This is a genomic window from Mesorhizobium sp. WSM4809, from assembly GCF_055811655.1.
On the sequence record NZ_JBVVQW010000022.1, the window covers coordinates 1 to 52615 of the forward strand.

Here is a 52615-nt window from a genome sequence, read left to right on the forward strand (position 1 = left end):
GATACAAACGACACCCGGCAAGATGGAAAATGTAACAAAAACAGCTAGTGACGGGCTGAGTGATCCCAGCCAACGGTGCCATCGGTTTTCCAGTAAGTAATTGAATTTATTGTGAAAGTTTACCCTTGGCGACAAAATTTGTATCACAGTAGGTCTCACAATATTTATCATAAATAGTAATTGGGCGCGCTCGGACACGCGATGATCATTGTCGGAAACCGCCAGTCTTGGCGAAGAAAATCGCACCGGAAAGGCTTCGATGGGCCGCTTCCCGTCTACCGTGGGAGCCGATGGATGGCATCAGGCGCACCCGTCGCTGGATTGGGACTTGGCGGGTGCGTCCCATCCAGACAGCCATGCCGGTGCCGTTTGACACTCATTGCGGATGGCTCGGCTCTGAGGTAATTTAGATCCTGATCGGATGGGAAAGTGCCTGCTGTCGCGACGGTTTTTTGTTTTCTGTTCCTGTCTCGGCTGATTGTGAGCTCTTTAACAGCCTTGATACCGCAACCTTGGGGGCTTGTGGTCATCAGGTAGCGACGGTGGAAACAGGCCATGCTCCGACTTTGCGGATTCATCGCGGTCTTCTTCGTAGCGGCCCTTACGACCTTCGATGCGTCGGCCGATCGACGGGTCGCCCTGGTGATCGGCAATTCCGACTACCGGCAATTCCCGGCGCTGAAGAACCCGGTCAAGGATGCCGAGGACGTCTCCAAGACGTTTCGACTGGCAGGGTTCGAAGTTTTCGTTGCAAGCAATCTCACCAAGCTGCAGTTCGAAGAGCAGTTCCGCAATTATCTTGCCGCGATCGATGGCGCCGACCTCGCCGTCGTCTACTATTCCGGTCACGGTTTCCAGATCGGCGGCGAAAACTTCCTGATTCCCGTCGATGCCTCGTTGAAGCAGGCTGCGGACATCGAGGTCCAGGCCATCAAGCTCAACGATGTCCTGGAACAGATGCGTTCGAAATCGAAGATCCAGGTGATCGTCCTCGATGCCTGCCGCAACAATCCGTTCCCGCGCAAGAATTATTGGCTGAGAGACCAGCTTATCACCGGAGGCAACGCCGGGCTCGCGCAGGTCAGAAGCTCGCTTAACACGCTCATTGCCTTTGCCACCGAGCCTGGGGCGGCGGCCTATGACGGCAGCGGCGACCTCAGTCCGTTTTCGGCGGCGTTTTCCCGTCGCGCGCTGGCCCCGAACCAGGAGATCCGCACGGTCATGGCGGCGGTGCGCCGGGATGTGGTGGAGGCAACAAAAGGCCTGCAGGTTCCCTGGGAGAACTCGTCGCTGATCGACGAAGTGGTGCTGATGCGCCGCAGCAACCGCCCCTCGCTGCCGCCGGTGCTTGAAAAGGTCGTGTTGTCGGGGGTCGGCCCGGTCGATTTAGGCCTGCCGGAACCGGTCGATGTCGACGGCGGAACGATCACCGTGAGCATCGAGAGACCACCTGCTCTAGGCCGCCTCATGCTGGACGGGAATCCTGTCGAGGTTGGCGAACCGATCCAGGGCAAGGACCTGCCGCGTTTGCAGATGGATGTGCCCAAGGGGGTCGACGCGCAGGACGAGGTGGATATGCTGGCCTACGCCACGCATGACAATTGGGGCGGTCAAAGCCAGGGCATCCTGGTGTTCCGGGTTAAAAGCGGCGAAGGCGCCCATGGCGAACAGGTCATGGCCTCGCTCGCGGCCGAGCAAAAGCAACAGGTGGTGGAGCGCGGCATTCATATCACAGGTGCCGCCGAGGCGATCGAAAACCGCGACATTGATGTTCCCGTTGGCGTGGGCCCGGTTGCGCTTAACCTGGATTTCCCGACTGACGATCCCGCGGTCAGTCTCAAAGTTTCGGCATATCCCGCGACAGGAACCCTTTCGCTCCCCGACAGAACCCTGTCACCTCAGTCCAGCCTGATGGCCGCTGAAGTCGACCGGCTGCGCTACGAACCTCAGATCGGAGTTGTCGCGCCGGTCGAGGTCGGCTTCGAAATCCGTGCGGACAGCGCTTCGTCCAAGCCCGCCACGATGAAGCTGTCGCCAAGCGTCGATCCGTGCGACTCCGCCGCCGGCGAGCCTCTGGACCTGCAAGGCGTCGTTCCCGGCCTGCTGCCGAACGAAATCGGCGCCAGCGCCGTGGAGGTTTGCGAAGCCGCTGTGAAGGCTTACCCCGATGTCCCACGCTTCCGCTACGAACTGGGGCGCGCGCTGCTTGCAGCCGGCAAGGTCGAGGAAGCGAAGACAGCCATCGAGGAGGCCGCCAAGAAGGGACATGTGCGCGCCGTGTTCGAGCTCGGCTACATGTATGCGACGGGAACCGGTATGGCCATCGACCGCACGCAAGCCAACGCTCTTTACGCAGCAGCATCCGACAAGGGCGATCCCTACGGCATGACGTCCTGGGGCCGTATCTTGTTCAACGGCAGGGGCGTCAAGCCCGATACCGCCAAGGGCCTGGACCTGCTGCTCAAGGCGGCGGCGATGGGGCACACCTATGCCATGAACGATCTCGCCGCGATCTTCACCGAGGGCCGCAACGGCGTGCCCGCCGATGCGACCCGGGCCGTTGCTTTCCTCGAGGCCGGCGTGCAGCGGCAGGACATGTATTCGATGAACCTGCTCGGGCGCAATTATCTCAACGGTCAGGGCGTTGAGAAGGATCCGAAGACGGCGCTGGGGCTCTTCCAGAAGGCCATGGACCTCGGCCAGCCCTACGCTCCGGGCAGCCTTGCGCGCATGTACCGGGACGGCGTCGGGGTCGAGCAGAACGTCGCCGAAGCGCAAAGGCTGTTCGAACTGGCGACCGCGCGGGGCGACCAGTCGAGTGCCTATGACCGCGCGGCCCTCGAAATGCAAAAGGCCGACAAGGCCGACCAAGCCGTCGCCGTGCGTTTCCTTGCATTCGCGGTCGCGCTCGATTTTCGCAAGGAACTGCCGGACGCCCAGAAGATACTGGCACAATTCGGGGCGAAGCCGAAAACGGCGGCGTTGAAAGCGCTGCGCCAAGAACTCAAGTCGAAGCTTCCCGCGTCCGGTTCGCTGGACGCACAACTGGTCAGCGTAGCCAGGCGAGTCTGGGAAGAAGCCAATCCGCGTCGGGACTTGTTCTGATCAACTGGGAGGCAAAGATGGGCAGGATATCGAAGCAAGCAATCATCGGAACAATTCTGTCCGGCGTCCTGGCGGGGCTCATGGGCTGCACGTCCTTGGTGCCCCAGCTTGAACCGACGCCGCTTGTGGCGAAGCCCCAGCCGAAGGTCGTTCGCACGGCGCCGCCGCGAAAGGTCGTCAAGAAGAAGATCGTCAAGAAAGTGGTCCAACCGGTTGAGGAGGTCCAGCCGGTTGAAGGGGTCCCTGTAAAGCCGCCTGTCTTTCCCACTGCGGGTGGAGGCGGAAGCGGAGGGGGAAGCAGCGGCGGTGGCGGCGGCTGGGGAGGAGGTTAACCAGTACGTGTAAAGGGGGAGGCGTTTCCGCCGCAATCAGTAAATCCAGACGCCAAATCACACCGATCCGCCAACAAGCGCTGCTACCCCGGATGCAGCCTCCGCATCCCTGTACCCGCCTTAGCGCACCATCCCGCAACTTGAGCGCGAGCGACATTTTCACGCTTTCGCGACGACCGGCGCACCTGCTCGCCAAGCGGGTGCAAGTACTCTATGCTCCTGCCAGGTGTCGTGTCGATACGGTGGTCCTGGGCAGGGGCATTCCATGTTCGAAGTCGTCGCATTCTGGTGGAAGACGAGGCTGAAAGACCCCGCCACACGAGGTCTAGGCCTGATCGTCGCGCTTTCCGGCTTGCTGCTGCTCGGATCGCAAACCGCCAACGCCGCGCCGAACTGGACGCTTGATCCCACAGCATCAGTCATCACCTACCAGTCGGTTAAGAAAAACACGATCGTCGAGACCAACAAGATCAGGAACATCACCGGCACACTTAATTCGGCGGGTGATGCCAAGGTCACATTCGACCTCAATTCGGTCGATACCGGCGTCGACTTGCGCAACGTCCGCATGCGCTTCCTGTTCTTCGAGACATTCAAGTACCCGACGGCCGAGCTGACGGCCAAGGTGGATCCCGCCGCATTCGCCGATCTCGCGACAAAGCGCAGGGTGAAGTCGACGCTGCCTTTCCGTCTCAATCTGCACGGCGTCGACAAGGACCTCGAGGCCAGCATCGTCGTCACCATGATCAGTGACAACATGGTCTCCGTCGCTTCGGAGGCTCCGGTCGCGGTTCATGTGGAGGATTTCGGCCTGCTGCCGAATGTCGACAAGCTTCAGCAGGCGGCCAATGTGACCAACATCGTTCCGACCGCGTCGGTGTCCTTCGATTTCGTCTTCACCGCTGACGGCAGCAAGCCCGCCGCCGCCCAGACCGTCGCTGCAAGCACAGCCGAGGTCGGCCCCGTTGCCACCGATGCCGCGAAGGCGAATTTCAGCGATGAGGAATGCCTGAACAGGTTTACCGTGCTCTCGCGCACTGGTGCGATCTACTTCCGTCCCGCCAGCGCGCGGCTCGATGCGAAAAGCCGGCCGTTGCTGACGGAGGTCGAAGGTGTCGTCGGCAAATGCCCAAGCTTGAAGGTCGAGGTCTCCGGTTACACCGATTCCGACGGGTCGCCGGACGCGAACAAGCTGCTCTCGGAGCGGCGAGCCCAGGCGGTTGCCGACGCCCTGATTGCCGAGGGCATTCCGCGCAATCAGATCAGCGCCGCCGGCTATGGCGAAGATCGGCCGGTTGCCGCCAACGATACGCCGAAGAACAAGGCGCTCAATCGGCGGATCGAGTTTTCCGCCTCCAAGCTCGTGAACTGAGGTTCCGGTGAGGTCCGATCTGATCGCCTGTTGCGGTGGCCTCTTTCGTGCCGCCGGGCTTGCCGCGCTTGCCTTGCTTTTGACTGTAACAGCCGCCAGTGCCGAGCGCCGCATCGCGCTGGTGCTGGGCAATTCCCAGTACCAGCACGCGGCGCCGCTCGCCAATCCGGTGCGCGACGCCCAGGCCATGGCCGAACGCTTGAAGAAACTCGACTTCGAGGTCTTTTCCGGCTTCGACCTGCCCAAGCTGCAAACACAGGCAACGATCGCCCAGTTCGCAAAGCAGGGGCGCGGTGCCGACATCGCCCTGTTCTTTTACGCCGGCCACGGCTTGCAGGTTTCGGGCAAGAACTACCTACTTCCGGTCGACGCCACGCTTGAGGACGAAACCTCCCTCGACTTCGAGGCAGTGTCGGTTGACTTCATTTTGCACCAGATGTCGCGAGAGACCAGCATCAGGCTGGTATTTCTCGACGCTTGCCGCGACAATCCCCTCGCGGAGATGCTGGCCAAGACCGCTGGCGGCAAAGGCGCAAGCAGCGGCCTTGCCGAAATCCCGATAGAGAAGGGCGGCGCCGGCACCCTCGTCGCTTTCGCCGCCAGTCCCAATCAACTCGCCTACGACGGGTCGGGCGAACATTCGCCTTTCACCTCGGCGCTGCTCAAGCATATCGGCGCACCGAACGTCCCCATCACCGAGGCCATGAACGGGGTCACCAGCGACGTCTTGAAGGCAACCACCGGCAAGCAACATCCCTGGATCAGCGTCTCGCTGACCACGGAGGTCGTTCTGCACAAGGTCGATCTCAATGCGCCATTGATCGTGGGCGAGGCGAGCGCGCCTCAGGCCGAAGGCGGATCCGACGCGCGCAACACCGGCGCTGCAAGCGCATCAGGCCAAAGCGACGACCAGCTTGCGCTCGATGTGCTGCGTCAGAAGATCCCTAGGCTGGCGTCGGACGCCCCGATCTTTTTCGACCATCCGATCGATTTCGGCGATCCGGCAATCGACGGCAAGAGCATCGCCCAGCTAATCAAGGGCAAACCTCTGTTCAGCCCGGTGGAGGGATTGGACAAGTCGGTATGGGAGGACAAACGCTGCGACGGCTGCCATGAATGGGACGAGGCACGGCTATGCGAACAGGCGAAAAATTTCGCCACCAACGATGCTTCCGTTTTGCGCCTGCAACATCCACTTGGAACGCGCTTCAAGGTGGCGCTTGCCAAATGGGCTCAAGGTGGCTGCAAGTAAGCATCCGCCGATTGGCGCAGCGCCTCGATCTCGGCCATCTGGATGCCCATTTCGACAAACGCGGAAAGAACGGCAAAGCGGTCCACCAGTGCGACACGCGCCAGCCCGGCCAGAACACCGGCATTGACTGCATGGGCGGCAGGAAACGTTAAGGCCGATGGTGCTTCTGCGCCGACAACAGATCCGACAATAAAGGAACCATTGTCACGCCATCCCGCCGCCCGGGCAATCCAGGCTCCCGGGGTTGTTGGCGGCGTTGCCTCTGCCTGGCTCACTGCGGCGCGATGGTGGGGGCTGTCCGGTTCACCAACCCAGTCGCGAACATAGGCGAGCAACTCGTGATCAGTCCCATCGAGCAACTCGCTCAGATGGCTCAGGCATTCATGCGCCCACCAGACCGCAGCCCGATCGGGAAGCAGGTAGGCACAGAACGTGATCGCCTCTTCGGGAACGCGCCCGGCGAGCAGGTCGCGGCAAAATTCGATCGATTGCTGTTCGGTTGGAAGGGCTCTCATGTCCCGGGCAATAGCGGGACAAGCCATGAAGAGATCCTGTGCCGTTTTGAATCGGAGCTCATTGGCCATGACCGCCACGCCTTCATCGAGAAGCTCCAACCACTCAAGCCCCAGGCGCGGCGCGGGTCAAGTCTCAACCGGTGACGCTGCAACAACTGCCGGCACCGCCGCATCCCCTGGCGTTTATCGACAGACAATTGCCCCGGAATTTGGTATGATCACCACCATCGAAATCGGATGCTCAAGCAGGAGTAACCGCTATGCAGTGGGGCAGTTCAGCCTTGGTGTTGGCAGTCGTGTTTTTCTCGACTCACGCTTCCGCCGACCCTGTTCAGAAATCAGAAGACATCGTGAAGTTTTTTGCCGGCGCCGTCGACCTCGGTAAGTCGCGAGGAATTTGTGTAGGAACCGAGGAAGAGTGCAAGAGCAAGACCAAGGCAAAAGACGCGCCGGCCGAAAAATCCAGCCTCGATATGCTGATCAATTTCGGGTTGGATTCGGCCGAACTCGACGCGACAGCGCGCAGTGAACTCGACGAGTTCGCCAAGGCCTTGAAGGACAGGCGGCTGAGCACATTCAACTTCGTTGTCGAGGGTTACACCGATGCCACCGGCACGGTCCACTACAACGAAGGCCTGTCGCAACGGCGAGCGCAATCGGTGGCAGCCTTCCTGACGGCCAATGGTGTCGAGGCCGCCCGCATCAACCCGATCGGCATGGGCGAAAAGAATCCGCGCAGCCCCAACCCGTACGATCCGGCCAACCGACGCGTGGAAATGCGGATAAAGACGCAATAGCGCGCGCTGCCGTCACGGTTTGAGCACGCCGCCCACAGCCACACCGGTGCCGAAGATCAGCGCCTTGGTGAGGAAGTCGTTGTTATCCCGGGGCGGCGGAAGATCATCATCCTGCCGCACCACTGTGTCCCGGTTGCGCCGCTTCTGAACGACCTGCTGTTGTTTGCGGGGTTTCTGTGCCACCGGTCTCTGCGTGCGGACCTTCTTTACCACCTGTTTTTTCGGCTGCGTCGCACGGGCCTGATCGGCAGCATATCTGGCGCGCACGGTTTCCATCATCGGATCAGTCTGGATCACCAGGAATGCAAGTTGCTCGCGTGTCAGATAGCTGGTCTGCGGCAGGCCGTTCTCCACCTGCCAAATACCGATCGCCTGGCGGGTCTGTGGGCCTATGTTTCCGTCGACGCGGCCAAGCTCGTTGCCCAACGCTTCGATGCGCAATTGCAAGTCGATGCGACCCTGGCGGTCGAGGCCAATGGCATTTTCCGTCAACTCGGTGCCCGGTGTTTGCTTCACCTCGTCGGGGACGCCGACCGAGGTGCGCACTGCGGAGCCGGAACTGGCGTTCGCCTGGTCCGTATCGAGTGCCGCGACCTGCCGGTTCTGGGCTTCCGGGTCGTTCAATTCGTCGATGTTCAGCCGCGCCACCGTGGCGAAGCGGCCGTTTGGGAACTGCTCGAGATAGGCCTCGTAGAACGGCACCGAGTTGCGCTTGGAGGCTTCATCCCAGAGCCGCTGCTCGACTTCCCAGGAAGGCGGGTCACCAACCACCAGCGTGGGGGCGGTTGCCGCCCCGGCATTGGCAGGCTGTGCTTCAGGCGCCGCCACGACAACGGGTTTTCCAATGAAGACCTCGCGCCCCAGCGACGCGTTGTGCCAAGGCCTCTGGCGACCTTGCGTCGTCTCGGTCACTTCGCCGCGCACGCGCGTCAGCGCGCTCTGGATCTCAATGCCGGGTTCGGTCAGGTGCCTGGCGAGCGCCGTGGAGTAAGGGCTGTTGACGCCGTTGCCGTCGAAAGCGATGGCGCCCGGATCGGTTGCATAGGCGATCAGGATGCCGCCCGTGCCTACGCCGTCCGATCTTGCTTCGATCGGTGCCAGACCGGACCCCAACGAACGCGACTTCGGCAGCGAGGCGGCCAGCGTCCTGGCGAGCGGATTGTCGCGGCAGGCATCGAGTATGATCACGCCGACCGCCGGATCGGGCGGCAGCGCCGCCAAGAAGTCGTCGACCTGAATGGTGCGGGTCTTGAGATAGGCCGGCGACGTCAACTCGGCGTCGACCGGTATCACGAAATTCTTGCCGTCGACCTGCATGCCGTGCCCGGCATAAAAGATGACAGCGAGGTCGGCATCGTAAGACTGCTCTGTGAACCGGCTGATGAGGCTGTGCATGCCGGCATTGTCCTGATCCATCCCCTCGATCACCTCGAAGCCGGCATTGCGCAGCGTGGAGGCGATGAGGTGCGCGTCGTTGGCGGGGTTGGGCAAAGCGACAGCATGAATGTATTTGCTGTTGCCGATGACCAGCGCAACGCGCTTGGCGTCGGGCGTGGCTGCCTCGGCGCTGAACGCGGCAAGGACAAAAAGGAAAAATCCCCTCAGAAATACGGTCAACGCTTTCATGGACCAGCCCTCCGCCCACCAGGGCGCACTGTTGATGTCTGCGCATGCTAAATTTCGTCAGCGACAAGGTCGCTTATGCCAAAATGGCTCTTGGGCTTATGTGATCCTGACCACAGTCTTGGTTCACAAAGGACCCGAAAAAGTTTGCTATTGTAACACTTGGCAGCAGGAACACCAATGGTCTGGAGCGAAACGCGCGCCGCGCGGGGCGGGTCAAATCGAGCCTATTAGAGTCGTAATCGCCTGCTTGTATTTTTCGAACTCCGGCGATGTCTGGCGGACTTCCGTCGTGGTCGATACCGGTTGGCCTGCGCCGGTCCCCGCGGGGCTGAGCTTTCGGCCCATTTTCCTTTCGGCCCAGTCCACGACATAGCCGGCGGTCTTGCCGGTGAGGAACGGGTTGGCCTGAATGACGGCCGACCCGAGCACGGCGCTCAATTGCGCCGAACCCGACGCCGACAGCACCTGATGCGCGCCTTCCATGCCCAGGAAATGGCAGAGATAGAGCCGGCCGGCTGTGATCTGGTGGCCTCGCGCCCGAAGATAGGCTTCACCCTCGCGCGCAAGATTGCGCACCATCTCGCGCGAGATCGTGTAGTCGTAGCGCAGAGCAAGGAGATCCGCATTTGAAAGTGTGCGCGCCAGTTCGGGACGGTAGGTGTTCATCATCCTGATCCAGGTCTTCGATATGAATTGGCCGGCACCGGTTGCTGAAGAAAGCGGGTTCTTGGCGCGGGCGCTGCCACCACTTTCGACATGAACGATACGGTCGGTCAGTGTTTCGACAGCAGGATCGCTCGTTGCGACCGCGGCGGTCACCGTGCCCAGCGGGTCGATCGCCCCGCCATTCTGATAGAGTTCGAAATGCAGATGCGGCCCGGTCGACAGGCCGGTGGTGCCGATATAGCCAATGATGTCGCCGGCCTTCACCTTTGTGCCGACACCGCTTGCGATTGCGAATTTCTGCATATGCGCGTAGCGCGTCTCGCGTCCGTTGGCATGCGCAATCTTCACCAGGTTGCCATAACCGCCGCCGTCGCCCTGGAAGGCGATCTCGCCGTCGAAGGCGGCTGCGATCGGCGTACCTGCGGGCGCCGCCCAATCGACACCCTTGTGGATGCGAACCACGCCCAGAATTGGGTGCTTGCGTGGACCGAAGGTGGACGTCATGACCCCGTTGACCGGCGTGACCATGCCGTTGGTGACCGTCAGCGAGCGAACCTGATCATCGCCGGTAACGCATGCAAACTGACCGTCGCTCTGCTGGAAGACGAAGCATTCGAAGCTCTTTTCAGCACCCTGCACGCCGACATACAGCACGCGTCCGTCGGTCTCGCCCTTGCCGCGCGGCGTTTGTGAATAGATCAGGACAAGGCGCTGGTCCTCGCTGGCGAAGGCGTCCAGGTCTCGTCCTCTCGATAGGTACATGATCGCTTCGCCGATCACGCCGATCGGAACCTTGTTGCGCGCGGCCGTCGAATAGATCGCATCGAGCAGGCGATACTGCCGCTTGTGCGTGCCTGCCTCCGGCGCGCCCGAATAGTTGAACAGATCCTCGCGCACCCAAGGGTCGACGCCCGATACGAATGAGCCCGCGGCGCTGCGCGTCAGCGTGCCGACAAAGACGTTCTTGGCGTAGATCGAAACCTGCATGAGCGACATTGTTGTCGTCTCGCGCGTCGGCCTGAAACCACGCATGGCGACGACATAACCCGGCTCCAGGCTTTCCCGGTTGAAAAGCGCCTTCAGCGCTTCGCCTGCCCGCCTGGCGTCCTCGGCGGAGAAATGCGCATCGAGCGCAACGCTGTCCAGGCTGCGGTCGTTGAGGATCTTGACGAAGGTGTCTTCGGTCGCCTCGAACCGCTGATACTCATTCGTGACGGTTGCGACACTCGTGTTGTTTTCGATCTGTGTCTTCTGGAATGCGGGCAGAGCTGCCTCGCCTGCATCGATTGTTTCACCCCAGCCGGCTTCGGGATCGTCGGTGCCCATCTGCTGTCCCGAAGCAGCCGGAGCCTCATTGGCGGCAGGCGAGGGCTGAAGATCGTTCTGCAGATCCCCCGCCGGCGGCTGAAGATCGTCCTGCAGATCGTTGGACGGCGGCGGGGCGGTCTGCCGTTGCGCCTGGAAGAATGCGAAGTCCTCCTGCGTCGACGGTATCGTCGTCATGAATTTTTCGCTGGCGCTGAGCATCACATCCGACAGGATTTCGATCTGCGGAGAAATCCCGGCCTGATCGAGATCCGCCGGCTTCGCGATCGAACGGCCCCTCGACGTGGCGTCGGCGTCGGGGGCAGGGGTGATCCACATCGGGTCCCCGGCAAGGTCGATTATGGCAGGCACATAGACCGATGCATCGGCCGGCACGTCGTCCACCCCTTCGACCGCGTGAAGCTCTTCGTCTTCGTCGCCGAACGACCAATAATCGGCGGTGAGGTAGAAGCCCACGGCGATCGACAGCATGATGATCGCGGCAAGACCGGCAAGCAGCCGGCGCCAGAGCCTGCGTCTGCGAAGCGCAAGGCGCGCCTGCTTCTTCTGCCTGAAGCTCGTGTCGATAGTGTGCGTCACGGGCTGTTTCCGGTCAGGAAGAACGTCCACCGCGCCTGTTCGAGCGTATCGACTTCGAGAAATTGCGCCGCGATATGGCCGCGTTGCCAGCATTCGTCGATGCCGCGGGTCGAGAAACGCCTTCGCTCGATGCACATTTCGGTCGATCCCGTCAGGATCGCGTGGCCGAAGACGTCCGTTGCGTAGATGTAGATGTAGCGGTTGGTCAGTTCCTCGCGAATGACATTCACGCACTGATTGGCGCCGATGGTCCACCAGCCGTCTGTCTGATCGGCATTGTCGACCTTCTGGCCGACTGCGAGATTGACGACGTCGAGTGTCTGATTGCAGACCGTGAATTCGGCTCGCGCTTCGCCGGACGACAGCACAGCCAGCAGCGCGGCGCCCGCGATGACCGCAAGCTTCATGTGGCCCGCCAAGGCGAGCAGGGCGCGAACCGGTTCACACTGCTTTATGGGCAGGTCGGCAGACGAGTGGGGCAAACACGGGCAGCGTTCCATCGGGCGCCCATGACTATCCGCCGAGCCGGAAATACTTGGCAGTGGCTGAGAACTGAGATCCGTTGGTCTCGATTTCCTCCAGAATTTTGGGTAGCAGCGCCGAGGCTGGCGTCGGCGCCGAGAATGCGGCCGCCTCAATATCCTGGGGTCCCGTGATCACCATTATGATCTGCGGCACGGCCTTTCCAGCGGCCTTGTCGGCGGCGCCGAGGCCAATCGGGATGCTGAAGGTGGCTTTGTCCGACTGTGCGACGATGCGATCGTCGAGATTAAACACCATGCCCTTGTGATCGATCAGCAACACGCTGGAAATGAGCCCGCCACGCGTCACCAGCGTGCCGCTGATCGGCGTACCGTTCGGCACCGACGTCCGGTCGAGAACAAGCTGCGGCTTGTCGGCCGCGGTCTGTCCCAGAAAGCGCAGAAAATTGGTGACTTCGCACTGGCTCGGCTCAATGAGGCGGACGCTGATGTCGGGCTCCACATGGAATTTCGCCTGGAAATCGCCCAGCATGCGTTCGAATGGCTGGACCGCTGTTCCAAATCCTTCGATCGCGGCTGCGGTGTCGGTTGACGAATTCATGGTCGCATAGAAACAGTCGCCGCCGCCGAAGTCGCGAATCCAGGAGACTCGTTGCGCGATGTCGTCCACGGCCGGAGGAATCGCCGGTTTGGGCACGTTCAACGCGACGACAGGTTGGTCCGGCTGCTTGGCCGCCGGTGGCACTGTCTTTTGGCTCTCGGCGTTCGCGGCATCCGTCTGGCTTGCAGTGGGTTTGGGCGCCGGCCCGGCAACCTTGGGTTCTGCCGGCTGGCTGATCTGCGGCTCCGGTTTGGGCTTTGGGCTCTCCACAAACTCTGGCTGGGCCGGCGGTGTCTTTTCGGATGGCTGCTGCGCGTCCGTTGCCGGTGACTCCGGGGGGCCCTCGGTTTGCGCTGGGACAGTGGGCTTGGCCGGCTCCGGCGTTTGCACTGCCTTGGCATCTGCCTGGCTTCCAGCCGGCGGCACGCCCGCCTCTGTTTGCGGTTGCGCTTCCATTGCCGGCGGTTTCTCGGATTCCTCGGTCTGCGAAGGGAGTTCGGCGGGCTTGGCCGGCTGCGGCTTTTGAGCCGCCGAGGCATCTGGCTGGTTTTCAGCCGGCGGTACGCTGGCCTCCGGCTGCACGGACGGAACTGGCTTTGCCGGCTCAGGGGCGTTCGCGACTTTGTCGGCGAGGGTCGGCGCCGAAGTTTCCGGTGTAGGCTTTGACGGTTCGGGCGCGGAAAGCGATGTCTTGCCGGCAATCGGCGTTGCCGGCGTCATGAAGCCGCTCAGATACAGGCCCGCGCCTGAGGCGACAGCCAGTGTCGCCAGGGCAGCGATCGCGATAGTTCGGGTCTTTGTGGATTTCTTGGGCATATCCGCAGTGACCGCGCGCGGAGGGCCGGCGACCCGCGAAGGCAGCGGTTCGGACAAATGAGCGGGCCGGACATGCGGGACGAAGCGCTGCTCGCCCGGGCCCGTTGCCGTCGGCGCGTTGCGTCCCGCGACATTGGATGCCTGGGCGCCCTTGGGATCAGGAGCAAGGGTTTGCCCGGCTGGCCGGTTGCGGGGTGTGATGGACGTCGGCGGCGTTGTTCCTTCGTCTTCGCCACGCGTCATCCTGGCGATATCAGCCATGCTGACCGGCCGGTCTCGCGGATCCGGTTGCAGCATGGCTTCGACAATGTCACGAAAATCGTCGTCGATATCAGAGAGGTCAGGCACGGCCCGGCGCTTTTCGATGATCTCGAACTGCGATCCGCTCATGTCGATCGGTTTCCCGCGCAGAGCGGCAGCCAGCACCAGCCCAAGGCTGTAAATGTCGGACTGTTCACTGACGTCGCCGCTGTACAGCCCGAGCTGTTCGGGCGAAACGTAGTTGTACTTTCCCGCGAACTTCCCGCCGATCAGTGTCTCCCCGCCCACGGTCGCCGATCGCGCTATACCGAAATCGATGATCTTTGCGCGGTCGACCCGGCACCCCGGCAGGATGATATTGTCCGGCGAGAGGTCGCGATGGATTGCTCCCGCTTGATGCACGGCGCTCAGGCCGGATGCGAGGCGATGGCAGAGCTTGCGCACCTCATCCGTCGGCATCGGACCACGTCGCATGATGTCGTACAGCGACTCGCCGTCGACGAATTCCATGGCAAGGTAGGGACGGCCGATCCCGGGATCGATGGTGAAGACGTGGTATCGCACGACCGCATCATGCGACAGGTGGTTGAGGATCGAGGCCTCCTTGCGGAACAAGGACAAGATCGTCTGGTCACGGGCAAATTCGGGCAGCACGATCTTGATCGCGACATGGTCGCCGGTCTGGATGTTGTGGCCGCGATAGACCTCGCCCATGCCGCCGAATGCGATCCGTTCGTCAAGTTCGTAGATGCCGCTGAGCTGCGTACCGACAACGGTGTTGGCCACTTGCGGCGATATTCGCGTCTTGTCATCGGCGCTCATCAGCCTCGGCCCTCCGCTCTGGACAGATCAGGGTGGAGCGATTGTCCATTGCGCCCGTTCCCAATCTTAACCAGCACAATGGTGACATTGTCCGTTCCGCCTCGCGCCAGAACCGTTTCCAGCAGGTTTTCTCCGGCCGCCTGAGGTGTAGCCGACACGACAGCGGCCTCGATCTCGGGGTCGGTGACATGTGCCGTCAGCCCATCGGTGGCCAGCACGAAAATGTCTCCCGGCATCAGTTCGCCCTGCTGGAAATCGATGACGAAGTCGTCACTGACCCCGATCGCATGTGTGATGACATTGCGGCGTGGCCAGGTGAGCGCCTCGGCCGCGCTGATCATGCCTCGATCCAAGAGTTCCTGCACTTCGGTGTGGTCTTTCGAAATCTGCGAGATCGCGGCGTTGCGGATCAGATAAACCCGGCTGTCGCCCGCCCACAGGCAGGCAAATCGTCCGTCCATCGCCAACAGGGCGGCGACCGTGGAGCCGATGGTGATGCCGCGCGATTCCGATATGCTGCGGATTTCGGCATTGGCCCGGCTCAGCCTGTCCTCGAAGCGGGCCCGAAGATCGGGTGCCGAGCTCGCAATGCCGATTGTTGACAGATGATCGACGATACTGGCGGAAGCGACCTCTCCGGCGTCATGTCCACCCATTCCGTCGGCTACCACCCAGAGGCCAGTTTGTTGCTCGACTAGATAGCTGTCTTCATTGAGCTCACGGACACAGCCTTTGTGGCTCACGCCGAAGCTTTCGATGGAAAGGGCGACAGTATTCAAATTGCCACCAAGCGCTTTTCAAGCGTCCTTCTGCGGCGCACCTTTGGACGCTCGCTGGCGCCACTTTGCCACAGGCTCGAACATTAAAGTACCGAAAACTAAGGAAAACCGGGGTTTGAACTCTGGTCAGCGGATCGGCGCCAGGATCAGCAGATCAAACCCATCTCAAAACGCCTTGGGACAGCTGAATCCGGAAAGGGCCGGGAGGAAGAAGTGGTTGGAGCCTGAACCTGTCTGGAGCGTATAAGTAACGTCGCGTCCGCCAATCACGAAGCGTGCTTGCATGTTGCTGTCGTGGCCGGTGACGGCAGCCTTGTCCAGAAGTCGCTTCAGGGCCCACGGCCCTTCGAACTTGATGGCGGATTCGCGGCCTGGCATCTCCGGCGTCAGGCTCAGACTGGCGGATCCGGAAGCCGCGCCGCTCGGCCAGGTCACTATGCTCGGCATGTTGCCCGCTTGGTTGCTCTGGACGGTCTGGCCGTCGACATCGAGCACCGCCGCATCGGCATCGCCATGCAGTGAGAACGGCGTGAAGGTCACGCTGACCGAGGGCACCGAACCGCCCTGGGGAAAGAAGGCGCTACGGATTTCGGCCGCCAGCTGGAAGTTCTTCAGCGTCGACTTCGACAGGTCGCGGCCGAAGCGAGCATCCTGTTTCCAGCTCCAGTCCTGACCGGTCATATCGATCAGCGATGCGAGGTTCTGTGCGAAGAACCGGTCCATCAGCCCGCCCGGAGCGAACAGTTTGGCGAAATCCGCCATCGCGATGTCCTCGGTGCCATTGCGGGCGAAAGGATAACGGCCGTTGACCGCCGCCTCGCAGGGCTGTGTGACCGTCTGGTCGAGCATCTGGTTCAAATTTGCCACCGAGGTCTCGGTGACGTTGCCTTCAAACTCGTCTGCCGTCGCATTGACCATCCGGCCGAGTTGCTTGGGCAGTCGCGAGACATTGGCGCGAAGGGTGGCTATCTGGAGCTGCAGGTTTGCGTTGACGCGTTCCGTCTGGGAGGGGACGTCGGTTGCCAGTTGCAGGCTCTGGTAGATATCGCGGAAATTCTGGGTCAAGGCATCGATCGGGCGGTGTCCGGCAGCACCGCTCACCAGGGCCTGGAACGGCCTGAATTGCGCTTCGATGTTGGCCCCGGGATTCTGGTTTTGCGCGCTTAAGGATCCTGTGCCGGCACGGGTGTGCGATTTTCCGGTGGCGATTTGTATGCCGATGCGAGCCAGACCCTTGGCCGTGCTTGCTGCGTCCTGTAACTGGCCCGCGCCGCCTTCAACCGCGGTGGCTGAGTCCTTGCCGGAAGCAGCGTCCTGCGTCAGAGCGGTTTCGTCGGCGATCGCCGTAAACAGCAGTTCGATCGGCGAGGTTGGCGAGGCGACGGCGGAAAGCGCGATATAGCGCGGCTTGTCCTTCAGCATCGCTTTGAATTTCAACCCGTCGAGAACGCTGTTCCACGCCGTTGCGAACTCCTTGCCATAGCGGTCGAGAAGTTCGGGACCGAGCTTGGGCAACTCCTGATCGATGCCGCCTTGCTCGCCGCCGCCACCGAGGACCCACTGGTCGTCGGCGAGCGTCTGGGCAATGCGCGAGAGTTGCACCAGATAGAAGCTGTTGAAGCCGGCATAAGTATAGAGGCCGGGAACACGAAGGCCTGACAGATCGCCGCCATCGACCCGCTCGAACAGTAACGGGGCTTCCGGGCCGCTTTTCAGGGAAACAGAAAAATCATCCAGCGCTGCCGCGTATACTGCGGATTTGACCAAAGCCGAGGCACGGTCGGCAAGGCTCATGCGCCCGAGCGACCGTTGAGCGGCTTCGACGAGCGGCTGGTTGAGTTCGAAAACCGGATCGTAGGCGTCGTCCAAGGCAAGCATGGCACCCAGGTGCTTTTCGAGATGCTCGCGTCCTTCGCGGTTGTTTTCACCTGGATACCGGTTCTGCTCCCAATCCTGCTTCATCCAGGAAATGATCAACGCGTCGTCGACCTTCGGCGCCTTGCCGCCAAGCATCAGGTAGATTTTCAACGGCTCGTAGAGCGCGGCGGGATCGGCCATCCTGGCCTGGATCGTCCGCTCGGCCTGGATCAGCAGGCGCGATCGGAACATTCGTTCCAGCGCTTCCCGGTAAGCCGTCTTGGATGCCGAAAGAAGTCTCTCCCGCTGGCTGAGGCCGAACGTCTCCTCGATCGGTGTCGGCACGTCGCCGTTTTCGAACCCAGCCGGCAAATTGCGCAACTGGTCGAGCGGGCCAATGACGTTTTCGAGGTCGACATCGGTGACCTCGGTGCTTTTGAGCAACGCGTCCGCCGTCTGGCGATACTGACTGATGGCCTGGGTTGTGGAGGCGATCAGCGACCTGTTGGCTGTGAAGCTCAGGGCCAGGGTGCCAAGGGCGGCCGCCGCGATCAACGCGATGAAGCCAAGGCCGGCGAATCTGACGATGGATGCACGTCTTACGGCTGATTTGTCATACGAAACCCATCCGGATTCGGCAAAAATGACGCCCGTCAGCAGATCGTGCAAAAAGAAGCTTTTGCCGGTTCCGGAAAGATGGGCGCGGGGGCTGCTGCCGAAATTGCGGCCGATCGCGCCCAACACCTGATCGATTGGGGTTCCCTCCTGCGTGCCTGAAGAGAAGTAGAGTCCACGCAAGCTGACATTCACCTGGCTGCGGATCGGATCGAACAGGCTGGCGATGAAATTGGTAATTTGCTCCTTCAGAGCACCAAACTGCGCCGGAAAGCCAAAGATGGATATACGCGCGACCGGATCGGCCTCTTCCTGGAGGCGGTCAGGCATCTCCTCCACCAAGCGTCTTGCCAGTGCATCGAATTCGGCCGGAGCCTCGGCGGCCATATTCTTGTTGCGATCCGTGGTCTGGAATGTCGCGCCCCAGACCTTGCGCCGGCGCGGCTCGTCGAAGCCGCCGAAGTAATCCATGAACCCTGAAACCAGGTCGGCCTTGGTGAACAGCAGGTACACCGGAAACTGGATTTTCAGCGTCTCGTGGATTTCCCGCAGACGACTGCGTATCTCGACGACGTGAGCGTCAAGCTGCTGATCGTCGAGGCTGACGAGGTCGGCGAGGCTGATGGCCAGGATGACGCCGTTTATCGGTTGCCGTGCGCGGGCTCTCTTGAGCAGTGACAAGAAGGCAAGCCAGCTCTTCTTGTCGGTCTCGGCATTGGAATCCTGCGTCGTGTAGCGTCCTGCTGTGTCGATCAGGACGGCCTGGTCGGTAAACCACCAGTCGCAGGAGCGTGTTCCGCCAACGCCCGCAACTGGCTGGGCATCACCCGAACCGGCCAGCGGAAAATTCAGACCCGAATTGACCAGCGCCGTTGTCTTGCCGGCGCCGGGCGGGCCGATGACGATGTACCAGGGGATCTCATAAAGGAAATTGCGTTTGCCGCTCGACCGCTTGAGCGCCGCCACGGCCTCATTCATGCGGGCCTCGAGCACCCGCGAGTCGTCATCGCGGTCGTCATTGTGTGTGACCACGGTTTCGAGTGCTTTTTGCGCTTTTCTCGCTTGCCAGAAACGCAGGCCGTAGAAAAGCGTGAGCGCTGCCACGATCATCCCGATGATAGTCGCGCGCAGCCAGGCAGGCCCGAGAGGACGGGTATCGGCGAAGCGGATCAAGGATCCGGCAAACCACACTGTCGCCGCAAAGCCGGCCAGCGCGATCATGCTGAATATCCGCAGCAGCCAACGCGTCATGGCCGCACCCGACTGGCCGTGCTCACAATGTTTCCTCCTTGGCGATCATCACATCGACACGGCGGTTCTTGGTGCGGCCTTCCGGCGTCGCATTGTCGGCGATCGGTTCGTCCTCGCCCTTGCCGTCCACCGTTAGTCGCGAAGGATCACTGAACTTCGGTGCCATCATTGCTTCGACGGCCTTCGCTCTGGCGACGGAGAGATCGAAGTTGGACTTGAATGGGCTCGATTTCCGCGGCTTCACATTGTCCGTATGGCCGACAATCCTGATCGGTCCGTGCTCGGGTTCCAGGGCCGCGGCGATATCTGCGGCAACGGGCTGGAACTCCGGCTTCGCCTCGGCCCTGCCGGACTGGAACAGCAGGAGATTGTTGATTTCCACAACGATGAAGTCGCCCTTCGTGCCGATGGTCAGCCCGCCGCCTTCGACTTCCTTGGCCAGTGCCGAACGGATGCGATCGATCTGCGTGGTTGTGGCGACGGGTGGGACGATTTTCGCCGGCTCCGCCAACGGCGCCACGCTGGCCCGTTCGATGGTAATCGGCGTCGATGGGTTGAGCGCCAGCAATTCACCGGCGGCAGCGTCGCCTTCGTTGGTGATGAGGACCCGCAGTGCGAAGAATGCAGCAGTCAGCAGCGCTGACGCAGCTGCCGCGACGACCCAGAGGGGCAGGCGTGTCGACGGCTGCGTCATGGTCGACGCCAAGCCTTGCCAGCGGGGCGAGATGTCCGCGTCCGCGCGTGCCCTGAAATAGCGAAGCGTTTCGTAGACGTCGCGCCGAACGCGTTCGAGATTGCTGTCTTCGCGCGTCAGGCCCCGGTACTGGCCCTCGAACCCCAGCGACAGGCAGACATGCATCAGTTCGAGCAGCTCGTAGTGTGCCTCGGGATTGGCCAGGACCTTGTTCAGCGCTTCGAAGAAGCCTGTGCCGCTGGGCTCGACGTGAAAGAACTGCGACAGCATGCTGTGCTGCGCCCAAGTATCTTTCTGTGGCCAAGGCAGGTTGCCGACGAGATCGTCGGCGGTTTCGCAGAGGATGAATTTCGCAATCCGCGCATCCTCTTCGGCAACACCTGATTTCTCGATTGTCCTGTCGAACCTATCGATCGCCTCAGTGACATGTTCGGCCAACGGCTCGGCTTGTTTCTCGACGGGGATAAGCCTGAACTGGCCGAACAGCATCAGCAATGGTGCGGCCGCGGCAAGGATCGGGTTTGCCGCGGAATATCTGACACTGTCCCTGACATTGAGCAGGGTCTCCTGCCGCAGAGCTGCCTCGGAAGCGCCGCTTCCTGCCGAAGCGGAAGGGGCTCCTTGATAAATCACTGTCCCGGATGCCCAGCCCGGCGGTGTATGCTGGCCGATGCCGGGATCGAATACGGTCGAATTCTTAATCAGCGAGGTTTGCCCGTCATCCGCGACGGGCGCTTGAGGGACCGGCGCCGGTTTTCGCTCACGCCGTGGAGGGGCGCGAATGACGGTCTTGCCCGCCGGGCCGAAAGGATCGTCCTTCGAACTCATGGACGATCGTCCGTGCAGGCGGTGTGCCCGCGACTGGGTGAGACAGGCGCAAAACGGTTTCTCGTCAGGTGAAGGAAACGCAACCCCTGCCGACTCTGACAGTGTCCGGAGGAAGGTAGGCTATATCTTACTATCCCGCCGAAAGATGACATTTGCCGCAGACCCCCAGGTCGATCAGCCTTAGCCGCTTAGCGAATTGTCGTATGCGATCGTAATCTCACAAACTCTCGATTGGAACCGGATGCCGCGCACCAAAGAGGTTTTCTTCGTCGACTTCAGCCTCGCATCCCCCTTTGGGCCTGTCTATTTCTGCTTGTCGGCCTTGGCATAGGCCTCGCTGAAATAGGCCAGGAATATGTCCAGCATGCCGTTCTCGTGGGCTTCCTCCATGGTTCGCCAGGTCGCGACAAAAGCGTCCCAGGCCTGGCTTTTCTTCGACGAGAACGATGTCGGGGGGAGTTTCTTTCCGATCGCCTCGGGCGACAGATCGTCGAGCAGCCGCGACAGCGCAGCTTGCATGGCGGCATAGGTGGCGAATTCGTGCGTCTTGAGATCGCGGAATGCATCTTCGATGCTGCGCCTGGCATCCAGATAGCCGGCCCTGCGGCGGGCGAACATGATTTCGAGGATGTCGTCGGTTCCCGGGACGAACTTCAGGGGGTTGTTGTCGGCGGCGCTAATCATCGTCCGTTGTGTGCTCTTGGCCAGTATTTTCGCGGACGCGCGCGCTTTCAAAAGCATGGTCAGTTCCTCGACCACAGTCCGCAGGACCGTGCCGATTTCGGCGGCAACTTCATGCGGATCGCGCGATTGAAGCAATTCCGGCGAGATGCCGGCCGCGATCGCGATTTCCCGCAGCACTTCGTCTCTGGTCGAGGGGAGAGGCGGTTGCGACGAGAACGCCGGAGCCGGAACCCGCTGCCCGGACTGTTGCTCCGAAGGAGTGAAGAACGGCTCGGCGGCGAATTCGAGCGGCCGGCCTGTCGCGGCCGGCATTTCTCGTTGTGTCGAACTGATATGGCCTGTCGTGGCGCGCTCGTCGTCGATCGATACGAAGATGACATAGCGGCCGATCAGCACCCGGTCGCCATGGCTCAGCCGATGCGGGCCGGTCATGCGCTGGCTCGAACCGTTGATGTAGGTTCCGTTGCGCGAGACATCGTGCAGCCAGAAAGCGCCTGCCTCGTAGCGAACCTCGCAATGCCGGCCGGAGATGAACTTGTCGGGGTCCGGCAAGGTCCAATCACAAGCCTCGCGTCCGATTTCGAAGCCGCGATCACGCGCCGCGTAACTGGTCGAGATGCCCGCAGGCAAGGCGTCGACATTGTTGATTTGCAGACTGATATACATCGAGGATCGCCGTCGAACGCTGATCGATACTCCACATTCTAGCAGTTTGCACATCCAACAGGACAGCGGCGTTTCGAGCCAATGCATCGGCAGGGTAAGGTTTTTCCGCTGTGCATCTCTTTGGTCGGCCGGACAACATGTGGTAGGCTCAACATAGCCTGGTGCGGCGGGCCAAAAAGTTCCTGGATGCGGGAACTTCAAACCCACTGCCGGCGGCCGCGTCCAGGAGGGGCACGACCCATGCCGAACGAACGTGCCACGGTTGTGCAAACACCGGTTGGCGCCGAGCTGTTGACCTTCACGCATCTTGTCGGTCGCGATGAGATCAGCCGTTGTTTGGCCTATACGGTAGGGTTCGTTAGCCCCAGCCCCGATATCGATCCGCTGAAGATGCTGGGGGGGGTCGTTTCGGTGGAAGGCGAATCCGATCCGAAACGTTGGTTCAGCGGCCTTGTGTCCGAGTTTCGCCTGACCCGCATAGAAGACCGGCTGGCCTACTACGAAGCGGTCGTCAGGCCGTGGCTCTGGTTCCTCGGCAACACCACCGATTGCCGTATTTTCCAGAACAAGAGCGTCGTCGACATCGTCAAGGACGTCTTTAAGAAATACAGCACGGCGGAGTTCGATCTGCGTCTGCAGGGTTCCTACCCTCCGCGCGAATACTGCGTGCAATATGACGAGACCGATCTGGATTTCGTCCAGCGGCTGCTCGAGCATGAAGGCATCCTGTATTTTTTCGAGCATGACGAGGGCAAACACACGCTTGTCCTGACCGATGCGATGAGCAAGCTGAAGCCGGCGCCGGGCTACGAGAAAGTACCTTATCATTTTGAAGGGCAGGGCTCCCGGCGCGATGTCGAATACATCACCGAATGGATACCTGGCAGTTCGGTGCGTCCGGGCGCCTATGCCCACACCGACTATGATTTCAAGAAGCCGGGCGCCGACCTTATGGCCAAGTCGGCCCAGCCTTTCAGTCACAAGCTGGCCGCCGGCGAAAACTACCGCCAGCCCGGCGCGCATCTCGAAGTCGGTCGGGGCGACAACCTGGCCGCGATCCGACGCGAGGAAATCCAGGCCGTCCACCAGCGTATCGCCGCGGTCGGCACCGTGCGCGGCCTGTTTTCGGGCTGTACGTTTAAGCTCGATGGCTTTCCGCGCGAGGACCAGAACCAGGAGTATCTGGTGGTCAGCGCCGAATACAGGCTGTTCGATCCGGGATACAGAAGCCATGCCGACGTCGACAGCGAGAACTTCAAGGTGATCCTGGGCGTGGCGCCGACCGCCTTGCCCTATCGTCCGCCACGGATCACGCCCCGACCGATCATGCGTGGGCCGCAGACGGCGACCGTGGTCGGTCCGTCAGGCCAGGAAATATTCACCGACAAATACGCCAGGGTGAAGGTGCAATTCCACTGGGATCGCCTGGGCAAGAAGGACGAGAACAGCTCCTGTTTCGTGCGGGTCTCACAGACCTGGGCCGGCAGCGGCTGGGGCTTCATCCAGATACCGCGCATCGGCCAGGAGGTGATCGTCGACTTTATCGAAGGCGACCCTGACCTGCCGATCATCACCGGCCGGGTCTATAATGCCTCGCAGATGCCGCCCTATGGCCTGCCGGCGAGTGCCACGCAATCCGGCTGGAAGTCGGACTCCTCGCTCGGCGGCGGCGGCTACAACGAGCTGATGTTCGAGGACAAGGCCGGCTCCGAGCTGGTCAATTTCCAGGCGCAGAAGGATCACCACCTTCTGATCAAGCATGACCGAACCAAGCTGGTGCAGCACGATCAGTCGGACCGCATCGACCACGACGCCAAGCATTCCGTCGGCCACAACCTCGACGAGGACGTCGGCAACAACAAGACGGTCAAGGTCGGCGTCGACCAGACCACCGATATCGGCAACAACGACACCGAGACGGTGGGCGTCAATCGCTCGCTTACGGTGGGGTCGAACGAGACGATCAATATCGGGTCGAACTCGACGGAGACGATCGGGTCCAATCACACGCAGACCGTCGCGATCGTCCAGACCATTACGGTCGGCGCCGCCCGTGTCGACAGCGTCGGAGCATCCGAGACCAGGACCGTGGGTGGCCCGCAGGCCAATACAATCGGCGCGACACGGTCGGTTACGGTGGGTGCGGCGCAGAGCCATAGCATTGGTGCCGACGACAACTGGTCGGTGGGCGCGAACCAGAGCGTGCAGGTGGCGGCGGATCAAAGTTTCAAGGTCGGCGGAGCCCATTCCTCGCAGATCGGCAATGGGCGAAACGCCAAAATCGCCGAGGACGACGCGACCAATGTCGGCGGCGCGCGCTCCCTGAAGATAGCCAAGGGAAGCCTTGTCGAGATTGGCGAGGACGGTGCCATCAAGATCGGCAAAGATTTGTTGATCGAGGCTGGCGACTCCATCGTGATCAAGTGTGGCTCGGCCGCGATTTCGATGAAGAAGGACGGCACCATCAATATTGAAGGCAAGGACATTTCCGTCAAAGGCTCGGGCAAGATCAACGTGAAGGCTTCAAGCGACATCACGATGAAAGGTTCGGAGATCAAGCAGAATTGAGGGCGGCTGGATGACCAAGACTCGGAAGCGGATCGAAGGGGTGATAATCGGAGTTTTTCTCGGCTTCGATGACGAAGCACCGCTCGTCGTATTCCCGGGCAATACAAGGGAGACCGCGGTAAGAGCCCGAAGCCTGGCCGAAATGAGTTCGGATATGATCGGCTCCGAGGTCGCGCTCCTGTTTGAAGACGGAGATGTTGGTCGACCACTGATTGTGGGGCGCATTGTAGAGCCAAGCCGCAAGCCGCGGGCGCAAGTCAAACGCGACGGCGAACAGGTAAGGATAGTGGGTGAAGAACGAATAGAATTACGCTGTGGCAAGGCCACGATCATCATGGAAAAAGACGGCCATATCATCATCCGCGGCACATACGTTACGAGCCACGCAAGCGCCACCAACCGTATCCGTGGCGGCTCGGTGAACCTGAACTGATGGCAGCGCCGATCTTGCGCGAGATCGTCCGCCAGCATGCCGAAATGGCGGCGTTTCTATGGACGATCTATGACCATCACCTGCTCCACCCCGAGGAAAATCCGGAGATGGACGAAGTGCGTGTTGCCCGCTTGATTGAAAGGTTGGAGGCTCATCTGGACGGTTTGCGGGTAGCCGGAGATCAAGGTCGAAAAATTGCGCAGGAGCGCTTTGAGGAGTTCTCGGAAGCGGGTGAACTCTTCGTGTTACGGATGCTGGCCGCACCAAAACCGATCCAGATTGTGGATCTGGACCTTCCCAAAGTTAGAGAATATCTGGCGGTGACCCTGAAACAGAACCGATGGCCCCCATCCTATCGGTAGTTGTTGATGTCGACCGTTCGAAGGAAGATATTGCCGTCATAGCCCATTTCGAAACCGGACCAGTCAGTGCCGTCGAACAGAAAGAATTCGTGCCAGCCTGCAACAACAAGAAATTCCTCGGTCGCGTTCATGGTAAAACCTTGTTCCGTTTCGAGCAGAGGCACGAGTTCGCGTCCCTTCTGCACCGAAACGCCGTAGCTCATGTCCGACCAGTAGCGTTTGCCGCGGAACTCGCAGATATCGTAATAGTCGACCTCGTCGGCCTTCAACGCAATCAGCTGGCTGTCACGCAATTCGTAGGCTGCCCCGTTCGCCCCGCCGAGATAGACCTCACCCTGAGGTCCGGCCAGGACGGTATTGAAATTCTCCTCGACGCCCACATCGATACGATTCCAGCGCCGTCCGTCGAGTCTCAGCAGAAGCCCGCGGTCGCCGGCGCAATAGACCGGACTTCCGTCACGACCGTGGATATCGTTGAGCACGGCTTCGTCGAAGGTCTCCAACTGCCCCCATTGGCCCCGCTCACGCAGATAGCTTACGCCAAGATCTCCGATCGCAAAGATCCGGTCGCGCGATGGGGCCCACAGGCGCGTCAGTGCGCCTTCGGGCAGTTCCGTGCGTGATGCCGAACCAGGCGGAAGGTCGTGGATGATCCCTCCAAGCTCAAGCGCAACATGGTCTTGCGGCCCAAAACTGACATGGGACCGGATCGCGTCCTCGATCTGAAGCCGTGCATTGAAACGAATGGTCGCCCCAAGCTCAATTTCCAGGAGATAGGACCGGCTGAATTCGTCATCGGGATCGCTCAGTTCGAAACTGGCGCTGAAGCGATTGCCGCCGTGATGATATCCGTCCACGGCCTGGACATCGATTTCCTCTGGGTCAAAGTCGGCGATCGTTTCGGGCTCACGCATCACTTCTTCCTTATCGGTTTTGCCAGTATCTGGGCGGGGGTCGGTTTCGGGGCTCTGGCGCAATCGATGAGGTAGTCGATGAGCACGAGCTTCAGGCATTCGAGCGCGTCGTCCTTCTCCTTTTTGGTGCAGCTCTGAAGCTTCTCGTGATGGTCGCCGACAGCCTGCTGCACCTCCTTGATCGCATCGCCTAAGGTCGGACTGCGCTTCTTCTTCAGGAAATCGCGGACTTTCTTTGTCTTTTTGTTGTGCGGCGAGCCGCGTTTCGACCCAGAACCGGATTTGCGGTATCCGGTCTTGGTTTTCTTGTAGGACTCCATGCAAATGCAGGGCGCGGTGTTGACGTCGTAATTTCCCCAGCCGGAATAGTTATCGCCGCCGCGACTCCTCTGGAACATCTGATTTTCAAAGCAGTGCTCGGATTCCGTCGGGTGCGCACAATCGGAATCCTTGTGTTGATGCACATATATACCCACGTTATTTAGAATCGTTGCACAGTCCTGCCCACTGACAGTTATGGCGGCCGTGTGCGGCCATGTAACCGTATTGCCAGTCGGCGATGCATGGTTGTTTGTGGCAAGATCTGTCATACGTATGACAGGCTCGCCATCAAACTTCACATCGTTAGACCATGAGTTGAAATACCCCTTTCCCGTATTTTTCGATGTGATGACACCTTTCTTTGCGGCACAGCCAGCCTCCGTCCCAGACGTTCTGGACAGGTCGGATTTGTTCTTGATGTTGACGGTCTTGCCGCCGATCTTGACGGTGCCGGTCCCTTGCTCTGTGTCGCTGCCCAATCCGAAACTAGGGTAGGGGATGGGCACGCCGGGCGGCGTTGCGGGGTTTTCCGGAGGTGTAAAGCAAACATCCGGGAATGCGGCGATGGTCTGGGCGTTCACGGCTTTGCCGGAAATTTCCAGGCCGTTGGCAAACACCCCGCCCATTACGCGGCCCTCGATGCCACGATAGCTGCGCCGCAGGCGCCGGCATCGTTCGATGCCTCGATCAAAACCGGATTTCCGGCAGCGTAGCCCTTGCGTGCCGCGGTGAAAGCCATGCCAAGCATGAGTGGCACCACGGCAGCTCCGACATTGCCGAGGGACTCGCCTGGCGACCAGATGTCTTGAAACTGATGCCTTCCTCGCAGTAAGCGCAGGCTGGCAAGAGCGCTTTGCTTGAACCAGTACTGTTCTCCTACGAGGTCAGCGATCCGGTACCCGAGCCGGTTCATTTCGATACCGGTTTCTTCGAATGCCGCGCGATAAGCAGCCGTCATGCCGTCACCGCGCAAAGGCAAATCTTCAGTGTTGTAGATCGATGCATTTTCGCGAGAGAGCCCAAGCCCAAATAGCCGAAGACCGCCCTGTCGACCCTGGGTGCAAATGATCGCCGCCGCCGCCTCCCCAGGTATGAACCCGTTCGGATTTTGCGGCGTAAGGAGACGATTGCAGGAGATATAGTGCGTGACTGTCTGGCTTTTCAGATAACTATCGACGCCGGCAATCATCACAAAGGGCACCTCGCCTGATGCCAGCAACCGGCGAGCATGTTCCAATGCGACAACGCCTGCAGGTCGTCCGTGCGCTATTATTCTGGAGCGTGCATGCGGTTCGACCTCAACAATTTCTGCAACGCTCCTAAGCAAAGCGGAATTGTCGCTGACAGGCCGGCCGGGCCGCTCTTCCTCGGGAAGGCATAAGATCAGTGCCGTTTGGCCGCGTGCTTCCGGCACGCTTTCGAACGCTTCGCAAATAGCACCAGCCGCCAGATGCGCCATGCGCCTGTCACCAATCCAATTGCGCGGTAACGCGATTGGCGCACCGGTTAGCCACTCGCCGGCGGAGCCCCGAAGTCGCGTTTGCTGGAAACCGTCGAGTCTTGCACGCATTGCCGCGCAAGCTGACGGCGCGTCGAGGCCGACAGCCGTAACCATGCCTATCGAGACGATGTCGAGTTGCGCACTCATGCGTCTTCATTCTCTCGTGCGGGCGTGATGTGGCCAACACAAACATATTGTTTTCCCTTGAGCCTCGCTCTCAGCATGGCCGGCGTTGGCGGACCTACCCAGCACTCCGAGAAATCGAGGATCGTCTTGTGAATGCGCTGCGAGAGGCGCCAGACGAGCGAGAAGCGGCGTCTTTCTGGGTCGAGCAGAACGGTGTCTGGAAATATGTCGGCCTCATAGGCCTTTTGCCTGCCTTTGAACAACGTCATCGGCAATGCTGCCGACGGTAGGCGAAAGCTCACTCGCCCTTCGGGAGCCAGGTTCACAAGCACCACCTCTTCGCCGCCTCGCGGATTGTCGATCTGCTGGTCAGGCGGCGCCATCTGGAAATAGCGCTCGTCGAAATCCGGCGGCAGGAACGGAAAGATGTTCTTGGCCCAATTGTCGTCGTAAGTGCCGCCATACTCGATCCGGCCCGGCCATCCGCGGCCCATCGGGCCAAAGCTCATCGGTTTGTAATCACCGAAGGGAGAGCGGATGTCTTCGTCGACAGCTTGCGTGTTCGGTAGCCGCAGCCCGGGTACGAGGCGCTGGTTCCTGGTTCGGGACCAGCCGGTTCCGACCGGGTTGTATTTGTAGCTAGCGGGAAGCTTGTCCTCCGGGTCCAACCTGTCGACGCCGCCCCAGGCAACGTCGTAGGAAATGGGCAGTTTCAGGAAGGGTTGCGGCGATGTGGCGGTAAAAACCGGCCCGATCGAGCGCCATTCGCGGTGGCCGACAACCTCGAACAGTTTTGACCAATTACCAACCTTGATGCCGACCGGCACGCGCTCTGCCGGGCGCCCGCCCGGCGCATAGGCGCAGCCATTGGCGATCACGTCGCAGCGTGGTTTGCGGAAGGCGAAGTCGGTCTCCCAGAGCGTGGCCGAGTAGCCGGCCACGCCGGTCTGTGTGTCGGCCATCACCAGGGGCACCTGTTCCGCTGATTTTCGCACCAGTCCGCCCGGCTCGGCGGGGAAGTCGAACGTGCCTTTGGCGACCACGACAATCCACTCATGGCCGGCCTTGTCCATGCCCATGGTGAATTGGTGCGGATACCCCATCTGGTTCAAGATCCGCATCAGTTGGTCTCCCAGCTGGCGGCGAGAATCTGCTCCAGCGTCGCTTGCGGCGATTGCGGATCGATGTCGAAAATGTCCGAACGGGCGGTCCACATCACCATACCGCTGATGACCTCGTCGTCGGCCTCGACAGGAGGCACCGGCAGTCCGCTCAATACTGTATCCAGTTCGTCCGGCGTCAGCTCGCCGTGCTGGGCGGCGATGGCCGCTTCTTCGATCTCGGCAAACCACGCCTCGGCGTCAGCCAGCCGAACCGGGGCTTCAGCAAGCTGCGCGACGACGCTCAAAGGGAATTGCCTGCCGACCCTGTCGGCGCTCTGCACAATGATGCCCGCCGATGCGCCGAAGCAAGCCGGGCCAGCCAGGAAGCGCAGCGCGGTTGTGCTCGGCCAAAATTCCGAGCCGAACAGCGGGACGAGATGCTGCGCCAGCCAACGGTCCCAGCCGCGAACAAAGTCGCCCGGCAGCCGCCGTGTCACGAAATCTCCGGTGGCGGGCATTTTGCCGTAAAAGCCAGGCAGCTTCATATCTGCGGCGGACATGAGAATTTCTTGAACATTTGCAGGTTGTAGGGATTTTCGACGCTGGCGGCCTTGAGCTCGAAATCGGCGTACATACCTTTCGTCCCCAGGCGCAGGCTGTAGACATCGGACAGCGAGGTGCCGGTGAATCGGCCGCTGCGCAGCATCCTCAGCCACGCCCAGCTGCCGGTCTCGTTGAGCATGATTTCGGGCGAACCATCGATGGGCTGGAAGGCGAGCGAGATGACCCCGGTGCCGTCCTTGCCGGGCCAGGTCATCGGTTGCGGCCGCGTCGCGTTGTTGAAGTAGACGAGGGTCTGGCCATCGAGATTGAGCGTTACGCGCGTGACGTTCGGAGACAGGTCCTTGGGTTCCAGCGTGAAGCTCATCACCGGTCCTGTACCGCCGGGAAAGAGATCGTCGCGTATCCGCCTGGCCTGCTCGAAAGCCGCCAGCGCCGAAGGGTCGAGGCCGAAATCGGCACGCCATTTCCACGGCTGGCTGGCGGTGTCGACATAGCTGATCAAATGGTCGTTGGTGAACGCGTCGATCAGGCCCGCCGGTCCGAACAGGCGGGCGAAGTCGCGGACATTGACGTCCACCGCGCTTTCGGGACTGAACGGATAGCGGTCGTTGAGCGCCGCCTGGCAGAAGGGCAGGATGTCGGCGCGCCAGATGGCGTTGAGCTCCGAGGTGACCGCCTTTTGCGTCAACCCGCTGGTGTCGCCGGCGACACCGCCGAGCCAGTCGTCGACCGGGTCGGGCAGGATTTGCGCTTGCCTTGCGACCGCCCCCGTCAGTTCGGCGAGGCCGCCTTGCTTCTTGATGGCATCCTGGGGATCGGGATTGGCCGTGACCGTCTGCAAAACGTTGGACAGCGCCGTCAGAGCCACCACCGCGGCGTCGAGTGCTGGCGGCTGGCCGTCGACCTCGGCAATAGCACCTTTGAGCGGCTTGAAGTGTTCGGCCACCAGGTTGCCGGTAAGATCCACCTCGTCAGCTGAGCCCGCGCGTGGAAGCAGCTTTGCCCCCGTTTTGACGATCTTGCCGAGCTTGCCGAGTTTGCCGAGCAGTTTCGAGCCGCCCTTGGCCGCCGCCTTGTCGTCGGCCGGCGCTTCATCGGACCGGGTAAGCTCGGTCTCCTGAACGACCGCCGTGAGCAGGCGTTTCAGCGCTGAATCGGCGCTGGAAAGATCCTTCAGATTCTCACTGGCGACATTGAGGTCGCTCAACGGCGCCAGCGTCATATCGCGCAGGAAGCTGTCCCACTGTGCGATATAGTCGTCGTAGTAGAGCTTCAGGATGTCCTCGGACAGCGCCGACACGGACGTTTCGGAGTTCTCGGAGCAGCCCCCGGCGAAGACCGCCCGATCCAGCGCCGCTTGTGCTGCCACGTCCTCGATCCGGTCGAGAACGGCGTCATGGAAGCCTGCATAGGTGAATGCTCCCGAAATGCCGACGCGAAGCGTCTTGTCGGAGCGACGCGCAAAAACCTTGGCGCCGTTGGGACCGGCGAAATTCGCCGGGATCCATTCTTTGAGCCCGGCCACTACCGGATCGGCCAGCAATTGCTTGTAGGCACGCGCCGGCAACGAAATCGTGCATACCGTTTTCAGCGCTTCGGCAACCAGCGCCTGGTCGGGCTCGATATAGCTTTCGTCGACCGTCATCCGGCGGATGGCCGCAAGCTGATGCTCTTCGGCATCGGCGGTTGGAAATGGTGCTGCGGCCGCGAATTCGGGAAGGCTGTTGACCCACCAGTTCTGGGTGTAGTCGGGATCCATCTGCGACAGACCCGTCATCATACGATAGGTCTTGAGAGCGCCGAGCATGAAATCCGGATCGCGGATCTGCCGCCACATGGTAGCCTCGAGAAGGGCCACCATGTGCGGCTCAAGCACGTTGCGCAAGGCGTGATCGTAGGTGTCGGTCTGAGCCCGCACCAGCTCCGCCGAGGCCGATGGCCCCAGCAGATCCTGGACAGCGGCCGGCGGTGCTGTCCGGGCATTTGAGACCGCGTCCATTGCCTCGAGCGCGCCGTCGATGGCAGGCTGCTGCACCGATGCCGGGTTTGCGGCAGCCGAGGTCAACGGCGTCTGCAGCGCTTCGAACTGGCTTGCCTGGGCCGAGATCGCATTGCGGTTGTCGTAGTAAGACCAGGCAAACACCGCACTGGCCAGCAAGCCCGCTGTGGCACAGGCAGCCGCCGCGCCCCGCCAGATCCAGGCGCGGCGGCGTAGCGCCAGCGGGTCGAACGTACCCAGGCCTGCTTCCTTGAAGATGACTTCGGTGAGCAGGTTCTTCAGGAAGAAGCTGCGTTTCTCGACCCTTGGTGCGGGCAGGACCCGCCGTGGCGGAAGACCGAAAGACGACGACAGCGCCGCGGTCAGTCGGTCGATAGGCGCCCCTTCCTGAGTCGCCGATGTCAGGTAGAGGCCGCGCAGCCATGCAGCCTCTTCATACCGGCTTTCGCCGAACATCGCCTCGACCAGCACCTGGATCGGTTCGGACAGGCTTGCGAGTTGGGCAGGAAACCGGAAGATCTCTGCACGGGCGGCGAGTTTTTCCTCATCCTCCAGGCGCGGCACCAGCCGCCGCTCGAGTTCCGTCGCCAGCGTCGAAATTTCGCGTTCGATGGTCTTGGCATCCACGCGCGCATCCAGCGCGAAGGTCGTTCCCCACACCTGCTCGCGCGAGGCGGTGGACAGACCGCCGAAGAAGGCTTCGAAACCCTTGATCAGATCGGCCTTGGTCAGCATCAGATAGACCGGAAGGCGGATTTCGAGCCGGTCGTTGAGCTCGGCCAACCGGCGGCGGATCTTGCGGCCGTGCGCCTTGATGGCTTCGTCGCCCTCCGAAAGCACGTCGATCGAAAGCGCCACGATGACGCCGTTGAGCGCGCGGCGGCCGCGATGCTTCTTCAAAAGGTCGAGGAAGCCCAGCCATTCCGCCGCGTCCACATCGGGCTGGCTCTCCTGCTGCACATAGCGGCCGGCAGTGTCGATCAGAACCGCGTTTTCGGAAAAGAACCAGTCGCAGTTGCGGGTGCCGCCGACCCCTTGCAGGTCGTCGGTGAGGTCGATCGGAAAATTCAGTCCGGACTGCCGCAGAGCCGTGGTCTTGCCGGTGGCCGGCGGCCCGACGATCACATACCACGGCATGTCGCGCAGAAACTTGCGGCCGCCCAGCTTGCGGCGCTTCAGTTCGGCCATCACCTCGGCGAACTTGGCACCCACGGCGGCGACGTTCTCTTCGCCGGGGCTCAGCGGCTTTTCCACCGCAGGGGCGGCAATCTCAGCGACGAACAGGCGGTTGGCGCGGATCGCCCGGCGCTGGGCGACGATCAGCCAGATCAGCCAGAAGATGACCAGCAGCGCGATGATGACGATGCGCACATTTTCAGAGGCAAACGGTTCGTAGGCACCGACCCTGACGATCGGACCGAACACCCAGATGACCAGGGAAAGCAGCGTGATGCCGATCAGCGTCCACAGCCAGCGCGATGTCAGAACCGCCCAGAGGAAGCGCAGGATGAACATCTCACAGCCTCTTTTCGACAAGCACCTCGGCGCGGCGGTTCAAGGCTCGCCCCTGGCGCGTGTTGTCGCTGGCCACTGGATCGGTGGCCGCGCGGCCCTCGGAATGGACGCGGTCCCGTGGCACTCCGTTCTGGACCAGCATGTCGGCAATCGTCTGGGCGCGAGCCTCGGACAGCCGCTGGTTGGTCGACAGCGGATTGGTCTTTTGCAGAGGAACGCCGTCCGTATGACCGATCACCGTGATGTTTCCGATCAGCTCCTGATTGGCGAGGATCACCTTGGCGATCGAACCGATCAGGGGCTCGAAACCTTCGGTCAGTTGTGGCCGCGACGACTGGAACAGTTCGGGGTTGGAGGCCTGGATGATCAGCTTGGCCAGCGAAACGCTCTCGGTGCCGCTGAGGGCGGATCTGAGGTCGGCCGGCGCTCCGGCCTGAAATTCCGGCAACAGCGCAAAATCCACCTTCTCCGGCGGCGGGGCATCGACCTTGGGCGACGTACGGCTGATGTCGCCGCGTGCAGGCGGCGGCAACGTGCGCACAAGTGCGGAAAGCTCGACCGCCTGGCTGCTCAGTCCCATCGAGAGTCCGATATGGATGGCAGTGGCAACAACCGCCGCACCGAGCGCCATAACCCAGATCGGAACGATGAAGCGCTGCGGTTCGTCGGATGCGATCACGCCCTGCCAGTTTGGTGACAGTGGCGCGCCTTCAGCGTCGGCATCGCGCAGGAAGCGTGCCGCCGCCACTCGTACGGCATTGAGTGATCGGTCGCCTGACCGCCCAGGCACGCGATATTTGCCGCGGAAGCCGAGCGCCATGCAGTCATATTGCAGTTCCAGCAATTCGCGATCACGGTTGGGATGGCGTTCCAGTTCGTCGAGACGCGTGAAGAACTGCGTGCCGGCATCGACGTCGCCGTGCAGCATGACCACGAGCGGCTGCCGCGGCCAGGCGCTGGCCCCGCCCCATGGCGTATTCAAAGCCAGATCGTCGAGCAACGCAGCCACGATCCAAGCTGCCTGGTCGGCCCTCTCCATCGAGGATCCCGTCGACATTGCCATGTCGCGTGCCCGAACCAGTTCTTCGAGCAATCGGGTGCGCAACGTTTCCGGATTCTCCGGCGGCAGCGCGCTTTCAAGCTCGGGAGCGAACTCGAGCAAGGGCGCGAATGCGTTGACAAGCGCGTTCGGGTGGGTGCGAGACCGCTTTACCACTGCGCCCGGCAAGAGCGGCGCCATCGGTCGTGGCGTTGGCGCCCCGGTCAGTCGTATGCGGGTGCGTTCGCGATCATCCGACAGTCCGAACGGATCATCGCGGCTCATGATCTCACCTATTCACCGAATAGCAGTCCACCTGCGGCTCGCTTGGCAACACGCCCGAAACGCCGATGACAAAGCCGGGAGCATCGAGCAGCGAGGCCCAATGCTCGCTTTTCTGGTCCAGCTCGAGGCACAGCCGATCGCCATCGTAGGGGATCTCGCGCGGCTGGGAATGAAGCGGTTTCAGCGGAATGCCGGGCAAACGCGATTTCCACAGGCCCTCGAACTGGTCGGCCGAGCCGACAGTCGCCTGATTGACGAAGATCTTGCGCAGCGCGTCCTCCGACAGCTCCGAGCCGACCCGGATGACGATCCGGCTGGCCACCAGCAGCTTCGGGTTGTCGATGCGGATTTTCCAGACATTGGTCGAATGCCGCATGACAGGCAGCGCACGCGATTTAGGCTCGATGTAACGCAGGCTGAGGATGAGCGAGCGCAGCGCATCCGCCAGCGCCGAATAGGCGGGGCCTGGCGCCATGTGATCGTAAGCGGGTAATTCGCCCAGGCGCCGCGCGCTCGATCCGTAGGTCGCCATCGAACCAGCGAGCCCGGCAAGTTCCAGGTAAAGCTCGGCCGGATGGAAGACATCCTGCGCCAGCATGTGGGCGAGCCGCGGACGCGCCGCATTGGCGAGATTGAGCATCAGCAGATCTTCGACGCTTCGCCCAGGCCCGCCCATGACCATCTTGCCATGCGCCTCGGCGATCTGGTCCAGGCCCGTGACAACCTCCAGAAGCAATTGCCGATACCAGGCCACCGCGCCGGTAACCAGTGTCGGCGGCAGGAAGGTCTCGTCCAGAGAGACGCCGCCATCGGCTCGAACCCCCTTGAGGTCGGCTATCGGCAAGGCTGTGTAGCCACCGACCGACTTGCCGGGTGCAAGCAGCAGCGCCTGCGGACGGGCGATCTCGATTTCTTCAGGATCTGAACCGCCCTGGACGGCGTCACGCACCGAGACGATCCGCCCGTGATACCGTGCTCCCGAGGCGGCTGCGTGTGCCGGATCGAAGCCGACACCTCCCGGAGGCTCCAGAGGCAAGGCCACCAGCACCGGCCCGGCGCCCGTGTCCGGGGTGACCGGCAATGGTCGCGGCGCGTCCATCATGTCTGGAATGGAGAAAGGTGTCCCGTCCGGAAAGATGCCCCGTGCGGACAGGATCGAGATTTGGCCGGCCTCCAGCAATGCCTGATCCAGCGTCAGCTGCTGGAAGCCGAACGTATGCAACTGCCCGGCCTGCAACGCGCCGCGCACCGTCGCCTCGAAAAAGCGATCCTGCTGCTGGAAATGCTGGGTCCGGAGAAACAGACCTTCGGACCACAGCACCCTGTTTGCATCGCTCATGCCGCTACTCTCTGCATCGAGCTCCCCTTGCCCTGGCCGCTAGGCGGAAATGCCGCCGCTGCCAAGCGAGACGTTGACCGTAAATTGTGATCCCGCCGACACTGACTTGGTCGTCCGCCAGTTCCGGCCGCCGGGCTCGCGGATCAGTGCAACAAAGCCCAGCGCCGTCGCGTCCGGCTCGACCGTGATGGTCTTGGACGCGGTCTTTCCCGGCCCGACGGCGATCTGGTCGGATCCGATGAGGTCGCCTGCGAGTGCCGAACCGGCATCCCCCTGCAAGGCAAAGTAGTCGGCGGAATTGAATTTGCCGGTGCTGCGCAGCCGCATGACGAGGACCGTCACCGGCCGGTCGCCGCCGCCCGGTCCCGGGTTCATACCGGCCCCGCCGGTCAGTTTGACGGTGATCACCGATGGTTTCGGCGGCCCGCTCTGGCAAGCCGTAAGCAGCCCGGTTGCGCCCAGGGCGACAATGAATTCGCGTCGATCGATCATGTCTCACTCCTCCTCATATGCATCCCGAAAATCAGCGCCGATTTCGCCCAGAAAGCTTTTTTCCGCGCTCTCGGCGATTTCACGGTGGCGTTTCTGGTAAAGCTCCCACAGCTTGGCGCTGCGCCCGCCCGAAAGCAGCGTGCCGATCGCGGAATTCGATTTCAGCTCTTCCTCGATCGCTGTCGGGTCAAAACGGTCAATCATCCGCCGCAAGGCGCCCTGTACGCCGCGCCAGGCGCGCACGTGATGTTGGGCGAGGTCGCGAACCGCGTCGGCGATTGCCGCTTCGCCGGCGAGAAATCCGGGGCTGCGCTCGGCGAGAAGCGTGACGATGGCGTCGTCGACCGTCGGCAGAAACTTGAGCGGATTGACTTCGGAAGCCCCAACCATGGTCTGGGCGACGCGAGCGTTTCCCTTTTCCTCGGACCGTTTGCGCAGAAGCTGCATCAGGCCTTCCATCATCAACCGATATTCGCGGCCAAACTTCTCCATTTCCGCAATGCTGTCGCGCTCGGGGAAATCGGCTTCCTCGACACCCATGCCATGCAGGAATGCGGAGCGGAGCGCCATGTCCCCCAGTTGCGGCGCTGCCGGCAGGCGGGCGGGTTTGGCAGCAGCACCTGCCCGCGCCGGAGGCGGGACGTCAGCCGCTTGCGCGGGCAAATCCCAGGGATTGGCGGATTGTGGTCGTTGGGCGATGCGCTCGCGCTGTCCGGCCGAGCCGGTGCCGTTTGCCGAACCGGGCGCCGCGGCCGATCCGAAACCAAAATCATCCTTGAAATCGCACGGCTTTCCATGAGCGGGTTCGGCTCCCCGGCTGGGAGACGGCACGGGGTCGAGGCCGAAGGGGTCCGCCTGGTTCGCCGCGCCGCCCGGTTCGCGGTAAGAGGCGGCATTTTTCGACACAGGCGTTGAAACCGGATCGAGGCTGAACGGGTCATCGAAACCAGGCGAACTGCGCTGGCCGGAGGTGGCACGCTCGAACGCGCCTGGAACCGGCCGTTCGAACGGGTCCGGCAAATCCGCCGGACGTGGCCGTCGCGGCTCTTCTTCGACCGTGGCGGAAAAGAAGTCGTCGTGGCCGATGCTCACCGGCGCCCGGGATGCCGGCGGCAGGCGTTCCGGAGCCGGCTGGCCGGCTGTGGGTGCTTGGGCGGTTGGCGTCTGCAGATCGACATAGACGACGTAGTCGCCCAGTCTTAGCCGCATACCGCTTTGAAGACGCGTCGACTTGCCGGCGCCGAGCGGGCTGTCAGAATCGTTTATGAACAATCCGCTGCTTGACGTATCGGTGACGAAATATCCATCTCGCCCACCCGAGATCCTGCAATGAGCTCGCGAAACGAACATGTCGGGATCGTCGATCTGCCAGCCTGCGTCCGCGCTGCGGCCGATCACCAGCTCGCCTTCGTCCAGCCGGGTGTGCCGTACGGCCTGGGTGCGTGGCCCTTGCTCCAGCGTCAGCAGCAGGCTCATGCCGCGACCCCCGCCATTTCCGGCTGCCATCCGACGATTGTGCGCAGCCGCAGATCGTCAGCATCGCCCCTTTCAACAGGCCGCGCAAGCCAGGCAGTTCGGCCGAGCTGTACCGCTCCGAGACGGGGCGGCGGCACGGCTTCCCGCGCAAGCACGATGCGCAGATCGACGTCGAGCGATTCCCCGACCATGTCGCGAACGGCTTGCTTGAACAGTTTGAACCGCTGGCCACCGGGCAGGAACGCCTTGAAGTCCTCGTACCCCAGCGGGCCGACACGGAGCTCGATTCGGCTTTGGCGGTTGAAAACGCGCGGGCCGATCGTCGCTCCTCGGCCAAGCCCTGCATAGGCTTTTGCAAGACGGGTCTGGAGCCCGGTTGGGATGGTTATCCAGGCGGCGATGAACTCCTTGATCTGAACCGGCACCTTGAACGCTTCCGCCAGGAACAGCGTCAGCCGTTCCGGGCCGTCGACCTGGCTTGCGAGCGAAGCCGCCTGGCGAAGCTTCACCGTATCGAGATCGGTGTTCTGGGTGCCCGGAAGTCCTATTCCCGCCATGGCTTCGAGCATGGCGCGAACGCGCCCGCCGACCGCGCGTTCGACCTGTACGGCCGGATGCGCATCCGCCCATGCCCGATAATACAGGGCGATCATGCGGTGCTGAAGAATGTTGACGAAGTCCACGAATGTCGTGTCGCTGGTTTGCTGGGCATCGGCGCCGGTGAACCAGCGCTGCGACAGACGATCGAGCACCCAGCGTGTCAGATGCAGCGGCAGCGGACCTTCGGGTCCCATCAGGCCGAGATTTGCGACGGTGACCCCGGCCGGAGCCTTGTCCTTCGCGTCGTGGAATTCAACCACGTCCCTGGCCGAAAAGCTAAGACGCACATGCTGGCCGAGCCTTGCAGGCTCGCGCTCTGGCGAGCCGGCATAGCCGAACAGCCCGCCCCTCCGTTCGAGTCGGCGCAACAGTTCGAAGAAGTCGAACGTCCCGGACAGCGCCTCGGCATGGTTCGGGTCGACTGTGTCTAGATCAGGTAGCGATTGCCGGGCGTCATCGGCCATGGCACATCCTCCTGCTTCTGCAGCAGCCGCGTACGGGTTCGCACGAAGCCGTTTATTCCGGCATGCCGGGCAAACAGCCGTGCCAGCAGGGCCGAAAGCAGCAATGTGCTTTGCCCTGCCAGGACCGACTGGTCGACATGCAATGTTACTTCCGTGCCACGTCCAAAGCACATCGGGCCGTCGATCTGCAGCCGTTCGATGACCGACCGCGAGTCGATGCGAACGATCGAATGCACGTTGCGGGCAAGGCTCGGATCTCCCCGGTCGGCGTAAAGATCAAGCAGCGCATGCAGCGGATCGACGCCGCGGCCTTCCTTGGCAAGGCTGAGAAAATTGAGCGCCAGTTGCGCCACCAGCCGCCAGGCGAGATTGTCGGCGCGCGATTCGCCCGCCGCGCCCGAAGGCAGCGCCGCGGGGATGGCCGGGCGAGGCGGACGCAACGCGCCGAGAAGCCGCACCGTTTCGACCGGGTCGCCGGCCTCCAGCGTCAAAGTGGGATTGTCATCGAGGATCGGCAGATCGCGGTTGGTGCAAAGCGCCACGATGTCGACACGCTTCAGCGACCGGTTCGCCTGGCTTTCCACCGGGCGTGAAATTGCCAGGAAAACATCGTCCCCTGCGTAGGAGGTGCGGGTCAGCCCGTCGCGCCGCTCGTCTTCCGTCGCGCGACGAGGACGCCGCTCGGTCGAGTAGACCCAGCCACTGCCACGATTCTGACCCAGGCTGAAGAGCTCCGGAATTTCGGCATCGCTGCCCCCGGTGTCGGCGTCCTCCACGCGGATGACCCGATAGATTTCGAAGTCACGCGCCCGCGTTCGGTCGGCATGCAGCACCTGGCGCGTCCTGCGCGGATCAAGCTCGATGACGTTGCACTCACGCTCGAAGAGATTGATGATCGGCGTTGCGAAAAGTTCGAAATCGGCCGGGGTCAAGTCAGCAAGCTCGGGCACTGGACGCCTGAACATGAAGATGATCTCGAGCCCGGCGGCGCATCGGCGCACGACGGGCTGCAGTCCAGAAACCCGCGCATAGTGAAAGCGCTCGGGCATCATGAAATATTCGCGCAGCAGACGGTACCCCTCGAATGTCGGACGGGTCCGAGGCATCAGGGCTTCGTCGTCGCTGATGCCGATCATTTCGGGTTCCGGCAAGGGCGATACGGGGTTGGTCTTGCCTTCCGCGCGTGCGCCAACGGCCGAACAAGCGCCGAAAATCGCGTCGAAAATCAAAGGTGCCTTGGTGCGCCCGGAAAAATAGAGATCAAGCTTGTCGAGCGACAATTCGTCGAGCCTGCCTTTTCCGGTTCGGGCCAGCACGATGCGGAGCGCCGCCTCGCCGGCCACACCGCCGATCGGCCCTATGCCGGCCGCCGCCAGCGCGCTGCGATCTTGAAAATAGCTTACCGAAGTCACCGCTATCGGCCACAGCGTGACGTCCTGGGCGGTGGTGAAGGTGCAGCGCGTCGAAAGGCCGGGCTGCAGGCCGGAGACCAGCCGGGTGTTGCGCTTGACGACATGGCCGGCAACCATCGTCTGGACCTGCTGGCCGGGTTTCAGCACCACCATAGCCGTTGCGGGCGCCGGCGTGACCAGATCGGGATAAAGGACATCCAGCACGCTGCGTGAAAACCGCGAGCGCTCGGCATCGACTTTCAGCCGGGTGCGCGCCGCGAGAAAAGCGACGCCGTCAAGCAACCGCTCGACATACGGATCCGGACACGGCACCGTGTCGAGCGAGAGATTGCGCGCCACCGCCGGATGCAGGTCGGCAAATTCCGCCGCCAGCGCACGGATATGGGTCAGTTCCTCCTCGTAATATTCTACAAAGACCCGATCCATCTCAGGCCTCCCTAAATTCGGTCCGCGCCAAGCCGTTGTCGAGATTGATCGTGGTGCGCAGGCGCATGCGTTCCGGCGTCGGCGTCATGATCAGCACCGCGTCAATCTCGATCTTCAAACCCACGCTCTTGTCGCCAAGCGTCACCGTGACCTTCGTCGTACTTTCCTTGAGGCGTGGCTCGAAGGTAGCAAGCACCGAGCGGATCTCGCGGGCGAGCGCCTCGCGATCAAAATCGCGGGAGGAACGGCCCGAAAAGGAGGGCACGCCGTAGTTGATCACGCTTCGGCGCACCTCCGGGAAATCGGCGAGCGACGGTGGGTTGTCCGCTGCCTGCTCGCTTTCGAGATCGGAAAGAAGCGGAACAGCCTCGAAACGCTCGGTGTTGAACAGGGCCTCGATATCGCGCCGCACGGCCTCCCGGAGCACGCGGGCCGACACGACCACGCCGCGGCTTTCCATCTCCACGCGACGCTGGATCTGAAAGGCCAGGCGGTGCAGGCGCCGCTTCTGATCGGCCGTCAGCTCCGCATCGGCATCGATGAGCCGCGCGCTGCCCGCAACCAGACCCTCCAGCCGGTCGGCGCCGAGTTCGTCCTGCAAGGCCTGGCGCAGCCCGTCTATCTCGGAGGTCATGCCCGGCAGGTCGTTTACGAGGCGGTCCCAGAGAGAGGGCTGGACTGCTTCGCGTTTTGCTCGCGAACCAGCGGTGACCTGCAGCTTGTCCGCGTCGGGCCGCCGGCCCTCACTTGCCGACATAGACATCCATTTCGATTTCGTCATTGCCGTCATAGACGAACTTGATCTTCTTGTAGGCGAAGCTGACCTCTTCCTCGATCAGGTCTTCCTCATCCTCCGCCTGCGACAGGTCGTATTCCATGATGGAGGCGTCGGTGAGGGTGACGACCAGGTAATCATTCGTCTCGCCATCGATGGTCCGGCGAGCCGAGAACACCACTTCGTCCAGCGCCTTGTTCTCGAACAGTGCCTTCTTCAGATAGGGCGAGGACTTGTCGTAGTGCTTGGTGAACTTGATCATTCCCAAGGAGACACGGCCGCGGCGCGAGAGCGAATTCGGATCGTATGGCGCGACTATCTTGTAATCGACCCCATGGATTTCGATTTCGTCCTCGTGGCCATCACGAACGCTTGGGCCTTTGATATCCGGAACTTTTAGAAAGCCATCAATCTTCGTACCTGTGGGCATTGTCTTTCTCCACCGCTTTCAAAAAACCAAGATGGTGTTGCTGCAATTCAAGTCTTCACGGACGGTAGTTCCGAGACCAGTCGGAGCGAGGCATTGATGCCCTCGAGCTGGTAATGCGGACGCAAATAGAAGCGGGCGTTGTAATAGCCCGGCCGCCCCTCAACGCTGTCAACCTGAACCTCGGCCGCGGCAAGCGGGCGCTTGGCGCGCGCCTTGTCGTCGGCGAAGGCCGGGTTGGCCAGCACATATCGGTTGATCCATTCGGTCAGCCAGATCTGCATGTCGGAGCGCTCTTTGAACGAGCCGACCTTGTCGCGCGCAATGGCCTTGAGGTAATGCGCAAAGCGCGAGACCGGGAAGAGATAGGGCAGGTTGGCACTCAGCCGCTCATTGGACTGCGCGTCGGGGTCGACCAGCCGCCCCGCCCGCGTCTCGTCGTCCTGCAGTGAGTGTGCGCCGATAAAGGCCGCGAGATCGGTGTTCTTTCGATGCAGGATCGGCATCAGGCCTAGCTTGGCCAGTTCCGCTTCGCGCCGGTCGTCGATGGCGACTTCGGTCGGACATTTCATCGCGATCGACCCGTCATCGGTCGGGAAGCTGTGCACCGGCAGGTTAAGCACCGTGCCGCCATTCTCGACGCCGCGGATCTGCGTGCCCCAGCCATAGAGCTTGTGGCTGCGGTTTATGTTCACGCCCATAGGGAAGGCGGCGTTCATCCAGACATATTTGTTGTGATCGCCCTGCACCTCTTCCTCGAAGGTGAAGCCCTTCACCGGAACGGTATCCGTGCCGTATGGCAGCCGCGCCAGAACACGCGGCATGGTCAGGCCGATATAGCGAGCGTCCTCGCTCTCGCGCAGCGACTGCCACGAGGCATAGGCCGGGTTGGAGACGATCTGCTGGAGATCTTGCGGGTTCGGCAATTCCTGCCAGCTGTCCATGCGGAACAGGCGCGGCGAGGCGGCTGCGATAAACGGCGTGTGTGCTGAAGCACAGATGCCGGAGATGTTACGCAACAAACCGACGTCGCGCGGGTGGTTCGAGAATTCGTAGGCGCCGATCACACAGCCGATCGGTTCGCCGCCAAGCATCGAATACTCGTCCGTATAGACTTTCTTGAAGATCGGGCTCTGATCCCACATCTGGCCTTCATAGTCTTCGAGCGTGTCGGCAAGTTGCTCCTTGGAGATGTTCATCACCCGGATCTTCAGCTTCTGATCCGTCTCGGTGTTGTTGATGAGATACCAGAGGCCGCGCCATGTGCCTTCCATCTCACGCACCTCGGGCGCGTGCAGGATCTCGTTGACCTGTGTCGTCAGCATCTTGTCGATGCCCGCGATCAGCGACTTGATCGACTTGATCGCATTGGAGGAGATGGTGGTGGTCTCGGAACGGGACTGCGCCGCGAGTGCGAGATTGCGCACGAGTTGCTGCAGTTTCTCGCTGTCGTCCTTCTTGACCTTGAAATCCTTCTCGAGAAGCCCGCTGAATTCTCCAAGATCTATGGCTTCCGCCTCGGCGGCGACGGCGGCGGTCTTTCGCTGTTCGGCCATGATTTACTCCCCAACCTTGTCGTCGTCGGCCAGCGCCTGGCTGGCGATCTTGCCAAGAAGTGGTTCGTTGTTCAGAAGTTGCGCGATGCGTTTTTCGGCGTCGACGCGGCCATCCATGAAGCCAAGCAGCTCCTCGAGCTGGCGCCGCATATTGAGGATCTCGGCCAGTTGCGGAACTTGCTCGGCAATCTTGTCCGGGGCGAAATCGCCCATTCTGGAAAATGTAAGGTCGAGCGCCAGTTCCTCGTCCCGCTCGGCGCCCTCAGCCTGAGGCAGCGTATTCTTCACGCGGGCTTTCACTCGTGGTCCGAGCGCCTCCATGAATTTGGGGAAGCGGTTCGCGTCGGTCTCGACAAAGGAACGGTCCAGCACTGACTTTGACGCTTCCTTGGTCTGCGAAGCACCGGAAAGGTCGGCCATCACGCCCATGACAAACGGCAATTCGATCGTCGTCGGGCTACCGTAGGTTTCCACGTCGTAGGCGATCTGCACCCGCGGTGCGCGATTTCGTTCGATGACCTTCGCTTTGCTTTCGGCTGGCATGTGCTGTTACCTTTCATCCTTCTGAGCCGTCTTCTTGACATCGGGAACGCCGGCAAGGAGCCGGAATTCCTTCAGCCCCGACGGGGCGAGATCTTCCATCAGTTCAACGAAATCCATGTGCACCATCCGGCGCACGCGCCGCGCTAGGTGCGGAATCGGGCTCGACGGTTCAGTGCGGTCATAAAAGGCGACGACGAGGTCGAGGCATTTCACCACGTCGTCGCGCGAGGAAATCCGGTCGGGAAGCCCCGTGCTCGAGTCCGCGTAGCTTGCCGCACTTGCCATAGTATCGGCTCCATGACCGTTTCGAGCAGGCGTTGCCGGTTCTGCCGGCGTGGGCGGCTTGGCCGCGCCATTCGCCAAGGCGCCGGCTGCCGAATTCCGTTCGAGAGTCGTCAGCAGACGCTGCAGAAACCGCTTCAATTCCGGAACAGGAGCGCCGCCGCCCTCGAGACGGGCGTTGAGAGCGGTCTCGACCGCATCAAGGGCTGCGATCGCTGCCCGGGCGTCGGCGACGAGCAAGACCATTTCTGCGTTGGCTTGATCCATCTGTGCCGCACATCCGGCACGCACCCGGTTCAACAATTGTCCGTGCGCACTGACCAGTGCGGCCTTTTCTGCCGCGTTCAATCCCGAGGCGGCTTCCTGGAGCATGACACGGTCGTCGAGCGCACACCTTTCCAGATCCTTGCCCCGGATCGGGCCGATCGCACGTGGCGCAAAGAACGTCATTTGCCGCAGGTTCGCCAACAACCCCTCCTGACCATTCTGGAGGTCGAGCAGCGCGTTGATACGGCGCAAGGCGGCATCGCGTGGCAAAGCGTTGGGCCGCAGTGCCGGATGCATTGTTTCCCAATGCTGATCGAAGGTCTGCGCAATAAGGGCCAGCCCCTGCGCGAGCCCGGCTAGTCCTTCTTCATTGGCCAGCGCGCGCGTGACGACGACGAGCAGGCGCAGGTCCCGGCCATGCGCACGCAATTCCTCCGCCTTGGCGAGCACCGCGGGCCAGTCGACCGGAATGGTGCTTTGCGAGGCGGGTTTGTTCTGGCCGTCGTGGACGACCTTGATCTCGGGTTCCGTCAGGCGCTCCAGCTCATGAAAAGCCGGGTCGTTGCGCAAATCCTCCCCTGACGGATTTTCACCGTCGAGCGGAGCAAGCCAGAGTGCGACATCAATCACACCAACCCCCAGCGATCGGCCCTCAAACCGTACGTGACCCTACGGTATCACACGGTTGCACTTTACCACAATTCAAGCACTGCTCAAAAAATTAACGAAAGCTGACCAAGCCGCGTCTTGGGTGCTGGAACCCTTGGCCAGAGTCCTGACCCTGTATGTGAAATGCATTACACCGAGGCGGACAATTGCGTGGTTGTTTGCATCTGATTGTGCGGCACTCTCCACAAGTGGAAGGGGCGCTGTTCATCGCGCTTTGTCAAGTGACGGCTTATGTGGCAGGTTATCGGCTGGCAGATTGCAGGAGCACGTTCGATGGAACAGCGCCGGTCATCGCAGACCTTCAAACGCAAGGAACTGGTCGGCAAGCTCAATCCTGTCGGTGTGCGCGCCTTCAAGGCTGCGGCCGACACCGCCAAACTGCGCGGCAATCCTTACGTCGAGCTCGTCCACTTCATCGAGCAACTGGTACTTTCCGACCGTTCGGATGTGCAAATGATAATCGCCGATGCGGGCCTCGATGCGAGCCGGCTCACGGCCGATATGACCCGCGCCGTCGACAAGCTGCCTTACGGCGCAACGTCGATCGAGGAATTTTCCGACCATATCTTCCATGCCATCCAGGAAGCCTGGAACCTGGCCACGCTGGAGTTCAGCGTCGAGGAAGTCCGCAGCGCCCACATTCTCCTTGCCTGCCTGAAGACGCCGGTCCTGGAAGGCCTGCTGTCGAAGATCAGCGGCGAGTTTGACAAGATCGACGCCGCCGCGGTCATCGCACGATTCGCCGATGCCATGGAGGGCTCGCTGGAAGCCGGCGCCTCGACCACGGTCTCCACCGCAGAGGCGCCGCGGCGGCCTCCGGGTGGGGATTCGGCGCTGGCGAAATACGCCACCGACCTGACCCAGCGCGCCCGCGACGGTAAGATAGATCCGGTTGTCGGCCGCGATCCAGAGATCAGGCAGATCGTCGATATCCTGATGCGACGCCGGCAAAACAACCCGATCCTGACCGGTGAGGCCGGGGTCGGCAAGACCGCGGTCGTCGAGGGCTTTGCCTTGCGTATCGCTGCGGACGACGTGCCGCCGACACTGCAAGGGGTCAGTGTGCGCATGCTCGATGTCGGATTGATGCAGGCGGGTGCAAGCGTAAAGGGGGAGTTCGAAAAGCGGCTGAAGGCAGTCATCGATGAGGTGCAGTCTTCCGAAACGCCGGTCATCCTGTTCATCGATGAGGCTCACACCTTGATTGGCGCTGGCGGCGCGGCTGGAACAGGCGACGCGGCCAATCTGCTGAAGCCGGCGCTGGCGCGCGGCGAACTGCGCACGATCGCGGCAACGACCTGGGCCGAGTACAAGCAGCACATCGAGAGGGATCCGGCGCTGACCCGCCGTTTCCAGGTAGTCAAGATCGACGAGCCGTCCGAGGCGGTGGCCGTTCTCATGTTGCGCGGTGTCGCCGGCGTTCTGGAACAGCACCACAAGGTGCAGATATTGGATGAGGCGATCGAGGCGGCGGTTGGTCTCTCGCATCGCTATATCCCGGCGCGGCAATTGCCTGACAAGGCGGTGAGCCTTCTCGACACCGCTTGCGCCCGTGTCGCCATATCGCAGCACGCCACGCCGGCGGAGGTCGAGGACATCATGCGCCGACGCCAAGCGCTGGAGGTCGAGCGCGGCATCATCGGTCGCGAGGCCGCGATCGGCATCGAGGTGAGCGACCGGCAGGCACGGGTCGACACCGGGTTAGCCGAAACCGAAGTCATGCTCGCCGCCGCACAGGAGCGTTGGGACCGGGAAAAGGCACTCGTTGCCGAAATACTTGAACTGCGCGCCAGGCTGCGCGGCGAAGGTGTGCCGCTCGATGCGGTGGAGACGCCGGAGACCAATAGCGAAACAGCAGGCGCGGACTCGGTTGAGACTCCGCTGCCCAAGGTCGAAACGCCCAAGACCAAAACGGCCAAATTCAATATGGAGGCACCGGCGGCTGCCAATGCCCCTCCACCCGATCCGGCCGCCGATCTCACCCGGTTGCGCGAACTGATGGTCGAACTGGCCGAGGCGCAAGGCGAGACGCCGCTGATCCTGCCGTCGGTCGACCGCAACGCCGTGGCGGCGGTCGTTCAGGACTGGACCGGCATCCCGACGGGGCGGATGCTGTCGAGTCAGACCGAAAAAGCGCTGCGGCTGGCCAGCACTCTGTCCGAACGCGTGGTCGGCCAGGATCACGCCATGGAGATGATTGCCAAGCGTGTGCAGACCAGCCGCGCCGGGCTCGGCGCGCCGGAAAAGCCGGTGGGCGTGTTCCTGCTCTGTGGCCCCTCGGGCGTTGGCAAGACCGAAACCGCATTGGCCTTGGCCGAGACGCTCTACGGCGGCGAGCAGAACCTGATCTCGATCAACATGTCCGAGTTCCAGGAGGCGCACACGGTCTCTACCTTGAAGGGGGCGCCGCCCGGATATGTCGGCTACGGCAAGGGCGGCATCCTGACCGAGGCGGTCCGCCGCAAACCCTATTCGGTGATCCTGCTCGACGAGGTTGAGAAGGCGCATCCTGACGTGCACGAAATCTTCTTCCAGGTCTTCGACAAGGGGATGATGGACGACAGCGAGGGCCGGCGCATCGATTTCAAGAACTCGCTGATCCTGCTCACCTCGAATGTCGGCTCCGAAGTCATCATGGATCGGACCAGGAATGGCACGCTGCGGGCAGGGCTCGACGATCTGGACACCGCGCTGCGCAGCCCGTTGCTGAAGGTCTTCCCTGCGGCCTTTCTTGGCCGGGTGGTGACCATTCCTTACTATCCGCTCTCGGATTCGATGATCGAAGCGATCACCCGTCACCAGTTTGCCAAGATCGCTCGCCGGCTGCGTGCGACCAACGACGCAGAATTGGTGATCGGCGATGGCGTCATGGACCTAGTCAAGGCCCGCTGCACCGAGATCGAATCCGGCGGGCGGATGATCGATGCCATCCTGACAAACACGCTGCTGCCGGAATTGAGCCGCGGCGTGCTGAACCGCTCGCTCGAGGGCGAAAGGATGACAAGGGTAACCGTCGGCGCCTCCAAGGAGGGCTTCACCTATTCCTTCGAGTAAGGAATGTTGATGACGGTTTGCTTCGGCTTCTTCGTGCATAGGCAAGCTGAGCGAGTAGCCTGGGAGCGGCCGGTGGCGGTGAACTCGTATGACGCAATCGGTTAGAAGAATGACGGTATTCTTTTACCTGCCACGACACCGGATTTGCGAGTGGCTTTAGTCAAACGCGCTGCGGCCGCTGTGGGCGAAGGCATCCAAGGGTCGCGGAGAAGGTGCTACAGATTGTGATACCTGTTGTAATACAAATCGGACGTTGGAGCAGAAAAAAATAATAAAAACAAATAGCTTGATGCGGGGATAGATCCGCAGCGTGCTCCGCGATCTAACACTCAAAGGGTCACGCTCTTCCCATCTTCCCAGCTAAGCGGGAGGGATATTCACGTTATGATGGAAAATGTTCTTGGGGTCATAACGCGTTTTCAACTGCCGGAGTTTTGCGAGGTTTTGACCATAGGCAGCCAACGCGGCCGCGCCGGCCTCCTCGTCTGCGCCTAAGTAGTTGGCATAGCGTCGCTTGCCAGCAAATGGCTGCAAGGCATCGAAGCTGGCGCGTCCCCAAGCGGTGGTGCGATCCCCATCGGCCTTGTCCATCCATTGGCCAAGCACGAGTGCGTTAAAGCCGGAGTCCCGGAGCGCAAAGGCGGTAGCATCTACCGGAATGCGCGCCGCCAAGCCGTGGAAACCTTCCAGCAAAATCGAACTTGTTGGAACTGGGCAGGACTCATATGCGGTTACCAAAGCCTCAATCGCATCGTCATCAAGGCGCGGAAGGAAAGTGGATTTCCAATAGTTAAATGCACCGGAAGGAAAGCCCGCGTCCAGCATTCCATTGAGTTCGACGTACGGAATCGGCCCGAGCGCGTCCACCGCAACGGTTCCAAGGCTCCGAATCCGGCGCCCCATGGCCTCAGCATTCTCGGCGGATCCAATATGGCAGGAAACGATTGCAACGATCGGGGTGCCCGACCCGTCTGGCGCAGTCGTTAAGCCAGCGACCAGCATGAGGTCGTCCGAAGCATTATGAGCGAGCTCGCGGAACCCACGAAGGACTTGCCTCGCTTGTTGGAATGGAAATGCAACGATCCCCCCGTACACGATTGGACCGACGGAATGCAGGCGGAACTCGAAGGAAGCGGCGACGCCAAAGTTACCACCGCCGCCACGTAACGCCCAGAAGAGATCCGGATTTCCGTCCGTGCTCGCCTTCACCACGGAACCATCGGCGAGCACCAGATCGACAGAGATCAGATTGTCGAGCGCCATTCCGTATTTTGGCATGAGCCATCCAAGGCCGCCGCCCAGGGTAAGCCCCGCAACCCCCGTAGTTCCGATCACACCTCCAGTGGTCGCCAGTCCATGTAGCTGGGTCTCTCTATTAAACTCTTTCCAGGTTACCCCGCCCTCGACGACGGCGGTCTGGGCGGCAGCATTCACGTGCACTCCTTTCATCAAGGAGAGGTCGATCATGAGGCCATCGTCGACCACAGCACGACCCGCGACGTTGTGGCCGCCGCCGCGTACGCAGATCTCCAAACCGGTCGCTTGGGCGTACCGGACGGCGTCAACGATGTCGGCGATACCCCTGCAACGGGCGATGACTGCGGGGCGGCGGTCCACGAGGCCGTTGTGTATCCTCCTGACCTCATCGAACGTGGGCGTATCCGGCTGGAGAACCGATCCGAGAAAACTGCGCGCAAGTTCTGGTGGGACTTCCATGACGCTTCCCCTCTTGTCGGGCATCCGCTTTCCTAGGGAGACCACGGTGACGCCGGCCAACAAAGCTTGCCTTCCGCACGGTTATGCGCCGACCAAAGAGATCATGATCTCAGGAAGGGCCCGATGCAACTGCTGATGGGCCGTTTCTGACGTAAATTGGAAGCCTTCGACCAGGCCGCTCATTCATCCGCTACAAGTCCGCTCGAACTTCGCACCCAAGGATGGGCGGTGCACGTGCCTTTTCGACGCCCCCTCCGACGCAGCCGGTTCGAGGCCCTGCTACGCCACGGCAAGATCGCCGAGGTGCAGGTTGGTGGTGCGAAGCCCTCGCGGACTGAAGCGACGCGCTGGCCGGGTATCAGATGCCATCGACACAAAGGGGCTGCTGCGCTCGACCGGCCAATTCTCTCTTGAACTGAAAAGAGCCATTTCCAATATCCTCTCTATGCCCAGAAGGCGTCACGCGGACCGGCATACTTTTGCCGAGGAACCATCCTGCGTCACCCGAAGAGGCACAAGCGTCGCTTTAGGGCTTGAAGGGAGGTCACGATGGAAAGCGCTACGTTCAAACAGCCGATTTTTTGTACGAGATGACAGTTTCGTCCTTAGAAAGATCGGTTGCGTCATGGATGCCATAGAATTTCTGGAAGAATGGCCGGTCGAAAGGCGCGGCCTCCTCCACGGAGCGGCCTGTGATACATGCTACTCGGCATATGATGGTCGCAAGTCGGTCGAGGCCGCGCACAAGACGTTTGCGACCTGGGCACGCAGGGTGGGTGTGATCGAAGACGTTCCCGTGGCGCCGCCTTGGATGACAGGCCGAAGATTGGCGGTGCAGACGAACTTATAGAAAGTGACCGTTAAAACTCTGCGGCGGTAATCATACCGCCGCAGCAACCAATCTGACACGCGTTCGGGTGAACAGATGACGTCGGGGCCAAATGGTTGGGCCGCAGAATTCTGCCGGATGTCCTATCCTTGTCTCACTTCGCTGAGGAGCTGACCGCCTGCACATAGATTAGCCGGGCTGGCGGCACCTCTGGCCGATTCCTCGTGACAATGGCGATAAGCCGGATATCAGTAGCTATGTTCGGCCTTAGGGCGAACGTCCGCTATGCGCCGCATATGGGACGTTGAGACTAGCTATGCCGTTTCCTGAAAGCGGACCTTGGGCTGGTTCAGCCCGAGCACGTTACCCCTGGCTGCCACACCATTGGTCGAGTCGAGGGCACTGCCGGGCTCTGGCTCTGCTTTGCCTTTTAACTATTAACTGTTTGCAACTTTACACATTGACGATTCCTCTTTCGTAGAGTTAATAATCTCCTAATATAAGAAGCTTCTAAAGACTCGTGGTTGGGCAACCAACGAGTTGGGACGATGGTTTGGGGTAGGAAAGAGACGACTAGGTCGCTGCGCCGCCATCAGGGAAATCTTATCCGTTCGTGAATGGCCAGCTTCAGCTGGCTCTTCATGCGCGGCGGCTTCCCTCGATCCGGTAATCCACCTCCAAGTGTGCCGATCGTGCGATCCTTGCTCGCTCAGAGCAATGGTCGTTCAGAGCTATCAATAAACAGGCGTAGGGGCGTCTGTCATAGAACAACAGGGGTTGAAAAATGGCTACTCAGGTCACCGGAACCGGCGGCACCACGACATCCTTCTCCAACACACCGCAGGCCCAGGACGACCTGTTCACCTATTCGGAGGATGCCACAGGCGTCCTAACCCTAAACGTGATGTCCAATGATCTCGGCGGAAACGCTAAGACCCTCTGGTCAGTCGATAACGGCATCAACACTTCAGGCGCGATGAGTGGATATGTCGCCGGTGATTTGTTGACCCAGGACTCGGGGCGCACTGAAGGCATCAGCACCGACACGAGTTTCAACGGCGCGAAGATCTGGATTACGTCCGACGGACGCGTGGGATACGACGCAGCTACGTTGTCAGCAGCTTTCAAGACGCAATTACAGAGCTTGAATGCGGGACAGTACCTAACTGACACGTTTATCTATTCGATCCGCCTCGGCAATGGAACGCTCAGCTGGGCAACTGCAACGGTGCAATTCGCTGGCACCAATGATGCGGCGGTGATCACCGGCACGTCGACGGCGAACCTGACCGAGACCGATGCGGCACAGAACACCGGCGGCACCTTGAGCGCCACCGACGTGGACAGCTCAGCTGCCTTCGTCGTGCAGACCAACGTGGCCGGCAGCAATGGCCACGGCACCTTCTCGATCGATGCGGCCGGGGTGTGGACCTACACCATGAACGACGCCCACGACGAGTTCGTCGGCGGCACGACCTACACCGACAGCATCACGGTTGCGACCGCCGACGGCACCTCGCAGCTCATCACCGTCAGCATCCTGGGCACCAACGACGCGGCGGTGATCACCGGCACGTCGACGGCGAACCTGACCGAGACCGATGCGGCACAGAACACCGGCGGCACCTTGAG

The 52615-nt window shown here is 61.5% G+C and carries 38 protein-coding genes; 11 read left to right on the forward strand and 27 right to left on the reverse strand.

Annotation, left to right across the window (positions count from 1 at the left end):
• Positions 1–555: 555 nt before the first annotated feature.
• From AC0L24_RS30500 to AC0L24_RS30515, 4 genes are all read left to right on the forward strand, one after another.
• The gene (locus AC0L24_RS30500; RefSeq protein ID WP_128287429.1) at positions 556–3105 is read left to right on the forward strand and encodes a caspase family protein; all 2550 of its coding nucleotides are present in this window, start codon (positions 556–558) and stop codon (positions 3103–3105) included.
• Positions 3106–3122: 17 nt separating this feature from the next.
• Positions 3123–3437, forward strand: a complete 315-nt coding sequence (locus AC0L24_RS30505; RefSeq protein WP_127380204.1) for a hypothetical protein — start codon at positions 3123–3125, stop codon at positions 3435–3437.
• A gap of 265 nt (positions 3438–3702) precedes the next feature.
• The gene (locus AC0L24_RS30510; protein ID WP_473564696.1) at positions 3703–4809 is read left to right on the forward strand and encodes an OmpA family protein; all 1107 of its coding nucleotides are present in this window, start codon (positions 3703–3705) and stop codon (positions 4807–4809) included.
• A gap of 7 nt (positions 4810–4816) precedes the next feature.
• Positions 4817–6061, forward strand: a complete 1245-nt coding sequence (locus AC0L24_RS30515) for a caspase family protein (RefSeq protein WP_127380206.1) — start codon at positions 4817–4819, stop codon at positions 6059–6061.
• Here the strand turns inward: AC0L24_RS30515 and AC0L24_RS30520 are convergent.
• Positions 6043–6675, reverse strand: coding sequence for a DUF6931 family protein (locus AC0L24_RS30520; protein ID WP_245486493.1), 633 nt, complete (start codon positions 6673–6675; stop codon positions 6043–6045). The genes AC0L24_RS30515 and AC0L24_RS30520 overlap by 19 nt on opposite strands.
• Positions 6676–6836: 161 nt before the next feature.
• On the opposite strand from AC0L24_RS30520, the gene AC0L24_RS30525 reads away from it, so the two are divergent.
• Positions 6837–7373: an OmpA family protein gene (locus AC0L24_RS30525; RefSeq protein WP_473564697.1), complete on the forward strand. Its 537-nt coding sequence runs from the start codon at positions 6837–6839 to the stop codon at positions 7371–7373.
• 12 nt (positions 7374–7385) lie between these two features.
• Here the strand turns inward: AC0L24_RS30525 and AC0L24_RS30530 are convergent, their stop codons facing one another.
• The 8 genes from AC0L24_RS30530 to tagH (AC0L24_RS30565) form a co-directional block, all read right to left on the reverse strand.
• The gene (locus AC0L24_RS30530; protein WP_473564698.1) at positions 7386–8999 is read right to left on the reverse strand and encodes a caspase family protein; all 1614 of its coding nucleotides are present in this window, start codon (positions 8997–8999) and stop codon (positions 7386–7388) included.
• Positions 9000–9212: 213 nt separating this feature from the next.
• Positions 9213–11570 carry a M23 family metallopeptidase gene (locus AC0L24_RS30535; protein ID WP_473564699.1) on the reverse strand — a complete coding sequence of 786 codons (2358 nt, stop codon included), beginning with the start codon at positions 11568–11570 and terminating at the stop codon, positions 9213–9215.
• Positions 11567–11977, reverse strand: coding sequence for a DUF1036 domain-containing protein (locus tag AC0L24_RS30540; protein WP_023809165.1), 411 nt, complete (start codon positions 11975–11977; stop codon positions 11567–11569). The genes AC0L24_RS30535 and AC0L24_RS30540 overlap by 4 nt, the downstream gene beginning before the upstream one ends.
• Positions 11978–12083: 106 nt before the next feature.
• Entirely contained in the window at positions 12084–14552 is a 2469-nt protein-coding gene (locus AC0L24_RS30545) for a serine/threonine-protein kinase (protein WP_473564701.1), read from the reverse strand.
• Complete coding sequence (locus tag AC0L24_RS30550; protein ID WP_473564702.1) at positions 14552–15331, reverse strand: PP2C family protein-serine/threonine phosphatase; 780 nt, start codon at positions 15329–15331, stop codon at positions 14552–14554. Before AC0L24_RS30550 ends, AC0L24_RS30545 begins: the two co-directional genes overlap by 1 nt.
• A 165-nt stretch (positions 15332–15496) precedes the next feature.
• Positions 15497–19054, reverse strand: coding sequence for a type VI secretion system membrane subunit TssM (gene tssM, locus AC0L24_RS30555; RefSeq protein ID WP_473564703.1), 3558 nt, complete (start codon positions 19052–19054; stop codon positions 15497–15499).
• 22 nt (positions 19055–19076) lie between these two features.
• Entirely contained in the window at positions 19077–20576 is a 1500-nt protein-coding gene (gene tssL / locus AC0L24_RS30560) for a type VI secretion system protein TssL, long form (RefSeq protein ID WP_473564704.1), read from the reverse strand.
• A gap of 303 nt (positions 20577–20879) precedes the next feature.
• The gene (tagH, locus tag AC0L24_RS30565) at positions 20880–21926 is read right to left on the reverse strand and encodes a type VI secretion system-associated FHA domain protein TagH (protein WP_473564705.1); all 1047 of its coding nucleotides are present in this window, start codon (positions 21924–21926) and stop codon (positions 20880–20882) included.
• Positions 21927–22166: 240 nt separating this feature from the next.
• On the opposite strand from tagH (AC0L24_RS30565), the gene AC0L24_RS30570 reads away from it, so the two are divergent.
• The 3 genes from AC0L24_RS30570 to AC0L24_RS30580 are packed head-to-tail and all read left to right on the forward strand — an operon-like array spanning position 22167 to position 25289.
• Positions 22167–24494: a type VI secretion system Vgr family protein gene (locus AC0L24_RS30570; protein WP_473564706.1), complete on the forward strand. Its 2328-nt coding sequence runs from the start codon at positions 22167–22169 to the stop codon at positions 24492–24494.
• A gap of 10 nt (positions 24495–24504) precedes the next feature.
• Positions 24505–24927, forward strand: coding sequence for a DUF6484 domain-containing protein (locus tag AC0L24_RS30575; RefSeq protein WP_127318109.1), 423 nt, complete (start codon positions 24505–24507; stop codon positions 24925–24927).
• Positions 24924–25289 (forward strand): hypothetical protein, encoded by a 366-nt coding sequence (locus AC0L24_RS30580; protein WP_292658784.1) that lies wholly within the window; start codon positions 24924–24926, stop codon positions 25287–25289. Before AC0L24_RS30575 ends, AC0L24_RS30580 begins: the two co-directional genes overlap by 4 nt.
• Here the strand turns inward: AC0L24_RS30580 and AC0L24_RS30585 are convergent.
• Genes AC0L24_RS30585 through tssA form a run of 17 tightly spaced genes read right to left on the reverse strand, consistent with a single transcriptional unit; the run spans position 25280 to position 45345 of the window.
• Positions 25280–26302, reverse strand: coding sequence for a beta propeller repeat protein (locus AC0L24_RS30585; protein ID WP_473564707.1), 1023 nt, complete (start codon positions 26300–26302; stop codon positions 25280–25282). The genes AC0L24_RS30580 and AC0L24_RS30585 overlap by 10 nt on opposite strands.
• On the reverse strand, positions 26203–27150 hold the full coding sequence (locus AC0L24_RS30590) for a DUF4150 domain-containing protein (RefSeq protein WP_027035528.1): 948 nt from the start codon (positions 27148–27150) through the stop codon (positions 26203–26205). Before AC0L24_RS30590 ends, AC0L24_RS30585 begins: the two co-directional genes overlap by 100 nt.
• On the reverse strand, positions 27150–28172 hold the full coding sequence (locus AC0L24_RS30595) for a 3-oxoacyl-ACP synthase (RefSeq protein ID WP_292658759.1): 1023 nt from the start codon (positions 28170–28172) through the stop codon (positions 27150–27152). Before AC0L24_RS30595 ends, AC0L24_RS30590 begins: the two co-directional genes overlap by 1 nt.
• Positions 28169–29272 carry a DUF2169 family type VI secretion system accessory protein gene (locus AC0L24_RS30600; RefSeq protein ID WP_473564708.1) on the reverse strand — a complete coding sequence of 368 codons (1104 nt, stop codon included), beginning with the start codon at positions 29270–29272 and terminating at the stop codon, positions 28169–28171. Before AC0L24_RS30600 ends, AC0L24_RS30595 begins: the two co-directional genes overlap by 4 nt.
• A complete protein-coding gene (gene tagF, locus AC0L24_RS30605; protein WP_473564709.1) occupies positions 29272–29799 on the reverse strand; it encodes a type VI secretion system-associated protein TagF in 528 nt (175 codons plus the stop codon). The genes AC0L24_RS30600 and tagF overlap by 1 nt, the downstream gene beginning before the upstream one ends.
• Entirely contained in the window at positions 29796–33332 is a 3537-nt protein-coding gene (gene tssM, locus AC0L24_RS30610; protein ID WP_473564710.1) for a type VI secretion system membrane subunit TssM, read from the reverse strand. The genes tagF and tssM (AC0L24_RS30610) overlap by 4 nt, the downstream gene beginning before the upstream one ends.
• A gap of 1 nt (position 33333) precedes the next feature.
• The gene (gene icmH / locus AC0L24_RS30615; protein WP_473564711.1) at positions 33334–34656 is read right to left on the reverse strand and encodes a type IVB secretion system protein IcmH/DotU; all 1323 of its coding nucleotides are present in this window, start codon (positions 34654–34656) and stop codon (positions 33334–33336) included.
• Between the two features lie 4 nt (positions 34657–34660).
• The gene (gene tssK / locus AC0L24_RS30620; RefSeq protein ID WP_292658778.1) at positions 34661–35995 is read right to left on the reverse strand and encodes a type VI secretion system baseplate subunit TssK; all 1335 of its coding nucleotides are present in this window, start codon (positions 35993–35995) and stop codon (positions 34661–34663) included.
• Between the two features lie 39 nt (positions 35996–36034).
• Positions 36035–36487 (reverse strand): type VI secretion system lipoprotein TssJ, encoded by a 453-nt coding sequence (tssJ, locus tag AC0L24_RS30625; RefSeq protein ID WP_023809147.1) that lies wholly within the window; start codon positions 36485–36487, stop codon positions 36035–36037.
• A gap of 3 nt (positions 36488–36490) precedes the next feature.
• Positions 36491–37963, reverse strand: coding sequence for a type VI secretion system-associated FHA domain protein TagH (gene tagH, locus AC0L24_RS30630; RefSeq protein ID WP_473564712.1), 1473 nt, complete (start codon positions 37961–37963; stop codon positions 36491–36493).
• On the reverse strand, positions 37960–39027 hold the full coding sequence (gene tssG / locus AC0L24_RS30635; protein WP_473564713.1) for a type VI secretion system baseplate subunit TssG: 1068 nt from the start codon (positions 39025–39027) through the stop codon (positions 37960–37962). Before tssG ends, tagH (AC0L24_RS30630) begins: the two co-directional genes overlap by 4 nt.
• On the reverse strand, positions 38991–40865 hold the full coding sequence (gene tssF / locus AC0L24_RS30640) for a type VI secretion system baseplate subunit TssF (protein WP_473564714.1): 1875 nt from the start codon (positions 40863–40865) through the stop codon (positions 38991–38993). Before tssF ends, tssG begins: the two co-directional genes overlap by 37 nt.
• A gap of 1 nt (position 40866) precedes the next feature.
• Positions 40867–41622, reverse strand: a complete 756-nt coding sequence (gene tssE, locus AC0L24_RS30645; RefSeq protein WP_473564730.1) for a type VI secretion system baseplate subunit TssE — start codon at positions 41620–41622, stop codon at positions 40867–40869.
• Complete coding sequence (locus AC0L24_RS30650) at positions 41609–42070, reverse strand: Hcp family type VI secretion system effector (RefSeq protein ID WP_027035516.1); 462 nt, start codon at positions 42068–42070, stop codon at positions 41609–41611. Before AC0L24_RS30650 ends, tssE begins: the two co-directional genes overlap by 14 nt.
• Before the next feature lie 47 nt (positions 42071–42117).
• A complete protein-coding gene (tssC, locus tag AC0L24_RS30655) occupies positions 42118–43623 on the reverse strand; it encodes a type VI secretion system contractile sheath large subunit (RefSeq protein WP_473564715.1) in 1506 nt (501 codons plus the stop codon).
• Positions 43624–43626: 3 nt separating this feature from the next.
• Positions 43627–44166, reverse strand: a complete 540-nt coding sequence (tssB, locus tag AC0L24_RS30660) for a type VI secretion system contractile sheath small subunit (protein ID WP_128287451.1) — start codon at positions 44164–44166, stop codon at positions 43627–43629.
• A gap of 6 nt (positions 44167–44172) precedes the next feature.
• Entirely contained in the window at positions 44173–45345 is a 1173-nt protein-coding gene (gene tssA / locus AC0L24_RS30665; RefSeq protein ID WP_128287452.1) for a type VI secretion system protein TssA, read from the reverse strand.
• A 312-nt stretch (positions 45346–45657) separates the two neighbouring features.
• On the opposite strand from tssA, the gene tssH reads away from it, so the two are divergent.
• On the forward strand, positions 45658–48438 hold the full coding sequence (gene tssH, locus AC0L24_RS30670) for a type VI secretion system ATPase TssH (RefSeq protein WP_473564716.1): 2781 nt from the start codon (positions 45658–45660) through the stop codon (positions 48436–48438).
• Between the two features lie 360 nt (positions 48439–48798).
• Here the strand turns inward: tssH and AC0L24_RS30675 are convergent, their stop codons facing one another.
• On the reverse strand, positions 48799–50178 hold the full coding sequence (locus tag AC0L24_RS30675) for an FAD-binding oxidoreductase (RefSeq protein ID WP_292459596.1): 1380 nt from the start codon (positions 50176–50178) through the stop codon (positions 48799–48801).
• Positions 50179–50779: 601 nt separating this feature from the next.
• Here AC0L24_RS30675 and AC0L24_RS30680 point away from each other — a divergent pair.
• Entirely contained in the window at positions 50780–51004 is a 225-nt protein-coding gene (locus AC0L24_RS30680) for a DUF982 domain-containing protein (RefSeq protein WP_473564717.1), read from the forward strand.
• A 763-nt stretch (positions 51005–51767) separates the two neighbouring features.
• On the forward strand, positions 51768–52615 hold an 848-nt coding region (locus AC0L24_RS30685), incomplete at its 3' end, for a VCBS domain-containing protein (RefSeq protein WP_473564718.1).

Excerpts from the sequence above, each read along its gene's own strand:
- AC0L24_RS30540 (WP_023809165.1), bottom strand. The coding sequence starts at position 11,977 with ATGAAGCTTGCGGTCATCGCGGGCGCCGCGCTGCTGGCTGTGCTGTCG.
- AC0L24_RS30595 (WP_292658759.1), bottom strand. The coding sequence starts at position 28,172 with ATGAGTGCGCAACTCGACATCGTCTCGATAGGCATGGTTACGGCTGTC.
- tssC (WP_473564715.1), bottom strand. The coding sequence starts at position 43,623 with ATGGCCGAACAGCGAAAGACCGCCGCCGTCGCCGCCGAGGCGGAAGCC.
- tagF (WP_473564709.1), bottom strand. The coding sequence starts at position 29,799 with ATGAAGCTGCCTGGCTTTTACGGCAAAATGCCCGCCACCGGAGATTTC.
- AC0L24_RS30510 (WP_473564696.1), top strand. The coding sequence starts at position 3,703 with ATGTTCGAAGTCGTCGCATTCTGGTGGAAGACGAGGCTGAAAGACCCC.
- AC0L24_RS30585 (WP_473564707.1), bottom strand. The coding sequence starts at position 26,302 with ATGCCTGAAGCTCGTGCTCATCGACTACCTCATCGATTGCGCCAGAGC.
- tssJ (WP_023809147.1), bottom strand. The coding sequence starts at position 36,487 with ATGATCGATCGACGCGAATTCATTGTCGCCCTGGGCGCAACCGGGCTG.
- tssM (WP_473564710.1), bottom strand. The coding sequence starts at position 33,332 with ATGTTCATCCTGCGCTTCCTCTGGGCGGTTCTGACATCGCGCTGGCTG.
- tssE (WP_473564730.1), bottom strand. The coding sequence starts at position 41,622 with ATGTCGGCAAGTGAGGGCCGGCGGCCCGACGCGGACAAGCTGCAGGTC.
- AC0L24_RS30530 (WP_473564698.1), bottom strand. The coding sequence starts at position 8,999 with ATGAAAGCGTTGACCGTATTTCTGAGGGGATTTTTCCTTTTTGTCCTT.
- tssB (WP_128287451.1), bottom strand. The coding sequence starts at position 44,166 with ATGCCAGCCGAAAGCAAAGCGAAGGTCATCGAACGAAATCGCGCACCG.
- AC0L24_RS30680 (WP_473564717.1), top strand. The coding sequence starts at position 50,780 with ATGGATGCCATAGAATTTCTGGAAGAATGGCCGGTCGAAAGGCGCGGC.
- tssG (WP_473564713.1), bottom strand. The coding sequence starts at position 39,027 with ATGGCCGATGACGCCCGGCAATCGCTACCTGATCTAGACACAGTCGAC.
- tagH (WP_473564712.1), bottom strand. The coding sequence starts at position 37,963 with ATGAGCCTGCTGCTGACGCTGGAGCAAGGGCCACGCACCCAGGCCGTA.
- AC0L24_RS30545 (WP_473564701.1), bottom strand. The coding sequence starts at position 14,552 with ATGAGCGCCGATGACAAGACGCGAATATCGCCGCAAGTGGCCAACACC.
- tssM (WP_473564703.1), bottom strand. The coding sequence starts at position 19,054 with ATGACGCGTTGGCTGCTGCGGATATTCAGCATGATCGCGCTGGCCGGC.
- AC0L24_RS30590 (WP_027035528.1), bottom strand. The coding sequence starts at position 27,150 with ATGGGCGGGGTGTTTGCCAACGGCCTGGAAATTTCCGGCAAAGCCGTG.
- tssF (WP_473564714.1), bottom strand. The coding sequence starts at position 40,865 with ATGGATCGGGTCTTTGTAGAATATTACGAGGAGGAACTGACCCATATC.
- AC0L24_RS30505 (WP_127380204.1), top strand. The coding sequence starts at position 3,123 with ATGGGCAGGATATCGAAGCAAGCAATCATCGGAACAATTCTGTCCGGC.
- tssL (WP_473564704.1), bottom strand. The coding sequence starts at position 20,576 with ATGAGTTCGAAGGACGATCCTTTCGGCCCGGCGGGCAAGACCGTCATT.
- AC0L24_RS30600 (WP_473564708.1), bottom strand. The coding sequence starts at position 29,272 with ATGCGGATCTTGAACCAGATGGGGTATCCGCACCAATTCACCATGGGC.
- AC0L24_RS30675 (WP_292459596.1), bottom strand. The coding sequence starts at position 50,178 with ATGCCCGACAAGAGGGGAAGCGTCATGGAAGTCCCACCAGAACTTGCG.
- icmH (WP_473564711.1), bottom strand. The coding sequence starts at position 34,656 with ATGAGCCGCGATGATCCGTTCGGACTGTCGGATGATCGCGAACGCACC.
- AC0L24_RS30500 (WP_128287429.1), top strand. The coding sequence starts at position 556 with ATGCTCCGACTTTGCGGATTCATCGCGGTCTTCTTCGTAGCGGCCCTT.
- AC0L24_RS30575 (WP_127318109.1), top strand. The coding sequence starts at position 24,505 with ATGACCAAGACTCGGAAGCGGATCGAAGGGGTGATAATCGGAGTTTTT.
- AC0L24_RS30650 (WP_027035516.1), bottom strand. The coding sequence starts at position 42,070 with ATGCCCACAGGTACGAAGATTGATGGCTTTCTAAAAGTTCCGGATATC.
- tssH (WP_473564716.1), top strand. The coding sequence starts at position 45,658 with ATGGAACAGCGCCGGTCATCGCAGACCTTCAAACGCAAGGAACTGGTC.
- tagH (WP_473564705.1), bottom strand. The coding sequence starts at position 21,926 with ATGTATATCAGTCTGCAAATCAACAATGTCGACGCCTTGCCTGCGGGC.
- tssK (WP_292658778.1), bottom strand. The coding sequence starts at position 35,995 with ATGAGCGATGCAAACAGGGTGCTGTGGTCCGAAGGTCTGTTTCTCCGG.
- AC0L24_RS30525 (WP_473564697.1), top strand. The coding sequence starts at position 6,837 with ATGCAGTGGGGCAGTTCAGCCTTGGTGTTGGCAGTCGTGTTTTTCTCG.
- AC0L24_RS30570 (WP_473564706.1), top strand. The coding sequence starts at position 22,167 with ATGCCGAACGAACGTGCCACGGTTGTGCAAACACCGGTTGGCGCCGAG.